Below are 57,671 nucleotides of genomic sequence, written 5' to 3'. Positions count from 1 at the left end.
CGTCACGGTGCTGGCGGCGCTTGCCGCCGGTTGCGCGCGTGTTATCGTTTCGGATGTCGACCCGGTGAAGCTGGACATGGCACGGGGTCTTGGCCCTGTCGAAACCGTCAATGTGCGTGAGCAGAACCTCGCCGAGCAAGTGCTGAATTCCACAGCTGGCTGGGGAGCCGATGTGATTTTCGAATGCTCCGGTGCGGAAGCTGCGATTACCCACGTGTTCGAGCCGTTGCGGCCAGCGGGAACGGTGGTTTTCGTCGGTATGCCGACGAAGCTGGTGGCCTATGACGTGGTGGCGGCGCAAATCCGTGAGGCCCGCGTTGAGCACGTTTTCCGTTACGCGAACGTGTTTGGCCGCTGCGTCGATATGCTGGCATCCGGTGCCATCGATGTCGCGCCGCTGATCACCCGCACCTTCGATTTCGAAGACAGCATCAAGGCGTTCGATCTCGCAGCATCCGCCCCCGCTGGCGAAGTGAAGATGCAAATTCTTATGCCGCAGTGATGATTGAGGGTTGCACGAAATTTATCAGCGGTTAGCTTGTGCGCCGGTGGCGGGTGGAGGCTGTAACCGCTGAACTGTATCGATGCAGGAGGAGTAATTCATGAAGACGATCAAGGGGCCGGGACTTTTCCTCGGTCAGTTTGCGGGCGATGCTGCACCGTTCAATACGTGGGACGGCATTACCAAGTGGGCGGCGGAGAAGGGTTATCTCGGCGTGCAGGTTCCAACTTGGGCCGGACAGTTGATAGACCTGAAAAAAGCAGCCGAATCCAAGGATTATTGCGACGAGTTCGCCGGTGTCGCGCGCCAGAACGGCGTTGAGGTGACCGAGCTCTCCACCCATCTGCAAGGCCAGCTGGTGGCAGTGCATCCAGCCTATGACGAAGCCTTTGACGGTTTTGCCGCACCTGAAGTGCGTGGCAACCCGAAAGCACGTCAGGAATGGGCGGTGGAGCAGGTCAAGCTTGCGCTCAAGGCATCACGCAATCTGGGCATCAATGCCCATGCGACCTTCTCCGGCGCACTCGCATGGCCGTTCATCTATCCATGGCCGCAGCGCCCTGCCGGTCTGGTGGAAGCCGCGTTTGACGAGCTTGCCAAACGCTGGACGCCAATCCTCGATTATGCCGATGAGCAGGGCGTTGACGTCTGCTACGAAATTCACCCCGGCGAAGACCTGCATGACGGCGTAACCTTCGAGATGTTCCTGGAGCGCGTGAAGAACCATAGCCGTGCCAACATGCTCTACGACCCCTCGCATTACGTGCTGCAGTGCCTGGATTATCTCGACAATATCGACATCTACAAAGACCGCATCAAGATGTTCCACGTCAAGGATGCCGAGTTCAACCCGACGGGTCGCCAGGGCGTTTATGGCGGCTATCAGGGCTGGGTCGAGCGGGCTGGACGCTTCCGCTCGTTGGGCGACGGGCAGGTGGATTTCGGCGCGGTCTTCTCGAAAATGGCCGCCAATGATTTCGATGGCTGGGCCGTGGTTGAATGGGAATGCGCGCTGAAGCACCCGGAAGACGGTGCTGCCGAAGGCTCCGAATTCGTCAAGGCGCATATCATTCGCGTCACCGAAAAAGCCTTCGACGACTTCGCATCATCAGGCACGGACGATGCCGCCAACCGCCGCATGCTCGGCCTTTCATAAATCCGAGGAAACAAAATGACGATCGAAGGAAAGACAACCGATAAGGCCAATGCGCGCATTCGCCTCGGCATGGTGGGCGGTGGCTCCGGCGCGTTCATCGGCGGTGTGCACCGCATGGCGGCGCGGCTGGACAACCGGTTTGAGCTGGTGGCGGGGGCGCTGTCCTCGACACCGGAGAAGTCCCAGGCATCCGGTCTGGAACTGGGTCTGGACGAAGACCGCTGCTATGGCTCTTTCGAAGAGATGGCGGAAAAGGAAGCAGCACGACCGGATGGCATTCAGGCTGTTTCCATCGTCACGCCCAACCATGTGCACTACCCGGCGGCGAAAGCTTTTCTGGAACGCGGCATCCATGTCATCTGCGACAAGCCGCTGACCTCCAATCTGGAGGATGCCAAGAAGCTGAAAGCGGTTGCCGATAAGGCTGATGCCCTGTTCGTGCTGACGCATAATTACACTGGCTACCCCATGGCGCGCCATGCGCGCGAACTGGTGGAAACTGGCGAGTTGGGTGATATCCGCCTGGTGCAGATGGAATATCCGCAGGACTGGCTGGCGGAACCCGTCGAGCAGACCGGTGCCAAGCAGGCCGTGTGGCGCACCGACCCCGCCCAATCCGGCGCAGGTGGCTCTACCGGTGATATCGGCACGCATGCTTACAATCTCGGCTGCTTCATTTCCGGGCTCGAGGCCGAAGAGCTTGCGGCGGATGTGCATACGTTCGTAGAGGGACGTCGTCTTGACGATAACGCTCACGTCATGCTGCGCTTCAAGGCCAAGGATGGCAAAGCACCCGCCAAGGGTCTGCTTTGGTGCAGTCAGGTGGCTGTGGGCAATGAAAACGGCCTGAAGGTGCGCGTCTACGGCACCAAGGCTGGCATCGAGTGGACGCAGGCCGACCCGAACTATCTGTGGTTCACCAAGCTGGGCGAGCCCAAGCAACTGATCACCCGTGGTGGTGCAGGAGCCGGAGCGGCCGCGGCCCGCGTCAGCCGCATTCCATCTGGTCACCCTGAAGGTTACCTCGAAGCTTTCGCGACGATCTACACGGAAGCCGCTAATGCCATCGAGGCGCGGCGTGGTGGTACTGCGTTGGATAAGGCTGTGGCTTATCCCACCATCGATGATGGTGTGAAAGGCGTCGCTTTTGTCGAGGCATGCATCGCTTCGTCCAAGCAGAATGGCGGTTGGGTGAAGTTGTGATCTCGGCGTGACGGTGGTTGGGTCACAGTTACGGTTCGGGACGGAGGGTACGGCTTACCCCCCCTCTGCCCTGCCGGGCATCTCCCCCTCAAGGGGGGAGATTAGCAAGACGCCAGCTAGTCGCCTTATTCGCATCGCTTGATACTACCGGGGGCTCCCCCGCGATTCGATCTCCCCCCTTGAGTGGGAGATGCCCGGCAGGGCAGAGGGGGGTGAGCCACACACGCTGCCCTTACCTACTTAATGAAGCTCCCTAAATCACCGGATACAGCGACCAGAAGAACAACTCATGTTCCTGATCCCGGTCGTGCTGCTCGGAATCATCCTTGCTTTTGGGTTCCGAGTTAAAGCCGCTTTCGCGTTTCAGCTTTTCTTCCTGCGCCTTGCGACCGAGACCGAACAGGTCGAAGGAGAGCATATTAAAGCCAGCTACCATTTTGTCCCTCATTGTCACAATATTTAACGAGGTGTAAATATTCGCGCGTTGCCACGATTTCGTCAAGATTGCTGAGGGAATTAGTCTGTTACTGATGTGGGGACGTTTGAGAGATTCATTTCTGGAATCTGCTAATTTGCAGAGCTTCATTCCTTGGTAATAACACAGCAGTTTTAAAGCGGCGCGGCTGAGCGGTAGATTTCAGTGGCGATTTCGAGAGTCTTTTCGAGATCGTTTGCATGGCCGTTAGCATCCAGTGCCTGCGAAAATGCTGTGAGGTTTGCCAGCACCGCCTCTTCAGTTGCGCGTTGGCCAGTATGGTTGAGGCGAACGAGGCGTTCGGTGCCGGGGCCGACGCCTGCCGTTATATCAGCACCAGCAATATTTCGACGCGACAGAAATGTCTGTCGGTCTATGTCGGGCGGCAGAACGGCGGTGGTGACGAGGGCCGATGAAAGTGGGTTCGGCACCCATAGCTGTGCACCCAGCGCCAGAAGTCCGGCCCGCGTGGCCTGTCGCGCCAATTGATGCCGCTTTTGCACTTGCCCGATGCCCTCAGCTTCGACCCTGTCGAGCGCGGCTTGCAGCGCGAAGAATTCCAGCGGAGCGGGCGTGCCGGGCAGAGCGTGGCGGCCCAGATCGAGCCATTGTTCCTTCTGATCGAGCAGGGAGAGCATGGAGATGCGCGGCGCTTTGTCGTGTTGCAACAGGGTCCAGGCTTTTTTGCTGACTGATATAGCCGAGAGCCCAGCTGTTCCCGCCAACGCTTTCTGCGGTCCGATGACGGCAATATCGATGCCGAGACTGTCCACGTCCAGCGCATGGCCGCCGACGGAGGCGACGGTATCGACAATGGTGAGAATGCCACGTTCTCTGGCCAGTGCCGAGATCTCTTCCAGCGGGTTGAGAATGCCGCTTGCCGATTCCGCGTGAACGAGGGACAGGATGTGGATATCAGGGTGACGTTCAAGCCCGGCTTTGACGGCCTCCAGCGTAATAGGTTGCGCAGCCGGTGCAGTGAGATTGATGACATCGGCGCCACCCTTTGCCAGCCAGTTTCCAAACCACGTTCCATAGGGGCTGGTGACGATGTTGAGCGCTTTCAGGCCGGGATGCGCAAGACTGGTTGCCACGGCTTCCAGCGCCAGAACCGCCTCCGCCTGGATCAGCAGCACATCGTTTTTCGTGCCCATAAGTGCGCCCAGCCGATCTGCCAGAACGGCATAATTTTCTGCCGGAAAGGTGGGAATATCGAGCAGATGGCTCCAGTCACGGTTGGGCACGGTCGGGCTCCTCTTTGTTGCGCAGGGTCTGCGTTGCCGCGATCAGGCGTTGCGCGGTCTCAGATTGTGGGGCGGAAACGATGCGTTGCGTTTCACCATACTCGACGATGCTGCCCGCCTCCATGATGGCGACCCGGTGGCAAACGGCGCGGATGACGGCAATGTCGTGGGAGACGAACAGGCAGGCAAGGCCGGTTTGCCTTTGAATGGAAACGAGCAATTCAAGAATTTGTGCGCGTACGGAAACATCGAGCGCGGATACGGCTTCATCCATCACCAGAAGCGCTGGCTGCGTGCTGAGCGCACGCGCGATTGCCACGCGCTGGCGCTGGCCGCCGGAGAGTTCCAGCACGGGACGGCTGGCGAAATCGCCCGGCAGACCGACGCGCTCCAGCAAGCCTGCAATTTCGGCAGGGCGATCTTTCGGTGGCGTGATGTGGTGGATGCGCAGCGGCTCATCGATCACTGTTGCGACCGTGGAACGCGGGTTGAAGGCGGCATGGGTATCCTGAAACACCATCTGCATGTGCCGCCTTGCGTGGCGAAGCGGCTGGCCGGAGAGGGCGCGCCAGTTCTGGTCTTGAAAACGGATGCTACCTGCATCCGGTTCGGTCAACCGCATGACCAAGCGGGCCAGCGATGACTTGCCGCAGCCGGAAGGCCCGGCCAACCCCAGCGTTTCACCTTGGGCAAGGGAGAAGGACACGTCGCGCACGGCGTGGGTGATACGACCTTGCGTGGTGTACGTCTTGGATAATCCTTCAACCGAGAGAAGCTGTGTCATCACGACACGCTCTCTATCAGCCGGGGGGTGGAGAGATCTAGATGGGCGGCGATCAGGCGCTTCGTATAGGCGTTTGCCGGGTTCGAAAGGACGTAGGCGGCTTTGCCCGCTTCGACCAGCTTGCCGGATTTCAGAACCGCGATATCGTCTGCCAGCGATGAGGCCAGCGCTATGTCGTGCGTGATAAAAATCAGCGTCATGCCGTTTTCGCTCACCAACCTGTCGAGAAGCCTGGTTATGGCAGCCTGTGTGATGGTGTCGAGTGCGCTTGTCGCTTCATCGGCGATGAGGAGTTTAGGACGAGCAGAGATGGCGCAAGCGATGGCGACACGCTGGCGTTGGCCGCCGGAAAGCTGGTGCGGGTAGGCTTTCAGCAGGGAAGAAGGATGCGGCAACTGCACCTGCTCTAGGAGATCACGGGCATGGGCGAGCGCTTCCTTCCACGAGAGGCTAAGGTGGCGAACGGCACCTTCTGCGACCTGTTCGCCAAGGGTGAGAACCGGATTGAGGCTGGCACCGGGGTCCTGGAAGACATAGCCGATATCACGCCCGGCGCGGGGAAAGGCGGCATCGGTTTCCACCGCCGAACCTGGGTTCCAGATGACTCTGCCGGACGTTGCTACATTGGCTGGCAAGAGACCGGCCAACCGCCGCGCAAGGGTACTTTTGCCAGAGCCGCTTTCGCCGATAATGGCGAGGCGACGATGGCGCGAGAGCGACAGGGACACTGTTTCGAGCGCAAGGTGGGTTGCACCGGCATAGGTGACAGAGAGGTTTTCAATGCGGCAGAGCGGTGGTTGGCTCATCGCTTCACCTCTGCCGCCAATGCCTTGTTTATGCCTTCGCCCAGCAGGTAAACGCCAAGAACCGTGACCACCAACCCGATACCGGGAATGATCGAAAGAAAAGGGGAGGAGCGCAGCACGTTGCGTCCCTCCGATATCATCGAACCCCAGGTGACGACATTGGGGTCTCCAAGGCCGAGAAACGACAGGGCCGCTTCGGTGAGAATGGCACCCGCGACGATGATGGCGGCCAGGGCGATGATGGGAGCGAGCGCATTGGGCAGGATTTGACGAAAGGCTATTTCCAGCGGATGCATGCCGATGGCGCGGGCGGATGCGACGTAATCGCGCTCACGGATGGACAGAACCTGTGCCCGCGTCAGCCGCGCCGGATCAGCCCACGCACCCAGCGCAATGGCGAGAATGACGACCGGGATCGATGCGCCGATGGTGCTGACGAAGGCGAGCGCCAGCAGGAAGCTCGGCACGATCTGAAAGGCATCGGTGACGCGCATCAGGGCTTCATCGATGAGGCCGCCTGCAAATCCGGCAAGCGTACCCATGACAGCACCGATGACCAGAGCTGCTGCTGCCGCACTGATGCCGACGGCCAGCGAGACGCGCGCGCCGTGGAAAAGGCCAGCCAGCACATCCCGACCTAGGCTGTCCGTGCCAAAGGGTAGCGTCGGGTTTGTGAAGGGCGCGATGAGCGGTGCGCCGACAATCGTCAGCGGGTCTTTCGGAAAGAGGAAAGGTGCAGCGATGCCAGCTGCGGCGATGATGAGAAGAACGAGAAGGCCGATTAGGCCTTCCGGGCTGCGGGGGATTTGCCGGAGAATATGCATCAGCTTGCCTCCTGCGCACCGATGCGCGGATCGAGGAGGGCATAGAGCAGATCGACGGTGAGATTGACGAGGATGACGAAAACAGCGCTGGTCAGGATGATGCCCATCAACAACGGCGTGTCGCGTCCGCTCACCGCTTCCTGCGCCAGTCTGCCGAAACCGGGTACGGCAAAAACGCTTTCGATGACGACACTGCCGCCCAGCATGGCTGCTGACTGCAGACCTAGAACGGTAACGAGCGAAAGAGCCGCATTGCGCGCGACGTGCCGCAAGACGATGCGGGCATGTGACAGGCCTTTGGAGCGGGCGAAGGTGACGAAATCCAGCCGCCAGATATCGGCCATGGCGCTGCGCATGACGCGTAGAAACAGAGCCAGATAAATCAGACCGAGACTAGCAACGGGAAGCACGAGATGGCGCGCGATATCCACGGCGCGCGCAACCCCTTCCTTGCCGGATGCGATTGTCTCGATGCCGGAGGTCGGCAGCCAGCGCAATTTGACGGAGAAGGCGATGACCAGTACCAGCCCCAGCCAGAAACCGGGCATGGCGTAAAGCGCCAGGGACACGGTCGACAGCGCCCGGTCCTGCACGCTGCCTGGCTTGGCACCTGCGATGATGCCCAGTGCCGAGCCGAGCGCAAAGGAAAGGACGGTGGCGCTGCCCATCAACAACAGCGTGTTGGGAAGCCGCTCCACAATGAGCGACAGGACAGGGCGGTCGAAGGCGACGGACCAGCCCAGATCCAGCCGGGCGATGGAGGAGAGATAAAGCCACAGCCGTGCGAGCATGGACTGGTCCAGCCCGTATTGACCGCGCAATGTCTCCCGAAGAGCCGCATCGCCGCCGCCGATGGAGACGAGATAGGCATCGACGGCATCGCCAGACGCGTTTTCGAGCAGCAGGAACGTCAGCAGAAGCACGATGATCAGCACCGGGATGGCGCTGAACAATCTGCGGCGTAAAATGCGTGCTGCCCTTTTCAATATTTACCCCTGAACGGCGGTATCTGCCCAGTTGGAGACAGCCCAGCGCGGATTGGATGCCACGTTCTCAACGGTATCGCGCGCCACGGTGATGAAGCCCCATTCGGCGACGTTGATAAGCGGCAGGTCCTCAGTGACCTTCTTCTGGAACTCTTTGTAAAGCTCGGTGCGGGCCTTTTCATCGATAGTCTCGGCGGCCTTATCGATCAGCGCATCCAGCTCCTTGTTCTCATAGCCGCCCTGATTGGAGAAACCGACGCCGGCAGGTGTGCCTGACTTGACGAGGATGGTGGTCGAAATGGCAGGGTCACCCCGGAAGACAGGCGGTGCAACGGCGAGATCGAAGGCGTGATCCGTATAGACGGCCTTCTGATGCGCGGCGGAATCATTGTTGACGATCTCAGCCTTGATACCGATTTCCGCCAGCGCCTGACGCAGATAGGCCCCGAACTGCTTGGTCTCGTTGAAATAGGGTGCCGGCAGCAGCTTAAGCGAAAAGCGTGTGCCATCGGCATCGGGCTTGTAACCCGCCTCATCCAGGAGGGCATTGGCCTTGTCCACATCGAAGGGGTAGGTCTCGACGTCAGACGTGAAGAACTGCGGTGCGTTTTTGGGGACCGGACCGGTGGAGATGCTGGCGTAACCCAGGAAGACGGTGTCGACCACCAGCTTCTTGTCGATGGCGTGGGCGATGGCCTGGCGCACCTTTAGGTCGGCCAGTTCCTTGCGGCGATGGTTGATTTCCACCACCAGCTGATAGGTCAAAGCCTCATAGCCATCGGCGATGACCTTGAGGCCGGGTTCTTTGGCGATGCGGGCGAGATCAGACAGCGGAACGGCAGAGAAAGCGGCGAGCTGAATTTCTTCCGCCTCGAGTGCGGACGCAGCGCCTGCGCGATCCGGCAACACGCGGTAGATGATTTCATCCAGCTTCGGCGCGTCCTTGGCCCAATATTTATCGTAGCGCGTCAGGCGGTAATATTCGCCTAGCTTGTATTCCGCAAATACGAAGGGTCCGGTACCGACGGGTTTGGTATTGGCCGGATTGGTGGCGATATCCGTGCCTTCATAGAGATGTTTGGGAATGACACTGGTAACGACAGGCAAGGCATTGCGGATCAGCTGGAATGGTGTCGGCTTGGAAAAGCGCAAGATCGCGGTGTGGTCATCAGGCGTATCGACCGTTTCCAAATTGGCGAAAACGAGACGCCCCAGATTCTGGAGAGGCTTCCACACAGACAGTGCCGAGAAGGCGACGTCTGCGGAGGTGAATGGCTTGCCATCATGCCATGTCACGCCTTCGCGCAGCTTGAAGGTGGCACTCAGGCCATCATCAGACCCTTGCCAACTGGTGGCAAGGCGCGGCTCCAGCCCAACCTTGCCCTTGAAGGACGCTTCCGCCAAGGGCTCGATGATCTTGCTGGAAATGTAGAAAACGCCGTTGGATGCAACGATGGCGGGGTTGAGGTTCTTCGGCTCCGAATCCGCTGCCACCACGAGACGCCCGCCTGTACTCGCAGCCCATGCAACGTCGGCACGCACAAGCGTCGTCGACGCCGCCAAAAGGGCCGCTGTCTTGATGAGGGAACGTCGGGAAAACGGGGTGAGGGACATGGCAGACTCCGGAAAGAAACGGCTGTCGAGACGCCGCAAGGTGCACTGTAAAGCTTCGTGAAGCCCAGTGTCCACGAGAATTCAAAGACTGGACAGCAAAGATTTACGCATGCCTTGCATTCAGCCGGATCATTCTTGCAAGCCATTGATGATAAGAGGAAATCTTTACCCACTGGCTCGGTCAACCTACAGCCAACGTCTCTTATTGGGGCAAAGCATCGACTTCGTGTCGCTAAATATTAGTTATCTCTAAATATCACTCTTTTTTATTAAAGAAAAATCTTATATATTATTTTTTCCAGTGGGTTAGAGCGAGAGACAAAGTCCAACACAACCCACGAGAAGGAGGAGAGAGCCATGAGAAAAATAACATCTTCTTTATTCATCACCGCATGTCTGGTCTTGCCGTTTGATGCACAGGCATTGGACGTGAGTGTAGGCGGCGTGAGTGCCAGTGTCGGTGGCAATGATAGTGGTGGTGTGAGTGCCAGCGCCTCTGTGGGTGGAAGTGGCGGCGTCAACGCCGGTGCCGATGTCGGCGGACGAAGCGGCGGCGGTCTTGGTGCTGACGTCAACGCGTCTGTTGGCGGAAGCAATGGCATCAATGCCAATACCAGCGCCAGCGTTGGTGGGCGGAGTGGCGTCAATGCCGATGTCAACGCATCCGTGGGCGGACGAAGCGGCCTGAATGCCAATGCCACTGTCGGCGCTGCTGCCACATCCGGCGTCGGAGTGGGTGTTGGCGTGGGCATCGGCACACCGGGCGTTCCCGGTGGACCTATCAACCCCGGTACGCTCCCTCCAGGTGCCGTGCGCGAAGCCATCAACTCCTATAATAACATGTCACGGTCCGAGCAGATGCGACTGGCGAAACGTTGCGTCGATATTCTGGGAGGTGGATATGATGCGGCACTGACGCAACTGTGCCGAATAATCCGGACAGCGTCACGCTGATATCATCATTTACGATAAAAGGGGTGTTCGCACCCCTTTTTTATGACCGATCAACTGCCCTTGCGACCAAGAGACATGATCCGCTCGCGCAGGACTTTGGCCAGATTTCGCGTATTACGGTACATATGAACCTGGCCCGCGACCTGCCGAACATCGCGGTCGCTGTTTTGCGAAAGGCCGATGACGAGCGTGCCCATCTCAGACTTTTCGCTCCAGAAACCATCGAGATCGCGGTCTTCATCGGCACCACAGCTGTCCGTGCGCAGAATATTGGCATCATCAAGATGCCACTCCGTCAATCGTTGCATCAACAACCGGTCGATAGAGTGGCGGGAATGATCCTCGCTGGCTGCGAGCTTCCAGACATAGGCCTCACCCATGGTGATGAACACCACGGCCGACGCAACGGCCGCACCATTGAGGTTAAGCGTGTGGATGCGGACGGCGTCTATTTCAGCCAGATTGGTGATGGCCTCACGGGCAAAAGCCGCGCGATATCTATCGCTGACCAGAGCCGAGCGTTTGCGGCCTTTGGAACCGCTGGCCTCGAGCGCCAGAAACTCCTCTGTTCGCAACCTGATGTCCTGCGGCTGTCTTGCGACATCATAGGTCAGTGCACCAATGGCTTCCAGATTTTGCCACTGTGCCTTCAGTTCCTGCAAATGCGCCAGTGGCAAGGTGTTTTTGAGATAAAGGCCAGCATCGACCTTACTTTCCAGCATCATGCGGTGATGAGATTCGGAGGTTGCCAAAGGCAGGTTGCGGCTCAGCGCTATCGCCTTGATCATGCGCACGAATGCCCCGTCCAGCCGCAGCTGTGGTAGAACCAGGACTTCCGGCAGGCGCAATTCGGGTTGCGACAACGCATCGAGCAAATTGTCGATGGTCTCAGCTGCACCTTCCGCATCCACAAGAGGCGTGCCCAAAGGACCAAAGGGGTTGGCCCATGCGCGCAAGATGGACGGACCGACGGAAAAGCCAGGCTTTTCCACGGTAAACGGCATGAGAAAGCGCATGCGGCTGCGCGCACCGTTTTCGTCGCGCATCAGGGCAAACCGCACCGAGCGTTCGTCCACGCGCGGCATCGCCGGTGCCAGAAGCTTGCCGGTGAAAAAGATGTTCGGCTCCATGACCCGGTTGGACAGGAAATCGAGTTCTTCCTGAAGATCGTAGCCTAGCTGTGCCGGATATATACAGAACTCACGTCCGGAGCGACCGACACGCAGGCTGCTATCCGCAGCGGGGCGATCCGAAGCCGTTTTTGCCAGGAGCATCGCAAAACGGTCATCGCGCATATCTGGGTCGTTGGGATCGCTTGCCATTCCGCTCTTATAACCGTCTTTCTCGTGCGCTCGATGACAATGTAGTCGCCGGAAGCAGCATTTTTAATGGGGGCACGACTTTTTAGCGAGCACCGATCGTTACCATGTTCGCGGTTGATTGCCCCGCACTATTTCAATCATACATCGAAACGTTAACAATGTTGAGAGTATTGCCGTCACTAAATATGCGTGAGTTCTTAATGGCGATTGCTTGGGAATTGGCTCACGGCAAAAGGGGTGTCACTCTACGTTTCGGATACAGTCCAAGGACCAAAGCGCAACCTGCTATGATGATGGCAGCGCCAAGGAATTGTATGTGTGAAAGCGGTTCATCCAGTACCACTGCACCAACGATGACCGCGATTACAGTGACCACAAACTCCACACTGATTGTTTTGGTTGCGCCGATAAGAGAAACCAGCCGGAAATAGGTGACGTAGGTCAGGGCGCTCATGATGATGGCGAGGCCGAAGAGATAAGCGAAGTCTCCAAGGCTTGGTGTGCCGGGAATGGGCACCACCACCAGAAACGGCAGTGTTATGATGCCGCCCGCCAGAAATGAGCCGATTGTGATCTCCCACGATCCTGAACCTTTGAGGTGGCGGCTTGCATAGTTGCTGCCGAACGCTGCGCAAATGCAGCCGAGAAGGCAAGCGACGCAGCCGATGACGAATGCAGTGGTGACAGGCACCGCAGGAAAGCCGACAAGAATGATAATGCCGCTAAAGCCAAGGGCCATGCCGAGAAGGCTTTGCGGCGATATCTTTTCAAGCCCCCAAACCTGGCCAATCAGCATGGAGAACAGTGGAATACTGGCGACGAGGATGGCGGCCATGGCTGTGCCAATGACCGGCGTCGCATAGGACAGTCCGATGAGCTGCCCTGCGACGGTGGTGGCACCAACGGCCGCAAATGCGCGCCAGCCTGCGCTGAAATCCAGCTTTCGGCGCGAAACGCGCGCGACGATCAGAAGCGTGAAGCTTGCAATGAAGCACCGCAACGTGACTGCGCCCACCCAGCCGAATGCGGCAACGGCATGCAACACCAACAGGAACGATAATCCCCACGCAATGGCGAGAAAGAGATAGGCGGCCAATTCCGAGTGCTTCATGGCGTTATGTCTCAGCAATCGCAGAGGAAAGCCAACGGTTACGAGAGGTTACGCGTACCGTCAAATGAATTTTAGTGGTTGCTTTCCCTGTAGGGTCTGGCCGTTCCACACATTCCCGTGAGATATTTCGGGCGCGTGAGATGCTTCGGCCAGACAACGCAGGTGGCGTCGATCACTCTTCGATGGTGTATTCGCCAAGCTCGCAAAGGTTCTGCGTGTCGGTCGTCGTGTCTAGGTCGTTACTGCCCTGAAATTCGAAGCGCATATCGTATTTGCAGACATCACGGCCATCGGCGATGGTGATCTCGATGCTTTCGCCGGGGTTGAGGGTCTGGTTGCCGAAAACATCGCCTTCCCAGCTGCGCTGGCCAACGGGTGATGTGAAGAAGTGGGTCAGCACCGAGTTGGTGCCGTTCTTCAGCTCGAATGTCAGGTCTTCGGCGAGAACGGGTGTCGCGACGGTGAAGATGGCAATGGCAGCTATCAATGCAGATTTGAAATTTGTCATGAGGGTGTCCGCCCGGTTTGAGGTACAGACACGTCTTAGGAAGAAAATCGTGAGCGGTTAAGAGCGGATCGCTAGATGTACCCGACCATTTTTGGCCGCCGATTTCGATTATTAGCCAAACAAAAACGGCCCGCGGAGAAATTCCGCGAGCCGTTTCATTTATGGGTCTTTTGAAGCCGGACTCAGGCTTGTTCGAAAATTCCGTGGCAATGCTTGTACTTCTTGCCGGAGCCGCATGGGCAGGCTTCGTTACGGCCGATTTTGCCCCATGTGGCAGGATTGTTCGGATTACGCTGTTCCGGCGGGACGAAGGCAACCGATGTGTCCTGGTCGTGGCTGGCAAACTCATCTTCGCCGGTGATCGGGTCGAGATGATGGGCCGTCATTTCCGGCAATTCAGGCTGAGGCGGATCGCGTACCAGCTCCACCCGCATCAACTGCGCCGTGACTTCTTCACGCAGGTTGGATAGCAGCGCCTGGAATAGCTCGAAGGCTTCTGCCTTGTATTCCTGCAATGGATCACGCTGGGCATAACCACGGAAACCGACGACGGAGCGCAGGTGATCGAGGTTGACGATGTGTTCGCGCCACAGGTGGTCGATGGTCTGAAGGATGACCGAACGCTCGACATAGACCATCACGTCAGGCCCGAAACGCTCAGCCTTGTCGGCCATGGTCTTGTCGGCGGCATCCGTCACGCGTTGCATGATGTCGTCTTCGGCGATGCCTTCTTCCTTGGCCCATTCATCGACGGGAAGATCAAGGTTGAGGAAACGTTCGACCCCGGCCTTCAGGCCAGCAATGTCCCACTGTTCTGCATAGGCATTTTCGGGAACATGTTTGGTGACGAGAGCTTCGATGACCTCATTGCGCATGTCGGCTGCGGTTTCACTGATGTTTTCCGCTTCCATCAGTTCCAGGCGCTGGTCGAAGATAACCTTGCGCTGGTCGTTGAGAACGTCGTCATACTTCAGGAGGTTCTTACGGGTTTCGAAGTTGCGGGCTTCGACCTTTTTCTGGGCACGTTCCAGAGCCTTGTTGATCCAAGGATGGACGATGGCTTCGCCTTCCTTGAGACCCAGCTTCTGCAACATCGAATCCATACGGTCGGAGCCGAAGATGCGCATCAGGTCATCCTGAAGCGACAGGTAGAATTTCGAGCGGCCCGGGTCACCCTGACGGCCGGAACGACCGCGCAGCTGGTTGTCGATACGGCGGCTTTCGTGACGCTCGGTCGCGATGACGAAAAGACCACCGGCAGCCAGCGCCCGGTCCTTCAAGACCTTGATCTCTTCACGGATTTTTCGTTCCGTGGCATCACGCTCTTCGCCAGGCTCGACACCTTCAAGCTCACGCTCGAGACGCATATCGACGTTGCCGCCGAGCTGAATGTCGGTACCGCGACCAGCCATGTTGGTGGCGATGGTAACAGCGCCGGGCACACCGGCCTGCGATACGATATAGGCTTCCTGCTCGTGATAACGGGCGTTCAGAACCTGGAAGTTCTCAAAGCCGGTCTGGCGCAGCATGGTTGCCAGAAGTTCGGACTTTTCGATCGAGGTCGTGCCGACCAGAACCGGCTGGTCGCGCTCATGGGCGGCCTTGATCTGTTCGATGATCGCCTTGAACTTCTCTTCGCCGGTCCGGTAGACTTCATCGTCTTCATCGATACGCTGGATCGGCAGGTTCGTCGGAACCTCGATGACATCGAGACCATAGATGTTGTTGAATTCTTCCGCTTCGGTCGAGGCCGTACCGGTCATGCCGGCGAGCTTCTTGTACATGCGGAAATAATTCTGAAAGGTGACGGAAGACAGCGTCTGGTTTTCCGGCTGGATCTGAACCTTTTCCTTGGCTTCCAGCGCCTGATGCTGACCTTCGGAATAACGGCGACCGGGCATCATACGACCGGTGAATTCGTCGATGATGACGATTTCATCGTTGCGGACGATGTAGTCCTTGTCACGCTGGAACAGCTTGTGAGCCTTCAGCGCGTTGTTGATGTGGTGAACGATGGCGACGTTTTCGATGTCGTAGAGCGATTCGCCCTTGAGAAGGCCAGCGTCACGCAGCAGGTTTTCGAGTTTTTCGGTGCCATCTTCGGAGAAGTTGGCCGAACGCTGCTTCTCGTCGATCTCGTAATCTTCCGGCGACAACATCGGAATGAAGGCATCGATGGTGTTGTAGAGATCTGAACGGTCATCCAGCGGACCGGAGATGATGAGCGGGGTGCGCGCCTCATCCACCAAAATCGAGTCGACTTCGTCGACGATAGCGTAGTGGTGGCCACGCTGCACCATCTGCGGCTTGTCGTATTTCATGTTGTCGCGCAGATAATCGAAGCCTAGCTCGTTATTCGTCGCGTAGGTGATGTCGCAGGCGTAGGCTTCGCGGCGCTGGTCATCATCAAGACCGTGTACGATGACGCCGGTGGTAAGGCCGAGGAAATTGTAGAGGCGCGCCATGGTGGCTGCGTCGCGCTGGGCGAGATAATCGTTGACAGTAACGACGTGGACGCCCTTGCCCTCAAGGGCATTCAGGTAAACGGCGAGCGTCGCTACCAGCGTTTTACCTTCACCGGTCTTCATTTCCGAGATGTCGCCGGAGTGAAGAATCATCGCGCCGGTCAACTGAACGTCGAAGGGACGCATGCCCAGAACGCGGCGGGAGGCTTCACGCGCCACCGCGAAGGCAGGAACGAGAAGGCTGTCGAGCGATTTTCCCTCGGCGAGCTGCGCACGGAATTCAACCGTTTTTGCCGCCAGCGCCTCATCGGAGAGGGCTTTCATTTCCTCTTCGAGTGCGCTGATGGCACCGATATTGCTACGATAGGAGCGAACGCGGCGATCGTTTGCCGAGCCGAACAACTTGCGGGCGATTCCGCCGAGACTGACCATCTTAGTGGCCCTTTCTGAAATTCCGTTTTTTCCAGGGGCGTGGAGGTCTGGCACTGCAATAAAACACAAATGACAGACTAGACCCTGAAACGTATCTGGACGCGAGGTTACGCGACAGATAAGAGGGGGGGCAAATGATGTCAACGGTTCTGCCCGTTACAGAATGGCCACATTCCGGTGTTTGGAAGTTTTTTCAGCCGGAAAACCACGTCTGGAGCCGGCATTGTCTCCGAAAGGTTTAATATGTTGCGCTATAATAGAATTGCGGCTGCTGTGATCGTGGCCACCCTTGGTCTTCAGTTTCCCGCTTTCGCGCAGGAAGATGCCGTCGTCGCAAAGGTCGGCGATCTGGAAATCCGCCAGTCCGAACTCGATCTTGCCATGAGCAATCTCGATCCGCAGCTTGCACAGCTTCCTGACGAACAGAAGAAAGTCGCTGCTCTCTCAGGCGCCATCGACGTCAAGCTTCTGGTGAAGGACGCGACTGCCGAAGGTCTGGAAAAGACCGAAGACTTCAAGAAGCGTCTCGCTTTCATCACTGATCGCGAACTGCACAACGCATACTTCCGCAAGCATGTGGTTGATGCCGTGACCAATGAAGAGGTCAAGGCACGCTACGAGAAGGAAGTGGCCGCGCTTCCAAAGGAAGATGAAATCAAGGCTGCCCACATTCTGGTTGCGACCGAAGAGGAAGCCAAGGACGTGATCAAGCAGCTGGACGCTGGCAAGGATTTTGCAGCGCTGGCAAAAGAAAAGTCGACCGATTCCAACAAGGATGACGGCGGCGATCTCGGCTGGTTCGGCAAGGGCCGCATGGTTCCTGAATTCGAAGAGGCTGCTTTCGCTCTCGAAAAGGGTGCCTACACAAAGACCCCGGTCAAGTCGCAGTTCGGCTTCCATGTCATCAAGCTGGAAGACAAGCGCGTTGCACCGCCACCAGCCTATGATCAAGTCGAAGCACAGGTCCGTCAGCTCGTCATGCGCGACAAGTATGTTGCCCTGATCGAAAAGGCCAAGGCCGAGCAGAAGATCGACATTCCCGATGAGGCAATGCGCAAGGCTTACGACGAAGCCAGCAAGCAGCAGGCCGCCGAGCCACCTGCACAGCAGTAATTCTCCGCAATTTACGGGGCGGCGATGAGCCGCCCCGTTTTCATTTTATCTCGTCCCGAAAAATGCAGGTTCCCCGCCAATGTCCGCTGCCGTTTCACCGCTCGCTCCCAAATCCTATCCAGACATGCCAGCCCTTCGCGGTGTGCGAATGGCGACGGCCGCCGCCGGTATCAAATACAAGAACCGCACCGACGTTCTGTTGATGGTATTCGATGAGCCAGCCAGCGTTGCGGGCGTTTTCACGAAATCGAAATGCCCATCCGCCCCGGTCGATTTCTGCCGTGCCAATCTGGCGCAGGGCGTTGCGCGCGCCGTGGTCGTCAATTCCGGCAACGCCAATGCCTTTACCGGCGTCAAGGGCCGCGCCGCGACCGAGTTGACGGGAAAATCCGCAGCCGAGGCCGTGGGCTGTGCAGCAAACGAAGTGTTCCTCGCCTCCACCGGCGTCATCGGCGAACCGCTCGACGCCACCAAGTTTGCAGGCGTTCTCGGCCAGATGAACACGGACGCCAAGGGCGACTTCTGGCAGGAGGCCGCCAAGGCCATCATGACCACGGATACCTATCCGAAGGTCGCAACACGCACAGCCGAGATCGGCGGTGTCACCGTTACGATCAACGGTATCGCCAAGGGTGCCGGCATGATCGCGCCTGACATGGCGACGATGCTGTCCTTCGTCGTGACCGATGCGGATATTGCACCCGCTGCCTTGCAGGCATTGCTGGCCGCAGGCGTTGGCCCAACGTTCAATTCGGTGACTGTCGATAGCGATACCTCCACCTCCGATACGCTGATGCTGTTTGCAACGGGTGCGGCCCGTGCAGACGGACAGGCGCGAATCGAGACGGCTGAAGATGCCAAGCTCGGATCGTTCCGTGAGGCATTGAACGATCTGTTGAAAGACCTTGCGCTGCAGGTCGTTCGCGATGGCGAAGGCGCGCGCAAGATGGTCGAAATCACCGTGACTGGTGCCGAAAACGATGCGGCAGCCAAGAAGATCGCCCTGTCCATCGCCAACTCGCCGCTGGTCAAGACGGCGGTCGCAGGTGAGGACGCCAACTGGGGACGTGTGGTCATGGCCGTTGGTAAGTCCGGCGAAATGGCGGACCGCGATCGTCTGGCAATCTGGTTCGGCCATGTGCGCGTTGCCGTCAATGGCGAGCGTGACGCGGATTATTCCGAGGCTGAAGCCACTGCTGTCATGAAAAAACAGGACATCCCGGTCAAGGTCGATATCGGTCTGGGCAATGGCACGGCAACCGTGTGGACCTGCGACTTGACCAAGGAATATGTCGAAATCAACGGCGATTATCGGAGCTGACCGGTGGGGCCTAACGATATCCAGAACGCGTCCGTCAATCTTCCGCTCGTCCGGCGTCTCGAAGCCGTCAGCTTCCGCGCATGGCCAGCATCGTCCGTGATCTATGACGGCAGCTGGCAGATAAGGCTGACGGGGTCGCATCCGTCCAAGCGTATCAATTGCGTGGTACCGCTCGATCCATCTGATTACGGCAATTGCAGTCTTCGTCTGGAAAAGGCGCGCAAACGCTTCGAAGATTTCGGGCGTCCGCTGATCGTGCGTGAAACGACGCTGATGCCACCGCAACTGCGCGAGCACCTGCTGGCGGATGGCTGGAGCGTGTTCGAAGACGTAGACGTCATGACCGCAGACCTTGTCGATGCCGAGCTCCCGGAAACCATGGCGCATCTTCCAACCCACGATATCGGGCGCTTTGTCGAAGCCAGCCTTAAGATCAGCAGCGAAGACCCGGCTTTGCGGTCCCCCATTGCCGAGATTGTCAGCTCCATCAAGCCGACGCTTGGGCTGTTCATCAAGGAAGAGGTCGAAGGCGAACCGCTGGCGACCGTCATTTGCGTGCAGGATAACGACCTTGCCGGCATCTTGTCGCTGGATGTGGATCCGTCGATCCGGCGAAAAGGGACGGCAACGGAAATTCTGACGTCGGCGCTTCGCTGGTCGCGGATCAGCGGCGCGAAAACCGCGTGGCTTCAGGTGGTATCCACCAATCGGCCGGCCATTGGCCTTTATGAGAAATTCGGCTTTTCCACAGCCTATACCTATCGCTATTGGCGCAAGGACGCGGAGTGATGGCTGACGCTGGGCGAAACATCCTTCTCGTCGCGGCCTGCGCACTCATCGATAGCGATGGCAGAATTCTGCTGGCGCAACGGCCAGAAGGCAAATCGCTGGCCGGTTTGTGGGAGTTTCCGGGCGGTAAGGTCGAAAGCGGCGAAACGCCGGAGGAAACTCTGGTTCGGGAGCTAGAAGAAGAGCTTGGCATCAAGACCAAGATCGCCTGTCTCGCTCCGCTGACTTTTGCCAGCCACACCTATGAGACATTTCACCTTCTGATGCCGCTTTACGTCTGCCGTCGTTACGAAGGTATCCCGCGCGGGGCCGAGGGGCAGGCGATCAAATGGGTGAAGCCGCAGGCTTTGCGAGACTACCCCATGCCGCCGGCCGATGAGCCGCTGATCCCCTATCTTCAGGACCTGCTGTAAACAATACCGTGAATAAAGGCTTCCAAGGGCCTGCATCGTCTCAAAACGGGGCGCTATTAACCAATCGTTTATCACCCTCTGGCAAATTAAAAGACTGAACAATTGGTAAATGGCGCGTAGCGAGGCCTTGGTATGAACGAGGATTTTTGGAAGACAGTGGAGGGACGCCGGTCCTATTCTGAAAAATCGCGCAAAATTGGCGTTGTGAATGTCGCTCTGCTCTTTGGTATGGTGGCGATTGCGCTGTCGCTGATCGTCACCCCCATGCTGGCAGGCAAGACGCCTCCCGCCCGCTTCGCCCAGACGCCCGACAGTTTCGACATGATCAGCACCGGCTCGATCAATCGTGTCGAACCGGCCAAGAAATCCTACAGCATCCGCCGCAGTGTTACCCAGCCCATGCCGGGTTCGGTTTGTATCGTTGATGGTTATGCCAACGGTCGGGACTGCTGATTTTCGAAAGCTGACGTGCGGTCGTTGGCGCTACCTTCCCTCATTCCTGTGCTCGTCACAGGAATCCAGCCAGACCAAGTCTTTGGGCTGAAAAGAGTCATTCCGCCGCGCAGACGCGCGGCGACTGGATTCCTGTGACAAGCACAGGAATGAGGGCGAACATGCGGGGTCTCAACAATCCTTACCCGGGCATACCGCGAGAGCATTCGAGGACCACTAAATTATCGGCGAGCGGTCTCCCATATAAAAACGCCGCAGATACTATCTGCGGCGTTTTCGTTTCAATCAGTGCTGGACCGTTGCAGGCTCTTCCTGCGGCGTCTCCACCTCCGGCCGTTTCGTGCGCATCAATTTCAGAACGAAGACGAAGAATGCCGGGACGAAGAAGACCGCAAGGATCGTTGCTGAGATCATGCCGCCGAGAACGCCGGTACCGATGGCGTTCTGGCTGGCAGCACTTGGACCCGTGGCAATGGCCAGCGGCACCACGCCAAGCGTGAAGGCCAGCGAGGTCATGATGATCGGCCGGAAACGTACCTTTGCAGCCAGGACTGCGGATTCCAACAGGGTTTTTCCTTCCGCATAATAGTCCTTGGCAAACTCCACGATAAGGATCGCGTTTTTCGCTGAGAGACCGATGATCGCGATCAGGCCCACCTTGAAGTAGATGTCGTTGGGCATATCCCGAAGAAGGACCGCCAGCACGGAGCCGATGACACCAAGGGGTACGACCAGCATCACCGCAAGCGGGATGGACCAGCTTTCATAGAGACCTGCCAGCAGCAGGAACACGAAAAGAATGCTGAGGCTGAACAGGAACGGTGCCTGCGAGCCGGACTTGATCTCTTCCAGAGCCTGACCAGTCCACTCGTAGCCGATGCCGGCCGGAAGTTCTGAGGCGAGGCGTTCCATCTCGGTAATAGCCGCACCCGTCGAGTTTCCCGGCGCAGGCGCACCCGAAATACGGATGGTCGGATACCCATTGTAGCCGACGACCTGCGGAGAACCTTTCTGCCATTGCGCGATGGCAAATGAGCTGAGAGGCACCATGCCGCCGCTGGCATTACGTACGTTCAGCTTCAACAGATCCTCGACCTGAAGACGGTCACGGTCCTGCGCCTGAACGACGACGCGCTGCATGCGTCCGGCGTTCGGGAAGTCGTTAATGTAGGACGATCCGAGATTGGCGGTAATGGTGTTGTTGATATCGGCGAAGGTAACGCCGAACGTGTTGGCTTTCTCGCGGTCGATCACCAGCATGATCTGCGCGGCATCCGGCAGGCCTTCGATGCGCATTCCGGCCAGAACCGGGCTTTTGCCTGCTTTCTGCATCAACTCGCCAGCCGCAGCCGAAAGAGCGGCCTGGCCGATGCCATTGCGGTCTTGCAAGCGGAAGGAGAAGCCGCCGGATGTACCGAAGCCTTCGATGGGCGGTGGTGAAAGAGCAAATGTCGTCGCGTCTTTCAGGCCAAACAGCTTCATGTTGGCGCGGTTGGCGATGTCCTGCGCCGAATTATCGGCCCCACGTTCGCTCCAGTCCTTGAGCGTGATGAAGGCCAGCGCTGCATTGGCACCGTTGCCGGAGAAGCTGAAGCCCTGAATGGCAACGACATCCTTGACCGAAGGTTCGTCCTTGAAGATTTTTTCGATCTGCTCGATGGACGCCACGGTGCGGTTTGCACTGGCTTCCGGCGGGCCCTGAATGTCGACGATCAGGAAGCCCTGATCCTCATCCGGCACGAAGGCGCTGGGAAGGCTGACGAAGAGATAGCCGAGACCGGCGACCAGCGCGAGGTAGATGACCATCATTCGCCCCGCACGACGGGCACCGCCCGTTGCCGCCTTGGTGTAGCCGTTTGTCAGGCCATCGAACTTCCTGTTGAACCAGCCGCCCAAACCGCGCTTTTCCTGGTGGCCCTGCTTGATGGGCTTGAGGAACGTGGCGCAAAGAGCCGGTGTCAAAGACAATGCGAGGAAGGCGGAGAACAGAATGGACACGACCATCGTCAAGCTGAACTGACGATAGATGATGCCGGTCGATCCGGGGAAGAAGGCCATGGGTATGAACACGCAGGCCAGAACCAGCGTGATGCCGAGAATGGCGCCGGTGATCTGCTTCATGGCTTTTTGCGTTGCTGCCTTCGGCGACAAGCCTTCTTCGGCCATGATGCGCTCGACGTTCTCAACGACGACGATGGCATCATCCACCAGAATACCGATGGCGAGAACCATGGCGAACATGGTCAGAACGTTGATGGAAAACCCGGTGGCATACATAACCGCGCACGTGCCCAGCAGCGCCACCGGCACGACCAGCGTGGGAATGACCGTGTAGCGGAAATTCTGCAGGAACACGAACATCACGATGAAGACGAGAACGATGGCCTCGACCAGCGTGTGCAACACTTTTTCGATTGATGCCGAAACGAAGGGGCTGGTGTCATAGGGAACGGCATAGGCGACGCCGCTTGGGAAGAAGCGCGACAGTTCCTCCAGTTTTGCCGAGACCGCTTTCGAGGTCGCAACAGCGTTGCCGGTGGAGGAAAGCTGAATGCCGACGGCCGCACTGGCCTGTCCGTTCAGGCGGCTGGAGAAGTTGTAGGTCTCCGCGCCAAGCTCGATGCGGGCGACGTCTTTCAGTCGCACGCTGCTGCCATCCGGGTTGGCGCGCAGCACGATATTGCCGAATTCCGCAGGGTCGGTCAGTTGTCCCTTGACGAGGACGGTGGCAGTCAAATCCTGACTGACGGGGTTGGGTGCAGCACCGATCTGGCCCGCGGCAACCTGCGCATTTTGCGCGGTGATTGCGCTGTTGATATCACCAGCCGTGAGGTTGAGGCCAACCAGCTTGTCGGCATCGATCCACACGCGCATGGCACGTTGTGATGAGAACAGCTGGGCGCGACCGACACCTTCGATGCGGCGCAGTTCACCAAGGACGTTGCGGTTGAGATAGTCCCCCAGTGCCACCTCATCCATGGTGCCATCCGTCGAGGTCAGCGTGATGAACATGAGGAAGCCTGAGGCGGCTTCTTCCACCGTCACACCCTGTGCCGCAACGGCAGAAGGCAGACGTGCCTCGACACGGCGAATGGCGTTCTGCACATCGACCGAGGCCTGGTTGATATTGGTGCCAGCCTCGAATGTGGCGTTGATGGAGACCTGACCCGACGTATCGGAGGTGGACTCGAAATACATCAGCCCTTCGACGCCGTTCAACTCATCTTCGATGAGCCGGGTGACGCCCTGGTAGATATCCTGCGGCGAAGCGCCGGGATAGGTGGTGGAAATCGTCAGCTGCGGCGGCGCGACCTTGGGATATTGCGCAATCGGCAGAAACGGCAGGGCGATGATGCCCGCAATGGAAATAAACAGCGCAAAGACCCAGGCGAGGATCGGCCGTCTTATGAAGAGCTGTGCCATGAAAGGACCTTACTGCTTGGGTGCTTGCGCCGGTGTCTCGGCTGTTTTTTCCGGCTGCCATGGTTCCGGCTTTATCTTGCCACCGGGCTGGACCTTCTGGGCACCATCGACCACGACTTTGTCGCCGGCGGTCAAACCCTTTTCGACGACCCATTCGGTTTCAAGCGCCTGACCGAGTTCGATAGGGCGTGCCTCGGCTGTATCGCCGTTTACGACATAGACTAACGGTTTGCCGTCCGCATTGCGGATGATCGAACGTTGGGGAACGGTGACAGCGTTTTCACGAACCGCCTGCTCGATTCTGACCCGCACATACATGCCGGGTAGCAAATCGCGGCGGGCATTGGGGAACTCCGCCCGCAACGTGACCTGACCCGTGGTTGAATCCACGCTGGCGCTGGCAAACAGCAGACGACCGGCATCCGGATAGACGGAGCCATCATCGAAAACCAGTCGGACGCTGGCCTGGCCGGGAGCCGGGCTTGCCAGTTTCCCGTCATCGACAGCGCGTCTCAACGACATCATATCCTGCGCGGATTGGGTGAAGTCCGCGTAGCTGGGGTCGATCTGCTGGATCAAAGCGAGGTTCTGTGTGCCATCTGCCGTGACCAACGCGCCTTCGGTAACGAGCGCGCCGCCAATGATGCCGCTGATGGGGGCGCGGACTTCTGTGTAATCGAGGTTGATGCGCGCTTCATCCAACGCAGCCTGCTGAAGCGCAACATCGGCATCCGCCTGGGCGAGATTGACCGCTGCCGTATCGTAATCGATGCCTGTTGACACGTTGCGTTCACGCAGGTTTTTCTGGCGTTCCAGTTGCTGGCGCGCATTGCTTTGCGTTGCCTGGGCGCGCTGCAAGGAGGCCTCCGCGCTGGCGACGCGGACTTTGAACAGCCGTGGATCGATGCGGTAGAGGACATCGTCCTTCTGGACCAGCGTTCCCTGCTCGAACACGCGTTCCAACAATATGCCGGAAACGCGCGCACGAACCTCGGCAGTGCGTGTTGCGGCGATACGGCCTGGAAGCTCGTTGACCACAGGCACTGATTTTGCCGTCAGTTCCAGCACGCCGACCGCAGGCGGTGGCATCTGCATGCCTTCCTGCGCGTGAACAATCGTCGGTGCCGCCAGTACGAACGCGGCAGTCATCAAGGTTAGCAGTCGCGGCAGCGTGGTTCTGCTGTGCATCATATGTCCTCATCATATCACCCTCGGGTGATCGTCATGTTTCGTCGGGAAAGGTCGTGTAAATAGCGCGAATACCGTCGAGAATTGCCAGCCTTTCTGCTGGTTCCCATTGGTGGAAATTGAAATATTCTGTGCAGCAGAAGCCCGTCAGTGCCAGATAAGCGATCATGGCTGCTTTCGGTCGTTTGCCTTTTTCCATGGCAGCAAGATCCTTGCGGGTCCAGTCGCTCATGCGGTCGTGGATTTTCTCTTCGCTCGACATGGCCGCGCTGATGGCAAGGCAAACCGCTTTGTCGGTATCGTCAGGCACCTTTTCGGCCACCGCAATGCGACCAAACAATTCGGGGTGCGGCAGATGACTGCTGCCATTGATCGCGTCCTGCACGCGCTCTTCTTCTGCTGCAAGGCGTCTTTCGATCAGGGCTTCGAGCAAAGCGGACTTGGATTTGTGATCGTAGACGACACGTGATTTGCTGACGCCGGCTTCCTGCGCCACGGCGTCGATGGAAAAGCCGGTCGCGCCAGCACGCAGGACAACCCTTTCGGCGGCGTCGAGAATGTCATCCGTGCTGATTTTACGTGTTCTTGCCATAATGATTGGGTCCTGAAACTGGATTTTTAAATACGAACGTTCGTGTTTTAAAGCAAGTGTGAAACTATCACGATATTTTGTGTATTTAGATCAATGGCTTGTCGCTTCGATCAACGGTTTGCGAGCGTTATTCGTTTCCCGCATATTCGTCGTCGATGTGCGAATGACCTCTGAAATTTGAAGGAGTTGTTTGCCGATCGGTGTCGAACTGCGCCAGATCATGCCGATGGTTCTGACAGGGGCGGGGGCGTCGAAATGCGACACCGAGACATGGGCAGAGCGGGTTTCCATGGGAACCGCCATTTCCGGGATGAGCGTGACACCGATGCCGGCGCTGACCATCTGCACCAAGGTCGATAGTGAACTGCCTTCCATGACTTCTCTGGGCTGTGATGAGCCGACATTGCAAAAAGACAGAGCCTGATCACGGAAGCAATGGCCTTCTTCTAAGAGCAGCAACCGCATTTTGGGCAGTGCCGTGCGTTCAGGCACGGGTTTGCCGCCATCCTGATGCCGCCTGACCAGCACGAACTCCTCGTCGAAAAGCTTCGATTCGATGAGGGATGGTTCCGATATCGGGAGGGCCACGATGGCGAGGTCGAGATCGCCCTGTTTCAGTTCTTCGAGCAGTTTTGCGGTCTGCGTCTCACGGATCTGTATTTCGATACCGTCAAACGTTCTGTTCAGATCATTGATGATGGTGGGAAGCAGGTAAGGCGCTATGGTGGGAATGACGCCGATCCGAAGGCGCGACAAGAACGAGTTTTTCGACGCGCGCGCCAACTCCCCTAGTTCGTTCACATCGCGCAGGATTTCACGCACACGCAGGGCGAATGTCTCACCGAACGCGGTCAGTTTGACCTCTTTTGCGCCGCGTTCGAAGAGATCGTGTCCAACTTCCTGCTCCAGTTCCTTGATCTGCATGGAAAGCGCTGGCTGGGAAATGGCGCAAGCCTCAGCCGCAAGCCGAAAACGTTTGTGGCGCGCTAGCGCTTCGAAATAGCGGAGCTGCTTCAATGTCAGGTTCTTCATAAGCCAAGCTTATCGCATCAATCAGTAAATCCAACTTAAATTTATGGCAATGGGTCGTTAAAAGGTCTTGTGGCGAGGTTACATTTCACTTCGTGTCGTGGTTTGCCGCGATCAAGGTCAACTGAAATCCTGCAATTTTGACAGCAACAGCTTTTTTAACGTCCACTCAAAAGTGACATGGAGACTATCATGGATCAGAAAACCGATAGCGCGGGCAAATGTCCCGTGGCCCACGGCCAGACACCAAAAGCCGTTCGCTCGAACAGAGATTGGTGGCCCAACCAGCTGAACATCCAAATCCTGCATCACGGCTCGTCCCTTTCTGATCCTTTGGGCAAGGACTTCGATTATGCCGAAGCGTTCAAGGCGCTCGATCTGGACGCTGTGAAGGCCGATCTCCACGCCTTGATGACCGATTCTCAGGACTGGTGGCCCGCCGACTTCGGTCACTATGGTGGTCTCTTCATCCGCATGGCCTGGCATAGCGCGGGCACGTACCGCATTACCGATGGTCGCGGCGGTGCCGGTGCCGGTCAGCAGCGTTTCGCGCCACTCAACAGCTGGCCCGATAACGCCAACCTCGACAAGGCCCGTCGTCTTTTGTGGCCGATCAAGCAGAAATACGGCAACAGCATTTCCTGGGCCGATCTGATGATCCTGACCGGCAACGTCGCGCTGGAGTCCATGGGTTTCAAGACATTCGGCTTTGCCGGTGGTCGCGCAGACGTCTGGGAGCCGGAAGAGCTTTTCTGGGGTCCTGAAGGGACATGGCTGGGCGATGAGCGTTACAGTGGCGAACGCGAACTGGCGGAACCGCTGGGTGCGGTGCAGATGGGTCTGATCTACGTCAACCCGGAAGGTCCGAATGGCAATCCTGATCCTATCGCTTCCGCCCGCGATATTCGCTCGACATTTGCCCGTATGGCCATGGACGACGAAGAAACCGTGGCGCTAATTGCAGGCGGCCACACCTTCGGTAAGACGCATGGCGCAGGCGATCCATCCCTCATCGGCGCGGAGCCTGAGGGCGGTGAACTGGAAGCGCAGGGTCTTGGCTGGCATAACAAATTCGGCACCGGTATCGGCAAGGACACGACGACCGGTGGTCCGGAAGTCACCTGGACACAGACGCCGACGCAGTGGAGCAACTTCTTCTTCGAAAACCTCTTCGCTTTCGAATGGGAACTGACCACAAGCCCTGCCGGTGCCAAGCAATGGGTGGCCAAAAACGCCGACCCGTCGATCCCCGATGCCTATGACCCAACTACGAAGCATCTTCCAACCATGCTGACATCCGATCTGGCGCTGCGTTTCGACCCGGCCTACGAGAAGATTTCGCGTCGCTTCCTTGAAAACCCGGAGCAGTTTGCCGACGCGTTCGCACGTGCCTGGTTCAAGCTGACCCACCGCGATATGGGGCCGAAGGTTCGCTATCTCGGACCGGAAGTGCCAGCCGAAGATCTGATCTGGCAGGACGTCATTCCGCCTGTCGATCATCCTCTGGTCGATGACGCCGACATTGCCAACCTCAAGGCCAAGGTGCTGGCGACCGGTCTTAGCGTGCAAGAACTGGTGTCCACCGCCTGGGCATCGGCATCCTCGTTCCGTGGATCGGACAAGCGTGGTGGTGCCAACGGTGCCCGTATCCGTCTGGAGCCGCAGAAGAACTGGGAAGCCAACCAGCCACAGCAACTGGCGAAGGTTCTCAGCGTTCTCGAAGGCATCCAGAGTGACTTTAATGCTGGCCAAACCGGCGGCAAGAAGATTTCGCTGGCTGATCTGATCGTTCTGGCTGGTGCGGCTGGTGTGGAGAAGGCAGCGAAGGCTGGCGGTCACGACATCATCGTGCCGTTCACGCCTGGTCGCACGGATGCGTCTCAGGAGCAGACGGATGTTGCGTCCTTTGCCGCACTCGACCCACGTGCCGATGGCTTCCGCAACTTCGTCAACAAGGCTCGTCACCAGTTCATGAAGCCGGAAGAAGCGCTTGTGGACCGAGCCCAGCTTCTGACGCTGACTGGACCGGAAATGACGACACTCGTTGGTGGTTTGCGCGTTCTCAATGTCGGCAAACCGGACCACGGGGTCTTCACCACGCGTCCTGAAACGCTGACCAACGACTTCTTCGTCAACCTTCTCGATATCGACCTGCAATGGGCACCGGTTCATGGACAGGAAGGCGTCTATGAAGCACGTAGCCGCAAGACCAACGAAGCGAAGTGGACGGGAACGCGTGTGGACCTGATTTTCGGCTCGCATTCACAGCTTCGTGCTTTGGCAGAGGTTTACGCTTCGGCAGACGCAAAGCATAAGTTTGTGAAAGACTTCGTCGTCGCCTGGAACAAGGTTATGAATGCCGATCGGTTTGATCTGGCATGATCCGGCTTCCGATTCTGCCGTGAGACGTCGACACGGATTTGCCCATCGGATTTAACCGTAGATAGCACCGGGTGTGGCAATTGCCACGCCCGGTAAACATGTGTTTTGTTTTCCTAAACCATTTTTAGATTTTTTTACGATTTTGCTAACCACAATCTAAAACATTGGATAACCGTTAGTGTGCTTTGTAGTGTCAAAGCCTGTAGACGGCGCGACGTGGCGACGGCGACAGGCAAGGCACATCCAATAAAAAAATCTAAATACGCGTATTGTATAAAATACTGATATAAGATTTTAGACGAGCTCCGGGTTGACCAAAAAGTTCTATCGAGGGACAAGACGATGCGTATCGTGCGGTTAGTTCTTAGTGCCATTTTGGCGATCACTTTGTTTTCTTCTGCTCAAGCCGGCTCACTGCCTCAGCCGACGGGCAAAACTATTCTGACGATATCGGGCAATATAGCCAACACCAATGCCGATGGTGCCGCGAAATTTGATCGTGATATGCTGGAAGCGATTGGCATCGTGACGGTGGAAACGCATTCACCATGGTATGACGGGGTGACGCGCTTCGAAGGCGTTTCGCTGAAAAAACTGATGGATTTGGTTGGTGCAAAGGGTACCACGGTGACTGCGGTGGCGCTCAATGACTACGTCAGTACCCTTCCCATGGCAGATTTTGACAAGTTCAATGTCATACTGGCCATGAAGCGGGACGGGAGCTATATGGAAGTTCGCGAAAAAGGTCCGTTATTCGTGATCTATCCCTACGACACCGCCCCGGAACTTCAAACCCAGACCTATTATACCCGCTCCGCCTGGCAGGTTGCAAAGCTGATAGTCAAGTAAAGGTGCCAATTGCGTAAGGTATTGGCGGTCATCATATGCTGCTTCGTGTTGGCTACGGGCTACATTGCCTACGTCATCGCACAGCGACAAACCGCGTTGCAGAAATTTGCCAGATATAATGATTCCTGGGCGGTCAGTCAGACCGTCTCGGAATATCTGCGCCTCCAGAACAATCTCTATGGCTTCCTGCTGGATCCGGAGCACGTCACGCACGACGATCTGCGTTTGCGGATGGATTTGATGCTGGGCAGGCTGGAGCTTTTGAAGCAGGGAAATCTGGGAGCTTTCATTGGCGGCAGGCCGGAATGGCGCGATCTCGTCACGAATTTGACGACGGTTCTTACCGATCTCGACAAGCAGATCGACAACCTGCAACCCTCTGTCGTCAAACCCATTCTGGAATCGATGAGAGCGCTCGATGGTCCCTTGACGACGCTCGCATCATCATCCGTTGCCTATGATGTGGAAGTTGTCGACAATGCTCACTCGGAGGTTCGCCAGCTTCACACCATATTCTCCGCACTTGCGGGCGGTCTGATCATTTGCGGCATCGCGCTCATTTTGCTTCTCAACCGCCATAACAATCTTCTGGACCGTGCCCATAAGGACATGCGCGGTTTGACGGACGATCTGCGGGCTGCCACTTTGGAGCTGAAGGACAACAATGCCCGTCTTGAGCACGATGCTTATCATGACGCCCTGACCGAATTGCCCAACCGTGCACTGTTCCGTCGGGAGTTGAACGAGAGGCTTGCCTTGGCGGATGCAGGGACATCGATTATTCTTCTGCTGGATCTGGATGGCTTCAAGGATATCAATGACACGCTTGGCCATGATGTCGGCGATGCGCTGTTGCAGTCCGTTGCCACGCGCCTGTCTTCCATCCGCGAGGACGCGGATATGGTGTGCCGGCTGGGTGGCGACGAGTTTGCTTTCATCACCAGTGCACGTGACGAAGATGAAGCGCTTGCCTTTGCAGAATCGGTGATTTCACAGATAAGCCAACCCTATAATCTGGGTGAACTGGAAATCAAAATCGGGACTTGCGTGGGCATAGCCGTTTCCAGCGATGTCACGAATGCCGATGAGTTGTTCAAGCGCGCCGATCTTGCGCTTTACGAATCCAAGAGGCTGGGCCCAGGTCGCGTCAGCGTGTTCCAGGATCATATGCAGCAGCAGCTGACGGAGAAAAGGTCGTTTGAAGCGGACTTGCAAACAGCCGTTCAGAACAACGAGATGGAAGTCTATTACCAGCCGCAGATGCTGACGAAGACCCGAGAAATCTGCGGCTTCGAGGCTTTGTTGCGGTGGACGCACCCGGTGCGTGGCAGTGTGCCCCCATCGGCGTTCATTCCGGTGGCGGAACGGACCGGGCTGATCCATTCGCTGGGCAAATGGGCCATGGATACCGCTTGCCAGGAAGCCAAGACCTGGAAAGGCGATCTCAAAATTGCGATCAACCTCTCCCCCGTGCAGTTCCACAGCACCAGCCTCATTCAAAACGTAGTAGAGGCGCTCGACAAGAGCGGGCTGGACGCCAGCAGGCTCGAACTCGAAATCACCGAGTCCGTGCTGCTCAACAAGAGCGATCAGACACTCGACACGCTTGAAAAACTGAAAGATGTCGGCATAAAGATCGCCATGGACGATTTTGGAACCGGCTATTCGTCGCTTGGGAATTTGCGCGGCGTACCCTTCGACAAGATCAAGATCGACCAGTCGTTTCTGCGGGATGTGGCGACCGATACCGATGCGTTGGCCATTGTCGAATTCGTGGTCGGCATGGCCAAAAGTTTGAGAATGACGACGATCGCCGAAGGTATCGAAACGCAGGAGCAGTTCGATTGCATGTCGCGGTTGGGTTGTGACCAGATGCAGGGGTATCTGATCGGCCGACCCGGCCCTGCCGAAAAGCTCAATGTCTTCAGGCGTTCGAGCTGAGTGTTTCCATTCTCCCTGTGTGACGGGCGAGAGATGTAATTGCGTTTATGCGTGGCTTTGCCATGAGGGGAATTTGAAATGGAACGGCTTGACGTGCATGGGGTAAAGCTCGATTTGGCGCGGGAGGAGGTTTCTCCAATTATCTGGAATGCCCTTGCGGACGGAAGCTATGAGGCCAAGGAAGCCCGCAGCATTCTCAAAGCCATCAAGCCGGGCGACCGGGTTCTCGAGCTTGGCTCCGGCATCGGCATCATCACCTCCATCATTGCAGGTATCAAGGATGTCATGGTCTGGGCTTTCGAGGCGAACCCCGGAACGGCTGCACTGGCTGCACGGGTGATCAAGACCAATTGCGCCGATAATGTCGTATTTTCGCAAGGGTTGCTGACCGCGCATGCCCCGCATGTTCACCCGTTTTATGTGCGCAAAGATCTCTGGATGTCGTCCATGGATGAAAATCAGGGTCCATACGAGCACCGCATCGAAATCCCGTCGGAAAACATCGATGCGTTCATTGCCGAACATCGCATTAACGCGCTGGTGATGGATATCGAAGGTGCGGAGCACGATCTGTTGCAGAATGCGCAGCTTGCCGGTGTCGAACGTATTTTCGTGGAATTGCACGACCATCTCTACAATCTGGCAGGCATTCGCGATATCACCCAGGCGCTGGCGCTGAAGGGTTATTCCTACGATCCGCGTGGTTCCCGCGGACCGTGCGTCCTGTTTTCCAAGGACGATAGCAAACGGGAATATGATCCCGACGTGGACTGAGCGTCAGGCGTTTACGCCTTCATATTCCAGCGACGCAGAGATCAGTTCGCGCGCGTAAGAGTGTGTCGCGCCTTTACGCGCAATGGCATCACGCGGAAGTATTTCCGTGACTTCACCGCGCAGCATCACCGCAAACCGGTCGCACATGTGGTCAACGACGGCCAGATCATGCGTGACCATGATGTAGGTGAAGCCGCGCTCTTCTCTAAGGCGCTGGAGGAGGTTAAGGATTTCAGCTTGTACCGAAACATCCAGCGCTGAGGTCGGCTCATCCAGCAACAGCAGGGATGGTTCGAGGATTAAGGCGCGGGCAATGGCCACGCGCTGGCGCTGACCGCCGGAAAGCTGGTGGGGAAAACGGTCCAGGAACGAAACCGGCAGGCCAACGTCGGTGATGGCCTTGCGCATCCGCTCTTCCTTGTCGGTAAGCTTATGGATGGTCAGAGGTTCGTTCAGCACGGTTCTGACCGACTGGCGCGGATGCAGCGAACCATAGGGATCCTGAAACACCATCTGCAAGGTGCGGCAACGGTCGATCAGCGGTATGTCGCGTACGGATTTGCCGTCGATCAGGACGTCGCCTTTCCAGAAATCGGTCAGCAGGGAAACGCAGCGCAGCACGGTGGATTTGCCCGAGCCCGACTCACCGACAAGTCCGAAACATTCACCGGGCTGGACGGAAAAGGAGACGGATGGGAGGACTTTGACCGCTGCCGGCCCTTCGCCGAAGCTGATCGACAGGTCGCGAATTTCAACAGAAACTGACATCAGGCGTGTTCCTCAAGCCATTCCGGGCGACGGTCCAGCACCGCCAGCGGCGAGCGGGTGCCTCCAATGCGGGGCTGAGCGGCCAAAAGGCCGCGTGTGTAGGGGTGTTGTGCGGCATCCAGATTGCCTGCCGACAGGGTTTCAACCACCTGGCCCGCATACATGATGAGAACGCGGTCGCAGAAATTGCGCACCAGATTGAGGTCGTGGCTGATCATGATAAGGCCGATGCCGCGATCCCGAACGAGGCCATCGAGAATGTTGAGCACCTGCAACCGAACAGTGACGTCGAGCGCCGATGTCGGCTCGTCGGCGATGACGAGATCAGGGTCCGCCAGCAGCATCATGGCAATCATCACGCGCTGGCCCATGCCGCCGGAAATCTCATGTGGATATTGTGCGTAGACGCGCTCAGGATCGCGGATTTTGACCGCTTCCAGCATGACGAGCGCCTTGATCTTGGCTTCCGCTTTCGTGCATTTGAAATGCCGCAGATAGGTTTCCGCTACCTGATCACCGACGCGCCTGATAGGGTTGAGCGAAAATTTCGGGTCCTGAAGGATCATCGACATGCGTCTGCCGCGAACTTTCAGCATTTCCTTTTCCGACAGCGACAGAAGATCGAGTTCATCGAAACGAAGCGTATCGGCAGTGATCGTCGCACCCGGCAGTAGGCGCAGCAGTGCACGTCCCACGGTGGATTTGCCCGAGCCGCTCTCGCCGACGATACCCAGCCGTTCACGACCGAGGGTGAAGGACACGCCGCGTACTGCCTCTGTTTGCGAGCCGCCATAACGGATGCGGAGATTTTCGACGTCCAGTATTGTCCGTTCCATGGTCTATCTCCGGTTCATCTGCTTGGGATCGAGCGCATCGCGCAGACCATCACCCAGAAGATTGAAGGCAAGGCTGACGGTGAGGATCGATATGCCTGGGAAAGTAACCAGCCACCAATTGTCCAGCATGTAACGACGACCTGTCGCAATCATCGCGCCCCATTCCGGCAGCGGCGGTTGCGCGCCAAGGCCAAGGAAGCCGAGGCCCGCGGCGGTCAGGATGACGGTTGCCATGTTCAGCGTCAGGCGAATGAGCACCGATGGCAGGCACATGGGCATGATCGACTTGACGATGATGCGGATGGGTGATGCGCCCTGGAGACGGGCCGCTGCAATGTAGTCGGCATTGCGGAATGTCAGTGCTTCCGCGCGGGCAAGACGTGCGATCGGCGGCCATGAGGTTAGTGCGATGGCAATGATCGCGTTGTTGAGGCTAGGGCCGAGTGCTGCTACGAAGGCCAAAGACAGGATCAGGCTTGGGAACGACAGAAAGATATCGGTAATACGCATCATCACCGTATCGAATTTGCCGCCAAGATAACCAGATGCCGTGCCGATGATGAGGCCGATGGGGCCAACCACGATGGAGACGAGAAAGATGATGGTCAGCGTGATGCGCGCGCCGAAAACCAGGCGGCTGAAGATGTCGCGGCCCAGATCGTCGGTTCCGAACAGATGTCCGTCTCCGGGGGCTTTGAGGACGTTCGCAAGGTTTTGCACATAGGGGTCATGCGTGGCGATGAGGGGCGCAAAAACTGCGGCGAAAATCAGAATGGCAAGAACGATCAGGCCGAAGGTCGATGTCGGGCTGCGCAGGAGGAAAAGAACGATGTTCTTCATCGCGTTCACGGAGGCTGGTAGCCTTATTTTTTCTGCATGCGCGGTCATCAGCGTGTCCTCGGATCGAAGAAGCGGTAGAGAATGTCGGACAGGAGATTAAGTCCGATGAAAATGACGCCGACGATGAGAACGCAGGTCATGACGGCATTCATGTCGCCGGTGATCAGGTTGCTGGTCAGATACTGACCGAAGCCCGGCCATGCGAACACGGTTTCGATGAGCACAGCGCCTTCCAGCAGCGAACCATAGGCAAGGGCGACGATGGTGACGAGCTGGACGCGGATATTGGCAAAGGCGTGCCGCCAGATTGTCTGTTGGCTGGAAAGGCCTTTGACGCGCGCGGTCGTTACATATTCCTGACCTAACTGGTCCAGCATGAAGCTTCTTGTCATACGGGTGATGTAGGCCGATGACGAATAGCCCAGCAGCGAAGCTGGCAGGATCAGGTGGTTCACCGCGGACCAGAACACATCCATATCTCCGGCCAACAGGCTGTCGATCAGGAGGAAACCGGTGCGCTCGTCCACCAGCCCGATATAAAACTGGTCCATACGACCGCTGCCACCAACCAGATCGAGCTTCGCATAGAACACGATCAGCGCGATCATGCCTGTCCAGAAGATTGGCATGGAGTGGCCGAACAGGCTGACGACGCGCACGAGATGATCTGGCCAGCGGTCCTTGTTCACGGCCGCGAAAACACCCATGGGAATGCCCAGCCCCGCGCCGATGAGGATGGCAAACGTCGCAAGCTCCATCGTGGCAGGCATGACGTGGAGAATGTCTTGAATGACCGGCTGACCTGTACGGATGGACGTGCCGAAATTACCGGTGAAGACATCCCCTAGATAATAGAAGAACTGCTGCCATATCGGCCTGTCCAGTCCCAGTGAGCGGAATACCTGCTCATAGGTTTCGCGGGTCGCGTCCTCCCCAACGATGGCGCGCACCGGGTCTGCAGGCATCAGGCGTCCGATGAAGAAGGTGAGCAAAAGCAGGCCGAGCAGCGTGATGGCAATGGTGCCGATCTGCCCCGCCACGCCAGCAAGGCGCGGGCTTCGTAAGTGCATGTTTCCTCCCTGTGTCAGCCTCTGGAAGTGAACGCTTCATGTCTGACAACTTTTCAAAAATCTGTCACATGTTGTCGTATCTGTCAAGCGGATGAGCTGGAAGCTGTGATGCAAGTTGGTAAGATTATGAGAAGCACTGATGACCATTGCTCTTTCCCATAAAGAGCTGTGGCACGCGGTTTTGATGCTCTCCTTATGGGGCGCGCAATCGCTGCGGGACGATTCAGGTGGCTGTGTGAGAGCTAAAACTTTCTATTCCGCACTTGCAGTTCTGGATCGCAGGAGGACTTTGTAGCGTTCAAGACTTCCGCGCAGGTGGACGCGCATCTGTTCACGGGCAGCCTCTGCATCGCCTTCGATGATGGCGTCAACGATGCGTCCGTGTTCTTCTTGCAAATGCAAGTTATAATCCTTCGGGCGGGAGCCAGGCTCGGCACCCTGCAACTCGCCACGGGGGATGATACCGGACCGGATAAGGCGCAGGAATTCAGGAAAACGGCGGTTTTGAGTGGCTTCAGCGATTTTGAAGTGCAAATCGAAGTCCGCGTCGCGTGTGGATTTGCCTTCGGCAAGACACGCGCCAATCACCTTGTGAGCGTCGAGAATCGACTCGATCTGTGTCGCGGAGCGCCGCGATGCCGCAAGCCCTGCGGATTCGACTTCGAACACGGTTCTCAACTCCAGAAGTTCGATGACCGAGGATATCCGCTCAGTGGTCAGGTCCTTGAACGGCTCATCTTTCTCGTGCTGAATTTGAAGTGCAAATACACCAGCACCCTTACGGGCTTCCACCAGCCCATCTGCCCGCAAAATCGCAATGGCCTCCCGCACGACTGTGCGGCTGACGGAATATTCACGGGTCAGCGCACTCTCGCTCGGAAGCCGGTCGCCTGGGCGAAATACACCTCCGACCAGATCACGCCGCAGGGCGGTGCTGATCTTGGTGGCGAGTGAAGTTCCGCGCTCTGGCGTGTGTACGGCGTCCATATGTGCCCCATCTGGCTGTTACTTGTCTGGCATGTTAACAACTTGCTGCTGCAATGCAAGTTTTCATCGCGCCCCTCTTGCTGCACCGCACATCGAGGGCGGTTTGTCTATCCCAATTGGCACTGACACGGTATCAGGGTTTACAGCGGATGCGGGTGGAGACTACTTTTATCGAACGTTTTATAGAAACGGTCTTCGTTGCTTTCGCGGATTTTTAAAATGCCGCAACGAAGGTCTGCGCGGACGCTGTCGATCTCGACTTGATTATGCATCTTATCGTCACCTGCCCGGTGACGGTAACGTGAACTCGTTGCTTGAACACACGGAATTGAAATTTGTTCGGCGTTTTCAAACACACATCGCTTCAGTGGGTCATTTGCGCCATCGCGCTGATGAGCGGCGTCGTGAATTTACTCGCATTGACCTCGCCGCTTTTCATGTTGCAGATCTATGATCGGGTGTTGCCCAGCGGAAGTGTTCCAACCCTTGTCGGCCTTGCCGTTCTTGCCAGCGCAATGTTTTCGGTTCAGGCCGCGCTGGAAATCATCCGTGCCCGTGTTCTTCTGCGTATTGGCGAGCAATTCGACAACGAGCTTTCTGTCAGAATCCACAGCGCCGTGGTGCGCCTGCCTTTGGTAACGCGGATGGCGGGAGACGGTCTTCAGCCATTACGGGATCTGGATAACGTGCGTGGATTTTTGTCCGGGCAGGGGCCAAACGCTTTTTTCGATCTTCCCTGGATGCCGCTTTATCTGGGAATATGTTTCCTTTTCCATCCATGGATCGGGGTGACCGCGCTTTTCGGTGCGGTCGTGCTTATCGCATTGACGTTGCTTGCCAATGTGCTGTCGCACAAGCCGATACGCGACACCATCACCCATAATATGAAGCGCAATGGGCTGCTGGAAGCTACCAGACGAAATGCAGAAGTCGTTCAGTCCATGGGCATGGGCAAACGCCTCGCATCTCGCTGGAGTATTGCCAACAGGGAATATCTCGTCGCTAACCGTACCGCGGGAGACATTTCCAACGGGCTCGGCGGCATTTCGAAAACGCTGCGGGTGATGCTCCAATCGGCAATATTAGGTGTGGGTGCCTATCTCGTCATCGGTCAGGAAGTCAGCGGCGGGGTGATGATCGCAAGCTCTATCATGATGGGGCGCGCATTGGCACCGGTGGATATGGCCATTGCGAGCTGGAAACCGTTTTTGATGGCGCGGCAAAGCTGGAACCGTTTGCAGGATTTGCTGTCGAGGGTTCCCCTGGACCCTCCAGTGACAGCCCTGCCTGCGCCAGTGCGGCAACTTCATGTCGAAGGGCTGGCCATCGTGCCGCCCGGCGAGAAGAGGCCGACCGTCAGCGGGCTCAATTTTGCTGTGCAAGCCGGCAGCGCGCTTGGCGTCATTGGCCAGTCAGGATCCGGCAAGTCGACGCTGTGTCGTGCCTTGGTCAATGTCTGGATTGCTGCATCTGGAAACGTCAGGCTCGATGGTGCGAGTTTGCAGCAGTGGGACCGTGAGGCACTTGGTGGCCACATCGGCTATCTTCCGCAGGGTGTCGAACTTTTCGATGGCACGATCGCCGAAAACATTTCCCGCTTTGAAACGGAGGCCAACCCGCAAGCCATTGTCGCTGCCGCAAGGTCGGCTGGCGCACATGATCTGATCCTGCAATTTGAAAAGGGGTACGAGACCCCTATAGGCGAGGCAGGCTCGGCGCTTTCAGCCGGGCAAAGGCAACGTATAGGCTTGGCGCGTGCGCTTTATCGTGATCCGTTCATGGTTGTTCTGGACGAGCCGAACGCCAATCTGGACGCCGAGGGCGAAGCGGCGGTGGTCAATGCCATTGGGTATGTTCGCGCCCGAGGCGGTATCGCAATCGTCGTTGCGCACCGGCCCAGCGCCATTGGCGCAGCCGATCTGGTTCTGGTGATGGAGGGCGGGCGGCAGAAAGCGTTCGGACCGCGCGACGACATTCTCTCCAAGGTGCTGAAAGGGGGGGCAACAGCACCCTCTACAAAAGGGTTCTCGGGAACCGGCTATGGCGTGCGGCCGCTACGCGCCGGTGCGCAGCAAATCGTGCAGCCTGAACCGGCGGGGGTCGATGTTTTGGACAGGGACGAGGGCGATGATGCCAAGCGTTGACGGTTTCGATGTTTCGAGGTCCATCCGGCACCATTTGGTAGCGGGGCTTGTGGTCGGCGTCGTGCTGCTGGGTGGTGCAGGAGCCTGGGCATCCGTCGCAACACTCTCGGGAGCGGTGGTCGCTTCGGGACATTTCGTGGTCGATTCCTACGTCAAGAAAGTACAGCATCCCACCGGCGGCGTGGTGGGAGAAATCCTCGTCCACGAGGGCGATGTGGTGAAAGCCGGGGACATTCTCATGCGGTTGGACTCCACGCAGACCCGTGCCAATCTTGCAATCGTGACCAAACGGCTGGATGAGCTGACGGCGCGGCAGGCGCGTCTGGAGGCCGAGCGGGACGACCTTGCGGAGATCGTCTTTCCAACGAGCCTTCTGGCGCGTGCACAAAATGTCGACGTAGCATCCGCCATTCACAGCGAGACGCGGCTGTTCGCGTTCCGCAAACAATCTCGTGACGGCAAGAAGGCTCAACTGGCAGAGCGCGTCGTGCAATTCCGGCATGAAATCGAGGGGTTGAAAGCGCAAGAGACGGCCTATGCGGACGGCATGACTGTTTTAAACAACGAGATCGCATCTTTGAACGCGCTGAGGCAACAGGGCGTCGTGTCCGATCAACGTCTCAACAGCTTGAAGACGCAAGCGGCGACCTTCGGTGGAGAGTGGGGCGAAAAGATAGCCTATCAGGCACAGGCGGCGGGCAAGATTTCCGAAACGAGATTGCAGATACTCCAGATCGATCAGGATCAGAAGGCCGAGGTCGGCAGCGAGTTGGCAGACGTTCAGGCGCAGATCGGTGAATATGTCGAGCGCAAGATTTCCGCCGAAGACAGTCTCAAGCGCATCGATATCACCGCGCCGCAATCTGGCACCGTCCATCAACTCACCGTTCATACCGTCGGCGGGGTTATCAGTCCGGCCGAGACCATTATGTCCATCGTACCCGAGAGCGACGAATTGACACTCGAGGTACAGATAGCGCCAAAGGACATTGACCAGATCAGCCTTGGCCATGAGGCGATGTTGCGCATGTCCGCCTTCAACCAGCGAACGACACCGCAACTCAAGGCGCATGTGACCCGTATTGCCGCCGATCTGAACACGAACGAGCGAACTGGAACATCTTCTTATGTCGTGCGCCTCACGGTTGCGGAACTGGAGTTGACAAAGCTGAAGGGCCTGAGACTTGTTTCCGGCATGCCAGCGGAGGCGATGATCAAAACCGAAGACCGGACAGCGTTGTCCTATCTGCTGAAACCACTCTCGGATCAAATCACGCGAGCATTCCGTGAGGAGTGATGTCAGCTTGGCGTCAGACTGGAAAATGATGCCGAATATTGCTCCGTTTTTTGCTTACGTTAGGGCTGAAAGCTTACGTAACGTGAGTAAACGTTATGCATGTGGTGTAGTGCATTTTCACTCTAAGTGTGTTGATTATATTGAATAATTACCCTGTTTAACGAATTCTTTTAACCCGGTTTAAATTCTTTTGCTTCAGAACATGAAACTCGCAGCCGCTTCATGATGAAGTGCATTCAGTTTCTGGCAGCACGATGCTGGACGCTCACGATTTTGTGACGTCATATAATGTGTTTTGCCGGTTTCATTGAAACACTCACTGAGGCCCCATGTCTTTTCTGCAAAATGCAAAAATTCGCACCAAGGTGCTTTCTCTCATCGTTCCAGTTGCACTCATCGGTTTAGTGGGTGTTGGCCTTGTGTCCAACAACTACAAAAACGCTGACACCAGCTATTCGGATTTTATCTCGAACAACGCTATTGGATCGACGGAGTTGTTCCGCGCCAATACAGCGTTGGTGTCGCTGGGTTACGACACCACGTTGGGACTGATGCTGCGTGAACAATCGGCCAATACCTCAAAAGTGGAAGAGGGTTATAAGTCCGATGTCGCGACCACGATCCGCCGCCTTGAAAGTGCAAAGAAGCTCCTGCCGGAGATGGCTGGTGAGATCGACACATTCATTTCGCGAACAAACGCGATCTCCACATTGACGGACCAGGTCTGGCAGGTCGCGAAGACGGGTGATTTTCGGACAGCCCGCAAAATTCTCGTAGAGGTTGGACCGCAAATTGACCAATGGCGCAGCGATATCCGCGTGATCAGCGAACGCAATCTTGCTGTCGTTACGGAAAAGTCGGATGCATTGAGCGATCAGACCAACTCCACAATCCTCACGACGCTTGTCGCTCTGGGCCTGCTGTTTTTGGCTGCAATCGTCCTTGCGCTGTTCGTGTCTGCTCGTGGAATCACCGGTCCGATCGATCGCTTGCGTAGCCGTATGGTGTCTCTTGCCAATGGACAGACTCAAGAAGAGGTTGCCGGGCTCAATCGTCGTGACGAGGTTGGTCAGATGGCTGAAGCGGTGGCCGTTTTCCGCGACAACGCTCTCGAGCGCATCCGTCTTGAGGCCGAAGCTGAAGCAAACCGCAGCCTGTCCGAAAAAGAGCGGATGGCGCGTGAAGAGCAGAAAGCCAGAGAAGCAGCCGACACCAGCTTTGCCGTCGATAATCTCGCCGATGCCCTGTCACGCCTGTCGGATGGCGATCTCTCGTTCCGCATCAGCCAGCCCTTTGCCGCACATCTGGACAAGGTCCGCGAGAACTTCAACGGTTCTGCCGAGAAACTTCAGACGGCTCTGAGCCGTGTGGCTGAAAATGCTCGTGGTATCGATGCCGGTGCCAACGAAATCCGCTCCGCTGCCGACGATCTGGCCAAGCGCACGGAACAGCAGGCCGCGTCAGTTGAGGAGACTGCAGCAGCGCTGGAAGAAATCACCACCACGGTGAAGGACTCGACCAAACGTGCCCAGGAAGCCGGTCAGCTGGTGGCGAGAGCCCGCACTGGTGCTGAGCAGTCCGGCGATGTCGTTCGCAAGGCCGTTGTTGCTATGGAGCAGATCGAGAAGTCCTCGTCGGAGATTTCCAACATCATCAGTGTCATCGATGAGATCGCCTTCCAGACCAACCTGCTGGCGCTCAACGCCGGTGTGGAAGCGGCCCGTGCCGGTGAAGCAGGCAAGGGCTTTGCGGTGGTGGCACAGGAAGTGCGTGAACTGGCGCAGCGCTCTGCAAAGGCTGCCAAGGAAATCAAGGCGTTGATCACGACCTCGAACGACCAGGTTCAGCAGGGCGTACAGCTGGTTGGTGAAACCGGCCGCGCGCTGGAAACCATCGTCACCGAAGTGCAGGAAATCAACCGTCACGTGGTGGCTATCGTGGATGCGGCGCAGGAACAGTCCTCCGGCCTGCAGCAGATCAACACGGCTGTGAACCAGATGGACCAGGACACGCAGAAGAACGCAGCGATGGTGGAAGAGCAGACGGCGGCCAGCCATGGTCTGGCGCGTGAAGCAGCATCGCTGAACCATTTGCTTGGCCAGTTCAAGCTGGGTGGCGGTTACGAAGCACTGGTTCGCGCGGCAACGCCAGTCGAGCGTCCGGTTCAATCACCAGCCCGCGCACTGGGCCGCAAGATTGCATCTGCCTTCAATGGCAACGCCGCCGTCAAGTCTGACTGGGAAGAGTTCTGAGCCATTTGAATGTCCGACAGCCGGATGAATTGCTGACGGAGTAACCAAAACCGCCCGTGCTTGTCGCGGGCGGTTTTGCGTTTGGGAGCCGGATTATAATTAAAGCACGCCCCAGGCACGAAAGCGTCCACGCCCGGTCATTTCGCGCAGTTCCAGCTGGTTAGCGAGGCCTACAGCCCCTTGAGGCGTGGTGCCGAGTGCTTGGACGATCATGGACGTGGAAACGACTGGCCTCGCCAAAACGAGTTCGATCAGATCAGGCAGGCGAGAATTCGATCTTCGGCCAACAAGCCTGCGTTCCATGCGGGTCTTCGCGTTCAGCAACCTGTCGTGCTCTTTCAGGCCGAGGGTTGCCGCTTCGTGGATACTATCCAGAAAAGCAATGAGCCGTTCCGGCTGGCCGCTCGCGTTACGCCGCTCACGGGGAACGGCTTTCAAACCTGTGTTGAACGCGGACAGATGGGACAAAGTGAGACCCTCCTGTCGTAAGAGGGCGGCGGCGAATTGACGGCCAAGCCAAGGGCTGCGCTGCAACACCTCTAGTTTATACCAGGCGTCGAGTGCGATCACTGCACGCAATACGGCAGGAAGTCCGGCGCTGCTTTTCAGGACCGTTTGCCATTCGCCAAGCCGCTCGTCCTCATTCCAGTCCGGATCGCGGATGATGTTGTTTTCGGTCTTGGAGGTCGATCGGCTCTCGTCCTTGGTTATGGCTTCAAGAGTTGCTGTGCTTCGAGCCAACAGACGGTCGATGGTCGATAATTCATCGCTGAGCGCCATATCCGCATCGTCGTCTGTCAAGGCTTCATCGCGGGTTGGTAAGGGGCCGGGCTCCTTTGTTGCTGGCAGGGTTGTCGCTTCCTCGCCACGCAAGCGGGACAAGCCCGCTGGGCTCAACGCCCATTTCGGCTCATTGCTGGATATCTGACGGCGGGCGCGCAATATGCGGCTGGCAATCGCCATTTCGTGGGTGGGCGCACGAATATCCATATGGGCGTCGTGGAGAACCAGATCTTCGATGTGAACGAGTTCGCCATCGATCCATAGGGACGATGCGGCGTCAAGAAAATCCTGCCGCTCGAGAAAGCCTCGACCGAAGGATGAGCGGGAAATGCGCTCATCCAGCCGCGCCAACGCTTCTGTCGCGCGGGTGCATGGCAGGATCAATCTGTCCAAGTGCAGTCGATTAACATCGTAAAGCATGCAATTTGATAGAATGCGGGCGATATGAAAGCAATTTAGGAATTGGCTTTCATATCGTTTTACCCGCTTTTATCGCCAGCAGCGAAATCTTCGCTTCAAAGCCATCATTATGCCCAGCCGCTGGAGAGGACAAAGCGAGGGAGCCGTTCATTTGCGCAACGAGGTGCTTGACGATGGCAAGCCCGAGGCCTGATCCGGTTGCCTGTGTCGCGCCTCTGGTAAAACGTGTCGTCAGCTTGGGCAAAAGCGCAGGATCGATGACGACGCTTTCGTTGATGACACGAAGAGAGTTATCACCGTCAATATGCACATGGACAACACTGCCCACTGGGCTGTGAACCAGCGCGTTTTCGACCAGATTGCGCACGACGATGCCAAAGGCGTCGCTGTTGATCATGCCATATAGGCCGCCGTCCGATGGCAGATGCAAGCGAATGCGGCCTTCACCAGTCTCCGAACGTCCTATATCCTCCAGAACAAGCTCGACGATGGGCAGCAGGTCAATCTCCACATCGGATGCGCCAATACCTGCTTCTGCTCGGGACATTTGCAAAAGTTTTTCTGCCAGCTGAGCCAGATGCGACAGGGACCGCTCGATCTGGTCGACACGCGGAGCGTATTCAGCAGGAATGTCAGCCTGTAAACGTTGCGCCTGGGCAAGCGCCCCGGCGATGGGCGTTCGCAGTTCATGAGCGCTGTTCGACGCAAAGGCGCGTTCCGATTCCAGTGCCGCACGCAGTCGTTCGAGCAACAGATTGACCGATCTTGCAATCGGATGCAGCTCTCCGGGAAGATGGGTGGCGTCCACCGGAGCCATGTTACCACTGTCTTTGCGGCCGATTTCGTCACGCAATGTCTGGACAGGAGCCAGAGTTCGCCTGACGACAAGAATAACTGCGACGATGCTGGCAGGAATCAGTAATAGCAGCGGCAGGATCAAAGCGGTTCCGGCCTCGAAAATGGCTTCACGGCGATTGGCGAAGGCATCCGCCATCTGCAAATAAAGGCCCCCATCTTCGGTGACCACCGTAAAGATGCGCTGTGTCGCCGTATCGGCAAAACCGGGCGTCAACGGCACGTCGAACGGTTCGGAAGCACCGTCGCGTGAACGAAGCAACACTTCGCCTTCGCTGTCGCGCAGTTGATAGGTAAGGTATTCTTCGCCATCTGCTGGCTGGACCAGACGGCGCTCGGCTTCAGGGCTGCGTTCCTTCAGGTCGTCGGCGATCAGCGGTAACAGCCGTTCGGCGGTTTCCTGCACGCCGCTGTCGAAAATTTCCGCAAATTCATCCTGCATCACCATTATGCCGAGCGCCGATGCAATCAGCCACGACAGAGCAACGACACTCGTCAGTGCGATCACCATTCTACGGGTCATGCTGTCGCTACGTTTCATCTGTCTACCTGATCGTGTAACCAAGGCCACGCACCGTCTCCACCCTGTCAGAGCCGATTTTCTTGCGCAATCTGCTTACATAGACCTCGACGGTGTTGCTTTCGATTTCTGCGCCGAATTCATAGAGCGTCTCATGCAATTGCGCTTTGGAGACAACGGCTCCGGGGCGCTCTACGAGCTTTTCCAGAACCGCCCACTCTCTTGCGCTGAGTGTGAGGGCATTGCCATTGACGACGATGTTGCGTGCCACCTGATTGATCTCGATACCCGGCAGTTTCACAACCGGTTCGGAGCGCCCATCATAACGGCGCGAAACAGCTAGCATGCGCGCGGTCAATTCGCCGAGATTAAAGGGTTTGACCAGATAGTCATCCGCACCCGCATTCAGCCCTTCGATGCGGTCTGAAACCTGATCGTGAGCGGTCAGAATGATGACCGGTGTCGGATCATTGCGTTGTCGAAGGCCTCTGAGAATGGAAAGGCCTTCGCCATCGGGTAATCGAAGATCGAGCAGTATCAGGCCATAGCCAACGGTCTGTGTCGCCGCGGTGGAGTCCGCGACAGTCTTGAACCAGTCTACCGCATGTCCCGCGGCGGCTACGTGGTCGCGAAGCGCTTCCCCCAGAACATGATCGTCTTCCACAAGTAGAACGCGCAAGCATACCTCGCTTTCAGCCATATGCAGAACGGCTAAAGAGTGGGTATGCTTCGCAATTTGTCTCGTCAAGCGGTGGGTCTGCGTTTGCAGGCACTGAATACATCCAGCGATGAATCATACACAGAGGTTGATACGTTCATCATGCTTAGAATGCTGTGGAAGAAGTTGTCGTGGGAGCGCCCGCCTGCTTTGGCTTCTTTCGCAAGGCAATCCCCATCCAGCCCCATCGATTTGGCGAAGTCGGTGTCGAACCAGACGAGGAACGGTACGTGGGTCTGCTCTGCCGGTGCCAGAATGTAGGGAGCGCCGTGGAGATAAATCCCGTTCTCTCCCAGCGATTCGCCATGGTCGGACGCATAGATCATTCCCGTCGCCAACTTGTCCGAGCGAGTCTTCAGCTTGTCGATGATGCTGGCAAGGAAATGATCGGTGTAGAGAATGGTGTTGTCATAGGCGTTGGTGATTTCGGTATCCTTGCAATCGGGCAATTCGGCAGTCTGGCAATCGGGCGTGAATTTTCTGAACTCGTCGGTGTACCGCAAATGGTAGGTGGGGCCATGGCTTCCGAGTTGGTGAAGAACGATGACGCTATCCTTCGTCACGCCGTCCAGCCAGCTATCCAGCCTGTCGAGAAAAATGTCGTCGCGGCACTCGCCGCTCGAGCAGAATTTGGGGTCCTGCGCTGCGGTCAGGTCGAAATAGGGAACGCGGTCTGCGACATTCTTGCTGCCGGTGTTGTTGTCCCACCAGCGCGCATCTACGCCCGCATGGACAAGGACATCGAGCAGATTTTCGTTGGAAAGCGCCTTGCTGTGGCTGTATTCCGAACGAGTGAATTTGGAGAACATGCAAGGGATGGAGATTGCCGTTGCCGTGCCGCAGCTGACCGTGCTTGGAAAATAGACGACGTTGCGCGCTTCCAGCTGAGGGTTGGTGTCGCGGCCATATCCGTTGAGCGAGAAGTTGGCCGCGCGCCCGGTTTCTCCGGCAACGATAACAGTGATGCGCGGCTTGGTGACGCCGCCAAGAGCGGGCATCACCTTGGCGTCCTGGCCAGTGGGTGAAACCGTGAGCTTTGCTTCCTGATCGGCCTGCGAGAAATAGCGCACGGTGGAGGAAATAGGCGTCAAAGGATTGAGGCTTTTGGCAATGTCCTTGTGCTGGCGAACTGCCGTTGTAAATGTCTTGGAATTTGCCGCAGCGACGGCGCACACAATGGCCAGACAGCCGATAATGCTGGCCATGTTCCACAGGAATTTGCTGAAGAACGGCCTGTGGTCGATCTTGATGATTGCCAACAAGATGATGGGAATGCCCGCAAAGAGCGCGAGGTGAAGGGCAAAGCCGGGTGTCATCAGGTTACCTGCTTCCGCCTGCGTCGTTTCGAAAGCGTTACGCACCATGTCACTATCGATCACCGCGCCGAACCGGTCCATGAACCAGGAGGATACGGCAGCAATGATGATCAACACGGCAAAGATGGGCTTGGTCAGATATTTGACGGAAAACAGAATGAACACAGCGGAGAACGCGGCACTCATTGCAATGTAAAGCCCAAAAATGGCAACGGGGTAGGCAGAGAGATAGGTATGTATCTTCGCCCAAAATGTGTGGTTGGCAAAAAACAACAGGTAGAGAGCCGTTACGATACTGAGCGTCACGCTGCCCATGACGGGCCGTGTGACCATGCTGCGTCCGCTTCTAGTTGTCTGAAATGATAGTGCCATAGTCTCGTGTTCCCGCTGCTCGTGCCATCGGATGTTTCGCAAGCAGGTGCTCACGCATATCCAAGATCAGGGGCAGGGGATGTGTCACCTAGCTGACATGAAACTGAACGGTCTCGCCAAAAACTGCTGGGAAGGCATGTGCCGGTAAAATAGGCATCATAAGGCTTGTTAAAATCTACCCTTTAAAAATGCGCGGTTTTTCTTTGACGGCATATCTGTACATTCAAACTTACGTGATCTTCCCGTGACATGTTCCGCATATCATTCGTGTTGTGCCGCTATGAATGGAATTCAGATGGCTCCTTTGGTCTTTTCGAGAACGCTGTTTTTGCTGCCGCTGCTGTTCCCATTGACGGCGTTCGCTATCGAAGACGTACCGCGCAAAGACCAGATCGCGTTGATGGCCGAGGTCAAAAAAGTCGACAGGGTTGGTGTAGCGCGAAAGACGAAAGAGGTTGATGCCCGCCCCGCATCGCCCGGTGAAATCGTCATCACTTACATTAAAGGACAAGGTGTGGAGACCCGCTCGAAACCCGCTGAGCAAGGTGACTGGGTCGTGCGCAATCGCTGTGAAGAAACCGGTAATGAGGAAATTCTGGTAAAAGCACGGAATTTTTCGGATCGCTACGGTGAGCCTCTCTCAGCAGCAGATGCCGCTGGCTACCGCGCCTTTAAGCCAAAGGGCAATAATATGAGCTACTTTATCGTCACGGACGAAATTGGCCCGTTCAACTTCAGAGCCCCGTGGGACGAGACGATGGTTGCGTTGCCGGGAGATGCGATCGTGCAGGTGCAGACAGATGAAAGCGATACCTATCGCGTGGCGGCGGCGGCATTCCAGTGCACGTACGAAATCGTAGATCCTGCAAAATTTGTCATTGATGCCTCGCTGCGGTAACTCACGGCAAGAATTCGAGTAAACGCCGTTCGTCAGCTCTCAACCCGGCGATCGGCTTGAGGTCGCTGCCCAAAATTTTCTGCAGTCGTTTGACGGATTTGTCCTCGGTAGCAAGCTCCAGCACTGCCGGATGTACATAACTTTTTCGGCAGATCGCGGGTGTGTTGGAAAGCTCTTCGGCTGCCGCCATGCACATGCCTTTTATGGTCGGGCGCTCCTCGCTTCCCAAAGCCCGTGCGGCGTGTCCGAAGGCCGCGAGCGTACCACCCCAAGTGCGAAACGTTTTTGCGGATATGCCTTCACCGGCACTTTGCGAAATATAAGCGTTGAGCGCGCTTGAATCGACCGGGTGGACAAGGCCATTCTCGTCCTGCCAGACAAACAGCTGTCTACCAGGCAGGTCGGCGATATTTTCTAGAATCCGTTGCAGGCGAGGGTGTTTCAGTTTGCGCTTTACGCGCTGCCCACCTTTCGCTGCGAAGCGCAGTTCTATCGTCTCACCGAAGGAGACGTGTTTTTTCAGAAGCGTGGTCGCGCCATAGGTGCCATTGGTTTCAAGGTAGGTCTTGTTTCCGACGCGCAGATAGGCTGCGTCCAGCAGCAGCACGAGTGCAGCAAGCGTCACATCTGCGCTGTGCACCTGTTTGGAAAGGTCTGAGGTTGCCCGCCGACGAATGGCCGGTAGAGCCTCACCGAATGTCTTCAGCTGGTAGAACTTATTCTCGCCTCGCAAGGCGTGCCAATCGGGATGATAGCGATATTGTTTGCGTCCGCGCGCGTCGTAACCCGTGGCCTGCAAATGACCGGATGGGTCGATGCAGATCCAGACCCGTTCATAGGCGGGCGGCACACCGAGGGATTTAAGGCGGGTGATCTCCAGCTTGTCGGAAAGAAGCGCGCCGTCCGGAAGCCGGTAAGCGAAACCCTTGCCGCGTTTTTCGCGGGAAATGCCCGGTTCCTGGTCGCTGACATAGGTCAGTCCGACTTTTCTCAAGATGCGAATTGGAAGCTGATTCATTGGGGTTTATTGCTCCTCACCATTGTGAGGATTAATGCGCCTAACCCTGCGTCTGTTCCCAGCTTGGGTGAGCAAGATGGGAGCGGCGCGAGACCGCTCCCATCAGATGCAGGTGATCAGGCGTCTGGCGCGAGCTTAAGGATTTGCGACTTTCCGCCGCCGCGCTCTTCGGTCACGGCATAGACGGCACCGTCGCTGCCGACCTTGACGTCGCGAATGCGGGCCTCAAGCGGCAATCGTCCCTCGGACACGACCTTGTCGTTTTCTACCTTCAGCACGACGATGCCCTGGCTGACCAGCCCGCCGATGATGAGAGAGCCTTTCCATTCCGGGATGGCATCGGAGTCGTAATAGACCATGCCCGATGGACCGATAACGGGATCCCAATAATAGACCGGCTGCTCCATGCCATCTTTTGCGGTCATACCATCGCCGACTGCGCCACCACTATATTCGATGCCATATGTGATAACGGGCCAGCCATAATTCAGGCCAGGCTTTGGGAGGTTCAGTTCATCGCCACCCTTGGGGCCGTGCTCGACTGTCCAGAGCCGTCCCTGACCATCAATGGCAGAAGACTGGACATTGCGATGGCCGTAGCTCCAGATTTCGGGAAGCGCATTCTGCTGGCCTGCAAAGGGGTTTCCTTCGAAAGATTTACCATCCTTGTCGATACGGAAAACCTTGCCAAGTCCGCTTGAGAGGTCCTGAGCCTGAACACGCGGCTCCTTGTCAGAACGCTCACCAACGGTCACATAGAGTTCGTTGTTCGGACCGAATGCCAAGCGCGAGCCGAAATGCTTGTCACCATCATAGGTCGGCATCTGGCGGAAGATGACCTTTGTGTCTTCGAGAACGGCTTTGCCGCCACTCTCCATGAGCTTGGCGGACGCGACAGATGTTCCGTTGCCGCCATCTCGTGGCTCGGAGAACGAGAAATAGATCATTTTGGAGCTATCGAAATCGGGCGCTAGCGCGATGTCGAGCAGTCCGCCCTGTCCCGCAGAGGCGACCTCCGGAACGCCTTCCAGCGCTGGACCTGCCTTGCCATCTGCAACGATATGCATGGCACCTTCCTTGGCGGCGACGAGCATGCGGCCATCGGGCAGAATCTCCATGGACCAGAGATGCGGCAGATCATCTGCAACGACTGTCTTTTGCAGCGAAGGCATTTTCTCCGGCTGGACCGCTCGTGTCTGACCCTCGAAGGCCGGTTTTTGGTCCGGCGCGTTTGCCTGTTTCGTTTCGGCTGGGACTGTCGACTGCGCGTTGGCCATAGGGGCGAGCGGGGCGATGAGGCACATCGAAAAAATGGTCGTCGTCAGCAGGTGGTGGGTGCGTGGCATAGGTCTCCCTTCCGTGGATTATTTGCAGGCGGGAAACATGTGGGGCCGTTTTTCGTTTCACCTAGCAGTTTCAACAAAACTTGATTCCGGCGTGTAAAATTACCCTCCTCTTATATTTCGGGGACGACAATTAGTGGGGAACGTTTCGTCGCTTTCAGCGTTTTTTGATGTCGCAAATCGCAGGAGGGTGCCATGCAAATCATAGACAACAAGGAAATCGAGACGACTGAGATAAAGCCGATCCTCAGCGTCGTGGAATTCTGCCGCCGTTACAGGCTCGATGATGTCGAAGAATCGCGTTTGCGCAAGCTGTTTGGGGATTTCGCATCTCGTCACGAGCTGCTGATGAACGCACAACGCAAGGCTAAGTTCCGCTGATCCCGTTCAGGTCGGTTTGTCACCCAACACCATAAAGACATCGTAACGCGTACTTTTACCGAGAAGCTGATGAGAGGGTTTGCGAATGCCGGGCATGGGTTCGGCACGCAATGGCCACTTCAGCACCACACGCTTCGTCGCGTGTGCCAGTGCCACGGTCATCAGCGCAACCTGATCCGGGTCAGACCCCACCAACTCCCTGAGAACCCGCATCTCTTTTTTCACCAGAGCCGTATTGTTACGTGGCGGGTGCATCGGGTCGATGATCACCACTTCCGGGGATAGTGTCGGGATCAGGACACGGGAATCGCCATGGAGCAACGTCATCCTCGATACGATCTCGCGGTAGATACCACCCTCTGCATCCGCCCGCGCAATCGCATCCGAGAGCAGCGTATGCATTCCCGGCGACCGCTCGATCAGGGTTACTTCAGCCCCGAGGGAGGCGAGTAGAAACGCATCGCGCCCCAACCCAGCCGTCGCATCGACAATCCTGGGTGTTTTGCCGTTTTTCAAGCCGGCAGCTTTCGGAAGTGCCTGACCGCGCCCTTCGCCGGAGCGCAACCGGTGGCCGACGGCACCGCCTACAAAATCAACGATAAAATCTTCATTGCGATCTTTATCCGTCATGGTCATCTCAAAAAGGGCAAGGCACGGTCAATGTCATATCGCGACCATCGGGGTGGCGAAAGCGCAGGTCTTGCGCATGCAGCAGCAAGCGGTCGGAGGCACCCAGCGCTTCACCGTGCGCATAAAATGCGTCACCCAGAATGGGATGGCCGATGGCCTTCATGTGGACGCGCAGCTGGTGCGTTCGCCCGGTAAGGGGATGCAGGCGAAGGCGTGTGGCGGGCAGCGGCAACCGCTCGATGACGTGCCAGTCCGTTTGTGCCGATTTGCCCCCTTCATGGTCCACGCGGTGGCGCGGCTTGTTGTCGGGATCGATCGCAAGCGGCAGGTCGATGTGTCCGCTCTCACCACTGACCTCACCCCAGACCACGGCGATATAGGTCTTCTCGGTCGTCCGGTTTTCGAACTGAGAGGCTATGGCCGCGTGTGCCTTGCGGTTCAGCGACATGAGCACGAGACCGGATGTGTCCTTGTCCAGCCGGTTGATCATCAACGCCTTCGGAAACTGCTTTTGCACCCGCGTCGCCAAGCTATCGGACAAGGCCGGATCACGGCCCGGAACGGACAGCAACCCGCTGGGCTTATCGAGAACCAGAAGGTCATCGTCCCGATAGACGATGGAAACATAGGGTTCCAGCGGCGGATTGTAGGCCGGGTTTTCAAGCTCTGATGTCATGCGGCCTCTTAGCATGAATTTGGATGATGGCGAGCAGATTGCTCATTCTTCTGGAAGAGGAACGGTAACGCGGCCGCTCGTCAGGTCCTTGACCATTTTCGCGACTGTTTCAGCGGATGAAACGGGTACTGACAACATCAAACGGGCACCATCTGCGGTGAATGTTTCGTTTTCGATTGTCAGGTCCGGTACCGCCATCAGCCTTGATTTGACCAGTGCCAGATCGGAAAAGCCGCAGAGGATTTCCGTCGAGAAGGTAGGAATGATCGGTGTCTTGTCGCCACTTCTCAGGCAGGTCGCGGCGGTTCCGCCATAGGCGCGCATTAGGCCGCCGCTGCCTAACAGTATGCCGCCGAACCAGCGAGTTACCACCACCGCCACACAATCCAGCGATTGCCCGTCTATGGCCTGAAGAATAGGTTTGCCTGCTGTACCCGAAGGCTCTCCGTCATCGCTGAAACGGTAGACCTGACCGACGCGCCATGCCCAGCAATTATGGTTGGCGGTTGCATCGGACTGCTGCTCTATAAAGCGTTTCGCCGCCTCCTCGTCTGCGATTGGGCTGGCAAACGCTATGAAGCGGCTTTTCTTAATGTCTTGCGAAAATGTTTCGGGACGATTGAGCGTAAACATACCCCGTCAATAGCGCATGTACCGGCGCGGGCAAATCGGTATAAGGCGGATGTAATCAAACCGCATTGGAAATTTGAGTGATGCACGGCAAGACAGTGGTGATCATTGGTGGTGGACCGGCGGGGCTGATGGCGGCAGACGTGCTGTCTGCGGCTGGTACTGTCGTTACGGTCTATGAGGCCATGCCGACGGTCGCGCGCAAATTTCTCATGGCCGGTAAATCCGGTCTCAACATCACCCACGCCGAAGACTACGGCGATTTCGTTAGCCGCTTCGGACCTGCGCAGGCCAAGCTCCAAGCGGCGCTGGATGATTTCACGCCGGCCATGCTGCGGGACTGGGCGCTGTCTCTAGGACAGGAGACGTTTACCGGAACTTCCGGCCGGGTTTTTCCTGTCGCCATGAAGGCATCGCCGCTTTTGCGTGCCTGGCTCTCGCGGCTGAATGCGCAAGGAGTTGAGATCAAGACTCGGCATCGCTGGGCAGGCTTTGATGGCAATGCGCTGCTCTTCCAGACGCCCTCCGGCGATGTGACCGTCCAGCAAGGCACTGTCCTCCTTGCAATCGGTGGTGCGAGCTGGCCGAAGTTGGGCTCCGATGCGGCCTGGGTGCCGTGGCTTCGGCAAAAAGGCGTTGCCATCAATGATTTCCAGCCCGCCAATTGCGGTTTCGATGTGGAATGGAGCGATCATTTCCGGGAGCGCTTTGCGGGTGCGCCCGTCAAGTCCGTCGTCACAACGTCTCAAGCCGGACGTTTCGAGGGTGAGTTCGTGATCACCCGGCATGGCATCGAAGGCAGCTTGGTCTATGCCCATTCGGCGGCTTTGCGCGATTCGTTCCAGCAAACTGACAGGCCCGCTCTGATCGTTGATCTCGCGCCCGGGCGAACGCAACAACGTCTTACCCATGACCTTGAGCGGCACCCTCGCAAAGATAGTCTTTCAAACAGATTGCGAAAGGCCGCCGGTCTTTCGCCGGTCAAGGTTGCTCTGTTGAGAGAATGCAGGCCGGACCTGCCTGCCATGTCTGCGGCAGAGATAGCGGCGCTGATAAAGGCTTTGCCCGTTAGCGTTACATCTCCGCGTCCGATTGCCGAGGCAATATCGAGTGCTGGGGGAATCGATCGGGAAGAGATCGACCAGCACTACATGCTCAAGTCCATGCCGGGAACATTCACGGCTGGCGAGATGCTGGACTGGGAAGCACCAACCGGTGGTTACTTGTTAACCGCTTGTTTTGCGACGGGAAAAGCCGCTGCCAGAGGCATTATCCATAGGCTTGATCATGACCGATAACTATATAGTGCAATAGACTATTGCGTCCGTTATAAAAAAACGCTTGATAAGTTTCTTCGAATAAAGTGGTAACATCGGCCAGTCTGTTTCCGTGGCTGATAGTGTTGGTGGATGAGAGCCTGTGCTCTCGCTGGTGATGTTTTATGACTGATATATCTGCATTTGGCCAATGGCCGATCGGCGGCGGTGAGGCTGGTAGTCTTGTGCGCGCATTTGACTGGTCAAAAACATCGCTCGGTCCTATCTCCGTGTGGCCCGCCAACCTTCGCCACAAGGTGAATTCCGTCGTCAATTCGCCCATCCCGCAGGTTTTGATGTGGGGCAAAGATCACGTCATGATCTATAATGACGGTTACATCGAGATCGCCGGAAACTATCATCCTAAAGCGCTTGGCGACACCGTGCCAGCGATCTGGCCCGAAATCTGGGATTGGAACAAGGCGGTCCTTGAAGCTGGTTTTCGTGGATCGGTGCAGTCCTACCGCGATCAAAAGATGGTGCTCAACCGGAACGGACAGCCTGAAGAGGTCATTTTCGATCTGTTCTACACGCCGATCCATAATGACGGTGGCACTGTTGATGGCGTGTTGTGCACGGTGCTGGAAAATACCGACAAGGTTAAAGCCGTTACGGATCTGGCCGAAAGCCGCGAAGAGCTAAGCCGCCTCACGTCCGCGCTACCAATTCTCGTCGGGTTTATCGATCGTGACCATGTCTATCGGTTCGCCAACCGTGGCTACCTCGACTGGTTCAACTATCGCCCGGAAGATGTGCTTGGGCGCAAGGCAGTGGATGTGGTGGGTGAGACCTTCTATCAGGCCCGGTTACCGTACATCGAACGCGCAATGGCGGGCGAAACCGTTATTCACGACACTGCGATCCTGTGCCCGGATGGTACGACCCGCGCCGCCGAAATCCGTCACGTTCCCCGGCATACGTCGAAAGGGGAGGTCGATGGTTGCTATGTCCTGATCATCGACATCGACGCACGCAAGCGCGTCGAGCTTGAGCTGACCGTCAGCAACAACCGTTTTCGGGCTGCGGTAAATGCGGTTCACGGCGTATTGTGGACCAATAGCCCTGACGGCAAGATGCTAGGCGTGCAGAGCGGATGGGCCGGGCTGACAGGCCAAACTATTGAAGAGTATCAGGATTATGGCTGGGCGAATGCCGTCCATCCCGAAGACCGGGAAGGCTCGATAGAAAGCTGGAACGAGGCGGTCGCGACCAAGTCCACCTATGTCTGGGAGCATCGTGTTCTTCGGCATGACGGCGTCTATCGCACCTTTGCCATTCGCGGCGTTCCCATCTTGAATGCCAGCGGCGAAATCATCGAATGGGTGGGTGTACACACCGACATCACCGACCAGCGTGCAGCGGAATCGGCACTTCAGGAACATTCCGCCAATCTGGAGCGTGAAATTCGCCATCGGCGGCGTGCCGAAGACCAGCTTCGTCAATTGAACGAGGGGCTCGAAGCCCGTGTCGCATCTGAGATTGCCGAGCGTCGACACGCGGAAAGAGCGCTGCAGCAGGCGCAGAAAATGGAAGCCATCGGTCAACTGACCGGCGGCGTTGCCCATGATTTCAACAATCTGTTGCAGGTCGTTGCGGGCAATCTTCAGCTTTTGGCAAAGGATGTCGTGGGCAATGAGCGTGCCGAACGGCGCGTGAGCAACGCTTTGGCGGGTGTCAGCCGCGGCGCGAAGCTTGCCAGTCAATTGCTTGCTTTCGGTCGTCGTCAGGCTCTGGAGCCGCGCGTCATCAATGTCGGCCGTTTCGTTGCCGGGATGGATGACCTGTTGCGCCGCTCCATCGGCGAGGCTGTCGAGGTCGAGGTCATTACGGCGGGCGGTCTGTGGAACACGTTCGCCGACCCTGCACAGGTGGAAAACGCGCTGTTGAACCTGGCGATCAATGCTCGCGATGCGATGGGTGGTTCGGGAAAGCTGACCATCGAAGTGGGCAATGCTTCACTCGATCAGGATTACGCACGGACACATGCCGAGGTCGAGGCCGGGCAATATGTGATGCTGGCGGTAACCGATACGGGTTCCGGCATGGCACCTGAGATCATCGACAAGGTGTTTGAGCCATTTTTCTCGACGAAACCGGAAGGCAAGGGAACCGGCCTTGGCCTTTCCATGGTCTATGGTTTTGTCAAGCAGTCTGGCGGTCACGTCAAGATTTACAGTGAGCTCGATCAGGGAACGACGGTCAAGGTTTATCTTCCCCGTTCGCTTTCCAATGAGGATCGTGAAATCGTGGTGCAGAGTGGGCCAATCGTCGGCGGCAGCGAAACGGTTCTCGTCGTGGAGGACGATGATGAGGTGAGAAGCATCGTCGTTGAAACATTGACGGATCTTGGTTATCGGGTCCTGACCGCGCGTGATGCGCAGGCTGGCTTGACCGTTGCCGAAAGCGGCGTTCCCATCGACGTCATCTTCACCGATGTCGTCATGCCGGGGCCGCTGAAGAGCAGCGAAATGGCGCGACGCGCCAAGGAGCGTCTGCCCGACCTCGCCATCCTGTTCACCTCCGGTTATACTGAAAACTCGATTGTTCATGGCGGCAAGCTCGATGCGGGTGTCGAGTTGCTTTCAAAGCCCTACACGCGTGAGGCTCTTGCCAGACGTCTGCGCCATGTCATCGCCAATCAGAGGCAACGGGCGCAGTCGAACAAGGACCGGGCATCTAATCAGGACGCTATCGCCAAACTGCGCACAAAGTCTGCAATGCGTGTGCTTCTGGTAGAAGACGATGAACTGATCCGGATGAATACCTCCGATATTCTTCTGGAGGGTGGCCACGTCGTCGTGGAAGCAGCAAACGCCACTCAAGCGATCGATCTCATCGAAAGAGAAGAAATCGACGTGCTGGTGACGGATGTTGGTTTGCCGGATATGAGTGGAGCGGATCTGGCGGTGCTGATCAAAGAGCGTAAGCCCTCGGTTGGCGTCGTATTC

Annotated in this window: 49 protein-coding genes (2 of these 49 running past the window's edge); 20 read left to right on the top strand and 29 right to left on the bottom strand. The window is 57.2% G+C overall.

All coding sequences use genetic code 11. The annotated features are described in order from the left end of the window. The 3 genes from CPJ18_RS10730 to CPJ18_RS10720 all read left to right on the top strand — a co-directional run. A protein-coding gene (locus tag CPJ18_RS10730) for an NAD(P)-dependent alcohol dehydrogenase (protein ID WP_103658290.1) crosses the window boundary here: on the top strand, positions 1-502 show its final stretch. It extends 569 nt beyond the left edge of the window; 502 of the gene's 1,071 nt are visible here — the last part of the coding sequence; its start codon lies off the left edge, out of view; its stop codon occupies positions 500-502. Between the two features lie 100 nt (positions 503-602). Then, complete coding sequence (locus CPJ18_RS10725; protein ID WP_103658163.1) at positions 603-1,658, top strand: sugar phosphate isomerase/epimerase family protein; 1,056 nt, start codon at positions 603-605, stop codon at positions 1,656-1,658. A 15-nt stretch (positions 1,659-1,673) separates the two neighbouring features. After that, complete coding sequence (locus CPJ18_RS10720) at positions 1,674-2,861, top strand: Gfo/Idh/MocA family protein (RefSeq protein ID WP_103658161.1); 1,188 nt, start codon at positions 1,674-1,676, stop codon at positions 2,859-2,861. A 253-nt stretch (positions 2,862-3,114) separates the two neighbouring features. Here the strand turns inward: CPJ18_RS10720 and CPJ18_RS10710 are convergent, their stop codons facing one another. The 7 genes from CPJ18_RS10710 to CPJ18_RS10680 all read right to left on the bottom strand — a co-directional run bounded on the left by CPJ18_RS10710 (position 3,115) and on the right by CPJ18_RS10680 (position 9,594). Beyond that, positions 3,115-3,297 carry a hypothetical protein gene (locus CPJ18_RS10710; protein WP_103658159.1) on the bottom strand — a complete coding sequence of 61 codons (183 nt, stop codon included), beginning with the start codon at positions 3,295-3,297 and terminating at the stop codon, positions 3,115-3,117. Positions 3,298-3,470: 173 nt separating this feature from the next. After that, positions 3,471-4,580, bottom strand: a complete 1,110-nt coding sequence (locus CPJ18_RS10705; RefSeq protein ID WP_103658157.1) for a pyridoxal-phosphate-dependent aminotransferase family protein — start codon at positions 4,578-4,580, stop codon at positions 3,471-3,473. After that, positions 4,567-5,367, bottom strand: coding sequence for an ABC transporter ATP-binding protein (locus CPJ18_RS10700; protein WP_103658155.1), 801 nt, complete (start codon positions 5,365-5,367; stop codon positions 4,567-4,569). The genes CPJ18_RS10705 and CPJ18_RS10700 overlap by 14 nt, the downstream gene beginning before the upstream one ends. Next, complete coding sequence (locus CPJ18_RS10695; protein WP_103658154.1) at positions 5,364-6,170, bottom strand: ABC transporter ATP-binding protein; 807 nt, start codon at positions 6,168-6,170, stop codon at positions 5,364-5,366. The genes CPJ18_RS10700 and CPJ18_RS10695 overlap by 4 nt, the downstream gene beginning before the upstream one ends. After that, the gene (locus CPJ18_RS10690; RefSeq protein ID WP_103658152.1) at positions 6,167-6,994 is read right to left on the bottom strand and encodes an ABC transporter permease; all 828 of its coding nucleotides are present in this window, start codon (positions 6,992-6,994) and stop codon (positions 6,167-6,169) included. The genes CPJ18_RS10695 and CPJ18_RS10690 overlap by 4 nt, the downstream gene beginning before the upstream one ends. Continuing rightward, positions 6,994-7,980, bottom strand: a complete 987-nt coding sequence (locus tag CPJ18_RS10685; RefSeq protein ID WP_103658150.1) for an ABC transporter permease — start codon at positions 7,978-7,980, stop codon at positions 6,994-6,996. The genes CPJ18_RS10690 and CPJ18_RS10685 overlap by 1 nt, the downstream gene beginning before the upstream one ends. A 3-nt stretch (positions 7,981-7,983) precedes the next feature. After that, entirely contained in the window at positions 7,984-9,594 is a 1,611-nt protein-coding gene (locus CPJ18_RS10680; protein WP_103658148.1) for an ABC transporter substrate-binding protein, read from the bottom strand. Positions 9,595-9,951: 357 nt separating this feature from the next. On the opposite strand from CPJ18_RS10680, the gene CPJ18_RS10675 reads away from it, so the two are divergent. After that, on the top strand, positions 9,952-10,548 hold the full coding sequence (locus tag CPJ18_RS10675) for a hypothetical protein (RefSeq protein ID WP_103658146.1): 597 nt from the start codon (positions 9,952-9,954) through the stop codon (positions 10,546-10,548). A 50-nt stretch (positions 10,549-10,598) separates the two neighbouring features. On the opposite strand, the gene CPJ18_RS10670 is transcribed toward CPJ18_RS10675, so the two are convergent. From CPJ18_RS10670 to secA, 4 genes are all read right to left on the bottom strand, one after another. Next, on the bottom strand, positions 10,599-11,870 hold the full coding sequence (locus tag CPJ18_RS10670) for a GNAT family N-acetyltransferase (protein ID WP_103658145.1): 1,272 nt from the start codon (positions 11,868-11,870) through the stop codon (positions 10,599-10,601). Positions 11,871-12,093: 223 nt separating this feature from the next. Next, entirely contained in the window at positions 12,094-12,981 is an 888-nt protein-coding gene (locus CPJ18_RS10665) for a DMT family transporter (RefSeq protein WP_103658143.1), read from the bottom strand. Between the two features lie 172 nt (positions 12,982-13,153). Then, positions 13,154-13,489, bottom strand: coding sequence for a hypothetical protein (locus CPJ18_RS10660; RefSeq protein WP_077103294.1), 336 nt, complete (start codon positions 13,487-13,489; stop codon positions 13,154-13,156). A gap of 182 nt (positions 13,490-13,671) precedes the next feature. Next, positions 13,672-16,386 carry a preprotein translocase subunit SecA gene (secA, locus tag CPJ18_RS10655; protein WP_103658141.1) on the bottom strand — a complete coding sequence of 905 codons (2,715 nt, stop codon included), beginning with the start codon at positions 16,384-16,386 and terminating at the stop codon, positions 13,672-13,674. A gap of 243 nt (positions 16,387-16,629) precedes the next feature. On the opposite strand from secA, the gene CPJ18_RS10650 reads away from it, so the two are divergent. From CPJ18_RS10650 to CPJ18_RS10630, 5 genes are all read left to right on the top strand, one after another. After that, on the top strand, positions 16,630-17,499 hold the full coding sequence (locus CPJ18_RS10650) for a peptidylprolyl isomerase (protein WP_077103298.1): 870 nt from the start codon (positions 16,630-16,632) through the stop codon (positions 17,497-17,499). Positions 17,500-17,578: 79 nt separating this feature from the next. Continuing rightward, positions 17,579-18,820 carry a bifunctional glutamate N-acetyltransferase/amino-acid acetyltransferase ArgJ gene (gene argJ / locus CPJ18_RS10645; RefSeq protein ID WP_103658139.1) on the top strand — a complete coding sequence of 414 codons (1,242 nt, stop codon included), beginning with the start codon at positions 17,579-17,581 and terminating at the stop codon, positions 18,818-18,820. Between the two features lie 3 nt (positions 18,821-18,823). Then, positions 18,824-19,609: a GNAT family N-acetyltransferase gene (locus tag CPJ18_RS10640; protein WP_407026483.1), complete on the top strand. Its 786-nt coding sequence runs from the start codon at positions 18,824-18,826 to the stop codon at positions 19,607-19,609. Continuing rightward, a complete protein-coding gene (gene mutT, locus CPJ18_RS10635) occupies positions 19,609-20,022 on the top strand; it encodes an 8-oxo-dGTP diphosphatase MutT (RefSeq protein ID WP_103658137.1) in 414 nt (137 codons plus the stop codon). Before CPJ18_RS10640 ends, mutT begins: the two co-directional genes overlap by 1 nt. Positions 20,023-20,154: 132 nt before the next feature. After that, entirely contained in the window at positions 20,155-20,475 is a 321-nt protein-coding gene (locus CPJ18_RS10630) for a hypothetical protein (RefSeq protein WP_077103304.1), read from the top strand. A 285-nt stretch (positions 20,476-20,760) separates the two neighbouring features. On the opposite strand, the gene CPJ18_RS10625 is transcribed toward CPJ18_RS10630, so the two are convergent. The 4 genes from CPJ18_RS10625 to CPJ18_RS10610 form a co-directional block, all read right to left on the bottom strand. Then, entirely contained in the window at positions 20,761-23,898 is a 3,138-nt protein-coding gene (locus CPJ18_RS10625; protein WP_103658135.1) for an efflux RND transporter permease subunit, read from the bottom strand. Positions 23,899-23,907: 9 nt separating this feature from the next. Continuing rightward, entirely contained in the window at positions 23,908-25,047 is a 1,140-nt protein-coding gene (locus tag CPJ18_RS10620) for an efflux RND transporter periplasmic adaptor subunit (protein WP_245445390.1), read from the bottom strand. 73 nt (positions 25,048-25,120) lie between these two features. Beyond that, positions 25,121-25,678, bottom strand: a complete 558-nt coding sequence (locus tag CPJ18_RS10615; protein ID WP_103658133.1) for a TetR/AcrR family transcriptional regulator — start codon at positions 25,676-25,678, stop codon at positions 25,121-25,123. 90 nt (positions 25,679-25,768) lie between these two features. Next, positions 25,769-26,710 (bottom strand): hydrogen peroxide-inducible genes activator, encoded by a 942-nt coding sequence (locus tag CPJ18_RS10610; RefSeq protein WP_103658131.1) that lies wholly within the window; start codon positions 26,708-26,710, stop codon positions 25,769-25,771. Positions 26,711-26,899: 189 nt separating this feature from the next. Here CPJ18_RS10610 and katG point away from each other — a divergent pair, with 189 nt between their 5' ends. The 4 genes from katG to CPJ18_RS10590 all read left to right on the top strand — a co-directional run bounded on the left by katG (position 26,900) and on the right by CPJ18_RS10590 (position 32,653). Further along, positions 26,900-29,089, top strand: coding sequence for a catalase/peroxidase HPI (gene katG / locus CPJ18_RS10605; RefSeq protein WP_103658284.1), 2,190 nt, complete (start codon positions 26,900-26,902; stop codon positions 29,087-29,089). 342 nt (positions 29,090-29,431) lie between these two features. Continuing rightward, on the top strand, positions 29,432-29,938 hold the full coding sequence (locus tag CPJ18_RS10600; RefSeq protein WP_103658129.1) for a putative pterin-binding protein: 507 nt from the start codon (positions 29,432-29,434) through the stop codon (positions 29,936-29,938). Positions 29,939-29,947: 9 nt separating this feature from the next. Beyond that, positions 29,948-31,879, top strand: coding sequence for a putative bifunctional diguanylate cyclase/phosphodiesterase (locus CPJ18_RS10595; RefSeq protein WP_103658127.1), 1,932 nt, complete (start codon positions 29,948-29,950; stop codon positions 31,877-31,879). A gap of 78 nt (positions 31,880-31,957) precedes the next feature. After that, complete coding sequence (locus CPJ18_RS10590; RefSeq protein ID WP_103658125.1) at positions 31,958-32,653, top strand: FkbM family methyltransferase; 696 nt, start codon at positions 31,958-31,960, stop codon at positions 32,651-32,653. Between the two features lie 3 nt (positions 32,654-32,656). Here CPJ18_RS10590 and CPJ18_RS10585 read toward each other — a convergent pair whose 3' ends face one another. The 5 genes from CPJ18_RS10585 to CPJ18_RS10565 form a co-directional block, all read right to left on the bottom strand. Next, entirely contained in the window at positions 32,657-33,421 is a 765-nt protein-coding gene (locus CPJ18_RS10585) for an ABC transporter ATP-binding protein (RefSeq protein WP_103658123.1), read from the bottom strand. Continuing rightward, a complete protein-coding gene (locus CPJ18_RS10580) occupies positions 33,421-34,257 on the bottom strand; it encodes an ABC transporter ATP-binding protein (protein ID WP_103658121.1) in 837 nt (278 codons plus the stop codon). The genes CPJ18_RS10585 and CPJ18_RS10580 overlap by 1 nt, the downstream gene beginning before the upstream one ends. Before the next feature lie 3 nt (positions 34,258-34,260). After that, the gene (locus tag CPJ18_RS10575) at positions 34,261-35,145 is read right to left on the bottom strand and encodes an ABC transporter permease (RefSeq protein WP_077120035.1); all 885 of its coding nucleotides are present in this window, start codon (positions 35,143-35,145) and stop codon (positions 34,261-34,263) included. Further along, complete coding sequence (locus CPJ18_RS10570) at positions 35,145-36,167, bottom strand: ABC transporter permease (RefSeq protein WP_077103326.1); 1,023 nt, start codon at positions 36,165-36,167, stop codon at positions 35,145-35,147. Before CPJ18_RS10570 ends, CPJ18_RS10575 begins: the two co-directional genes overlap by 1 nt. 252 nt (positions 36,168-36,419) lie before the next feature. Continuing rightward, positions 36,420-37,154 (bottom strand): FadR/GntR family transcriptional regulator, encoded by a 735-nt coding sequence (locus CPJ18_RS10565; RefSeq protein WP_103658119.1) that lies wholly within the window; start codon positions 37,152-37,154, stop codon positions 36,420-36,422. A 335-nt stretch (positions 37,155-37,489) separates the two neighbouring features. On the opposite strand from CPJ18_RS10565, the gene CPJ18_RS10560 reads away from it, so the two are divergent. The 3 genes from CPJ18_RS10560 to CPJ18_RS10550 all read left to right on the top strand — a co-directional run bounded on the left by CPJ18_RS10560 (position 37,490) and on the right by CPJ18_RS10550 (position 42,847). Continuing rightward, entirely contained in the window at positions 37,490-39,298 is a 1,809-nt protein-coding gene (locus CPJ18_RS10560) for a type I secretion system permease/ATPase (RefSeq protein WP_281063038.1), read from the top strand. Continuing rightward, positions 39,285-40,595, top strand: coding sequence for an HlyD family type I secretion periplasmic adaptor subunit (locus tag CPJ18_RS10555; protein WP_103658280.1), 1,311 nt, complete (start codon positions 39,285-39,287; stop codon positions 40,593-40,595). Before CPJ18_RS10560 ends, CPJ18_RS10555 begins: the two co-directional genes overlap by 14 nt. 329 nt (positions 40,596-40,924) lie before the next feature. Further along, on the top strand, positions 40,925-42,847 hold the full coding sequence (locus tag CPJ18_RS10550) for a methyl-accepting chemotaxis protein (RefSeq protein ID WP_103658117.1): 1,923 nt from the start codon (positions 40,925-40,927) through the stop codon (positions 42,845-42,847). A 99-nt stretch (positions 42,848-42,946) separates the two neighbouring features. On the opposite strand, the gene CPJ18_RS10545 is transcribed toward CPJ18_RS10550, so the two are convergent. The 4 genes from CPJ18_RS10545 to CPJ18_RS10530 all read right to left on the bottom strand — a co-directional run bounded on the left by CPJ18_RS10545 (position 42,947) and on the right by CPJ18_RS10530 (position 47,792). Beyond that, the gene (locus CPJ18_RS10545; RefSeq protein ID WP_103658106.1) at positions 42,947-44,050 is read right to left on the bottom strand and encodes an RHE_PE00001 family protein; all 1,104 of its coding nucleotides are present in this window, start codon (positions 44,048-44,050) and stop codon (positions 42,947-42,949) included. Between the two features lie 49 nt (positions 44,051-44,099). Continuing rightward, positions 44,100-45,446, bottom strand: a complete 1,347-nt coding sequence (locus CPJ18_RS10540) for a sensor histidine kinase (protein ID WP_103658104.1) — start codon at positions 45,444-45,446, stop codon at positions 44,100-44,102. 4 nt (positions 45,447-45,450) lie between these two features. Continuing rightward, positions 45,451-46,104, bottom strand: coding sequence for a response regulator (locus CPJ18_RS10535; RefSeq protein ID WP_103658278.1), 654 nt, complete (start codon positions 46,102-46,104; stop codon positions 45,451-45,453). A 65-nt stretch (positions 46,105-46,169) separates the two neighbouring features. Continuing rightward, the gene (locus CPJ18_RS10530; RefSeq protein WP_245445387.1) at positions 46,170-47,792 is read right to left on the bottom strand and encodes a phosphoethanolamine transferase; all 1,623 of its coding nucleotides are present in this window, start codon (positions 47,790-47,792) and stop codon (positions 46,170-46,172) included. A gap of 334 nt (positions 47,793-48,126) precedes the next feature. Between CPJ18_RS10530 and CPJ18_RS10525 the strand changes: the two genes are divergently transcribed. Then, the gene (locus CPJ18_RS10525; RefSeq protein WP_197710897.1) at positions 48,127-48,729 is read left to right on the top strand and encodes a hypothetical protein; all 603 of its coding nucleotides are present in this window, start codon (positions 48,127-48,129) and stop codon (positions 48,727-48,729) included. Position 48,730: 1 nt separating this feature from the next. On the opposite strand, the gene CPJ18_RS10520 is transcribed toward CPJ18_RS10525, so the two are convergent. Beyond that, positions 48,731-49,747 carry a DNA topoisomerase IB gene (locus CPJ18_RS10520; RefSeq protein ID WP_103586419.1) on the bottom strand — a complete coding sequence of 339 codons (1,017 nt, stop codon included), beginning with the start codon at positions 49,745-49,747 and terminating at the stop codon, positions 48,731-48,733. Positions 49,748-49,863: 116 nt separating this feature from the next. Next, positions 49,864-51,051, bottom strand: a complete 1,188-nt coding sequence (locus CPJ18_RS10515) for a PQQ-dependent sugar dehydrogenase (protein ID WP_407026464.1) — start codon at positions 51,049-51,051, stop codon at positions 49,864-49,866. A 234-nt stretch (positions 51,052-51,285) separates the two neighbouring features. Here CPJ18_RS10515 and CPJ18_RS10510 point away from each other — a divergent pair, with 234 nt between their 5' ends. After that, entirely contained in the window at positions 51,286-51,471 is a 186-nt protein-coding gene (locus CPJ18_RS10510; protein ID WP_103658098.1) for a hypothetical protein, read from the top strand. Positions 51,472-51,477: 6 nt separating this feature from the next. Here the strand turns inward: CPJ18_RS10510 and CPJ18_RS10505 are convergent, their stop codons facing one another. The 3 genes from CPJ18_RS10505 to CPJ18_RS10495 are packed head-to-tail and all read right to left on the bottom strand — an operon-like array spanning position 51,478 to position 53,410. Then, positions 51,478-52,101 carry a class I SAM-dependent methyltransferase gene (locus CPJ18_RS10505; protein ID WP_103658274.1) on the bottom strand — a complete coding sequence of 208 codons (624 nt, stop codon included), beginning with the start codon at positions 52,099-52,101 and terminating at the stop codon, positions 51,478-51,480. A gap of 7 nt (positions 52,102-52,108) precedes the next feature. Beyond that, complete coding sequence (locus CPJ18_RS10500) at positions 52,109-52,777, bottom strand: RluA family pseudouridine synthase (RefSeq protein WP_103658096.1); 669 nt, start codon at positions 52,775-52,777, stop codon at positions 52,109-52,111. Between the two features lie 42 nt (positions 52,778-52,819). Continuing rightward, positions 52,820-53,410, bottom strand: coding sequence for an IMPACT family protein (locus CPJ18_RS10495; protein ID WP_103658094.1), 591 nt, complete (start codon positions 53,408-53,410; stop codon positions 52,820-52,822). Between the two features lie 80 nt (positions 53,411-53,490). Here CPJ18_RS10495 and CPJ18_RS10490 point away from each other — a divergent pair, with 80 nt between their 5' ends. Both CPJ18_RS10490 and CPJ18_RS10485 read left to right on the top strand, forming a co-directional pair. After that, on the top strand, positions 53,491-54,705 hold the full coding sequence (locus tag CPJ18_RS10490; protein WP_103658092.1) for a TIGR03862 family flavoprotein: 1,215 nt from the start codon (positions 53,491-53,493) through the stop codon (positions 54,703-54,705). Positions 54,706-54,848: 143 nt separating this feature from the next. After that, a protein-coding gene (locus CPJ18_RS10485) for a hybrid sensor histidine kinase/response regulator (RefSeq protein ID WP_103658090.1) crosses the window boundary here: on the top strand, positions 54,849-57,671 show its 5' portion. Its footprint extends 114 nt past the window's final position; 2,823 of the gene's 2,937 nt are visible here — the first part of the coding sequence; it begins with the start codon at positions 54,849-54,851; its stop codon lies beyond the right edge, outside the window.

Source organism: Agrobacterium rosae (genome assembly GCF_002915175.1).
In the GTDB taxonomy this organism is placed as follows: domain Bacteria; phylum Pseudomonadota; class Alphaproteobacteria; order Rhizobiales; family Rhizobiaceae; genus Agrobacterium; species Agrobacterium rosae.
Note: the sequence above shows the minus strand (reverse complement) of the source record. Positions and strands in the feature narration are given on the sequence as shown.

Excerpts from the sequence above, each read along its gene's own strand:
- CPJ18_RS10580 (WP_103658121.1), bottom strand. The coding sequence starts at position 34,257 with ATGGAACGGACAATACTGGACGTCGAAAATCTCCGCATCCGTTATGGC.
- CPJ18_RS10490 (WP_103658092.1), top strand. The coding sequence starts at position 53,491 with ATGCACGGCAAGACAGTGGTGATCATTGGTGGTGGACCGGCGGGGCTG.
- CPJ18_RS10505 (WP_103658274.1), bottom strand. The coding sequence starts at position 52,101 with ATGACGGATAAAGATCGCAATGAAGATTTTATCGTTGATTTTGTAGGC.
- CPJ18_RS10545 (WP_103658106.1), bottom strand. The coding sequence starts at position 44,050 with ATGCTTTACGATGTTAATCGACTGCACTTGGACAGATTGATCCTGCCA.
- CPJ18_RS10525 (WP_197710897.1), top strand. The coding sequence starts at position 48,127 with ATGGCTCCTTTGGTCTTTTCGAGAACGCTGTTTTTGCTGCCGCTGCTG.
- CPJ18_RS10575 (WP_077120035.1), bottom strand. The coding sequence starts at position 35,145 with ATGACCGCGCATGCAGAAAAAATAAGGCTACCAGCCTCCGTGAACGCG.
- CPJ18_RS10615 (WP_103658133.1), bottom strand. The coding sequence starts at position 25,678 with ATGGCAAGAACACGTAAAATCAGCACGGATGACATTCTCGACGCCGCC.
- CPJ18_RS10590 (WP_103658125.1), top strand. The coding sequence starts at position 31,958 with ATGGAACGGCTTGACGTGCATGGGGTAAAGCTCGATTTGGCGCGGGAG.
- CPJ18_RS10625 (WP_103658135.1), bottom strand. The coding sequence starts at position 23,898 with ATGGCACAGCTCTTCATAAGACGGCCGATCCTCGCCTGGGTCTTTGCG.
- CPJ18_RS10680 (WP_103658148.1), bottom strand. The coding sequence starts at position 9,594 with ATGTCCCTCACCCCGTTTTCCCGACGTTCCCTCATCAAGACAGCGGCC.
- CPJ18_RS10630 (WP_077103304.1), top strand. The coding sequence starts at position 20,155 with ATGAACGAGGATTTTTGGAAGACAGTGGAGGGACGCCGGTCCTATTCT.
- CPJ18_RS10660 (WP_077103294.1), bottom strand. The coding sequence starts at position 13,489 with ATGACAAATTTCAAATCTGCATTGATAGCTGCCATTGCCATCTTCACC.
- CPJ18_RS10570 (WP_077103326.1), bottom strand. The coding sequence starts at position 36,167 with ATGCACTTACGAAGCCCGCGCCTTGCTGGCGTGGCGGGGCAGATCGGC.
- CPJ18_RS10555 (WP_103658280.1), top strand. The coding sequence starts at position 39,285 with ATGCCAAGCGTTGACGGTTTCGATGTTTCGAGGTCCATCCGGCACCAT.
- CPJ18_RS10695 (WP_103658154.1), bottom strand. The coding sequence starts at position 6,170 with ATGAGCCAACCACCGCTCTGCCGCATTGAAAACCTCTCTGTCACCTAT.
- CPJ18_RS10720 (WP_103658161.1), top strand. The coding sequence starts at position 1,674 with ATGACGATCGAAGGAAAGACAACCGATAAGGCCAATGCGCGCATTCGC.
- CPJ18_RS10540 (WP_103658104.1), bottom strand. The coding sequence starts at position 45,446 with ATGAAACGTAGCGACAGCATGACCCGTAGAATGGTGATCGCACTGACG.
- argJ (WP_103658139.1), top strand. The coding sequence starts at position 17,579 with ATGTCCGCTGCCGTTTCACCGCTCGCTCCCAAATCCTATCCAGACATG.
- CPJ18_RS10565 (WP_103658119.1), bottom strand. The coding sequence starts at position 37,154 with ATGGACGCCGTACACACGCCAGAGCGCGGAACTTCACTCGCCACCAAG.
- CPJ18_RS10650 (WP_077103298.1), top strand. The coding sequence starts at position 16,630 with ATGTTGCGCTATAATAGAATTGCGGCTGCTGTGATCGTGGCCACCCTT.
- CPJ18_RS10550 (WP_103658117.1), top strand. The coding sequence starts at position 40,925 with ATGTCTTTTCTGCAAAATGCAAAAATTCGCACCAAGGTGCTTTCTCTC.
- secA (WP_103658141.1), bottom strand. The coding sequence starts at position 16,386 with ATGGTCAGTCTCGGCGGAATCGCCCGCAAGTTGTTCGGCTCGGCAAAC.
- CPJ18_RS10675 (WP_103658146.1), top strand. The coding sequence starts at position 9,952 with ATGAGAAAAATAACATCTTCTTTATTCATCACCGCATGTCTGGTCTTG.
- CPJ18_RS10710 (WP_103658159.1), bottom strand. The coding sequence starts at position 3,297 with ATGGTAGCTGGCTTTAATATGCTCTCCTTCGACCTGTTCGGTCTCGGT.
- CPJ18_RS10520 (WP_103586419.1), bottom strand. The coding sequence starts at position 49,747 with ATGAATCAGCTTCCAATTCGCATCTTGAGAAAAGTCGGACTGACCTAT.
- CPJ18_RS10725 (WP_103658163.1), top strand. The coding sequence starts at position 603 with ATGAAGACGATCAAGGGGCCGGGACTTTTCCTCGGTCAGTTTGCGGGC.
- CPJ18_RS10495 (WP_103658094.1), bottom strand. The coding sequence starts at position 53,410 with ATGTTTACGCTCAATCGTCCCGAAACATTTTCGCAAGACATTAAGAAA.
- CPJ18_RS10515 (WP_407026464.1), bottom strand. The coding sequence starts at position 51,051 with ATGTGCCTCATCGCCCCGCTCGCCCCTATGGCCAACGCGCAGTCGACA.
- CPJ18_RS10620 (WP_245445390.1), bottom strand. The coding sequence starts at position 25,047 with ATGACTGCCGCGTTCGTACTGGCGGCACCGACGATTGTTCACGCGCAG.
- CPJ18_RS10510 (WP_103658098.1), top strand. The coding sequence starts at position 51,286 with ATGCAAATCATAGACAACAAGGAAATCGAGACGACTGAGATAAAGCCG.
- CPJ18_RS10610 (WP_103658131.1), bottom strand. The coding sequence starts at position 26,710 with ATGAAGAACCTGACATTGAAGCAGCTCCGCTATTTCGAAGCGCTAGCG.
- CPJ18_RS10690 (WP_103658152.1), bottom strand. The coding sequence starts at position 6,994 with ATGCATATTCTCCGGCAAATCCCCCGCAGCCCGGAAGGCCTAATCGGC.
- katG (WP_103658284.1), top strand. The coding sequence starts at position 26,900 with ATGGATCAGAAAACCGATAGCGCGGGCAAATGTCCCGTGGCCCACGGC.
- CPJ18_RS10585 (WP_103658123.1), bottom strand. The coding sequence starts at position 33,421 with ATGTCAGTTTCTGTTGAAATTCGCGACCTGTCGATCAGCTTCGGCGAA.
- CPJ18_RS10670 (WP_103658145.1), bottom strand. The coding sequence starts at position 11,870 with ATGGCAAGCGATCCCAACGACCCAGATATGCGCGATGACCGTTTTGCG.
- CPJ18_RS10530 (WP_245445387.1), bottom strand. The coding sequence starts at position 47,792 with ATGGTCACACGGCCCGTCATGGGCAGCGTGACGCTCAGTATCGTAACG.
- CPJ18_RS10500 (WP_103658096.1), bottom strand. The coding sequence starts at position 52,777 with ATGACATCAGAGCTTGAAAACCCGGCCTACAATCCGCCGCTGGAACCC.
- CPJ18_RS10665 (WP_103658143.1), bottom strand. The coding sequence starts at position 12,981 with ATGAAGCACTCGGAATTGGCCGCCTATCTCTTTCTCGCCATTGCGTGG.
- CPJ18_RS10600 (WP_103658129.1), top strand. The coding sequence starts at position 29,432 with ATGCGTATCGTGCGGTTAGTTCTTAGTGCCATTTTGGCGATCACTTTG.
- mutT (WP_103658137.1), top strand. The coding sequence starts at position 19,609 with ATGGCTGACGCTGGGCGAAACATCCTTCTCGTCGCGGCCTGCGCACTC.